The 54,660-nt window shown below is 52.1% G+C and carries 59 protein-coding genes, 1 tRNA gene and 5 pseudogenes (1 of these 65 only partly in view); 32 read left to right on the top strand and 33 right to left on the bottom strand.

All coding sequences use genetic code 11. The features are described from left to right. From Q9J80_RS02730 to dusA, 3 genes are all read left to right on the top strand, one after another. On the top strand, positions 1–518 hold the 3' portion of the coding sequence (locus Q9J80_RS02730; RefSeq protein WP_301672809.1) for a peptidylprolyl isomerase. Its footprint begins 241 nt before the window's first position; the window shows 518 of its 759 coding nt (coding positions 242–759); its start codon lies off the left edge, out of view; it ends in the stop codon at positions 516–518. A 73-nt stretch (positions 519–591) separates the two neighbouring features. Continuing rightward, entirely contained in the window at positions 592–1,083 is a 492-nt protein-coding gene (gene dtd / locus Q9J80_RS02725) for a D-aminoacyl-tRNA deacylase (protein WP_301672810.1), read from the top strand. A gap of 30 nt (positions 1,084–1,113) precedes the next feature. Beyond that, the gene (gene dusA, locus Q9J80_RS02720) at positions 1,114–2,124 is read left to right on the top strand and encodes a tRNA dihydrouridine(20/20a) synthase DusA (protein ID WP_301672811.1); all 1,011 of its coding nucleotides are present in this window, start codon (positions 1,114–1,116) and stop codon (positions 2,122–2,124) included. A 68-nt stretch (positions 2,125–2,192) separates the two neighbouring features. Here dusA and gluQRS read toward each other — a convergent pair whose 3' ends face one another. Beyond that, on the bottom strand, positions 2,193–3,080 hold the full coding sequence (gene gluQRS, locus Q9J80_RS02715; RefSeq protein WP_301672812.1) for a tRNA glutamyl-Q(34) synthetase GluQRS: 888 nt from the start codon (positions 3,078–3,080) through the stop codon (positions 2,193–2,195). A gap of 270 nt (positions 3,081–3,350) precedes the next feature. Here gluQRS and Q9J80_RS02710 point away from each other — a divergent pair, with 270 nt between their 5' ends. Next, positions 3,351–3,515 (top strand): hypothetical protein, encoded by a 165-nt coding sequence (locus tag Q9J80_RS02710; RefSeq protein ID WP_003750295.1) that lies wholly within the window; start codon positions 3,351–3,353, stop codon positions 3,513–3,515. A 58-nt stretch (positions 3,516–3,573) separates the two neighbouring features. Here the strand turns inward: Q9J80_RS02710 and Q9J80_RS02705 are convergent, their stop codons facing one another. The 3 genes from Q9J80_RS02705 to tal are packed head-to-tail and all read right to left on the bottom strand — an operon-like array spanning position 3,574 to position 5,058. Further along, positions 3,574–3,849: a hypothetical protein gene (locus Q9J80_RS02705; protein ID WP_003750294.1), complete on the bottom strand. Its 276-nt coding sequence runs from the start codon at positions 3,847–3,849 to the stop codon at positions 3,574–3,576. Positions 3,850–3,853: 4 nt separating this feature from the next. Further along, complete coding sequence (locus tag Q9J80_RS02700) at positions 3,854–3,988, bottom strand: hypothetical protein (protein WP_257389826.1); 135 nt, start codon at positions 3,986–3,988, stop codon at positions 3,854–3,856. Between the two features lie 14 nt (positions 3,989–4,002). Continuing rightward, positions 4,003–5,058: a transaldolase gene (gene tal / locus Q9J80_RS02695; protein WP_301672813.1), complete on the bottom strand. Its 1,056-nt coding sequence runs from the start codon at positions 5,056–5,058 to the stop codon at positions 4,003–4,005. A gap of 96 nt (positions 5,059–5,154) precedes the next feature. Between tal and Q9J80_RS02690 the strand changes: the two genes are divergently transcribed. The 6 genes from Q9J80_RS02690 (at position 5,155) to Q9J80_RS02665 (ending at position 8,893) form a co-directional block, all read left to right on the top strand. Next, the gene (locus tag Q9J80_RS02690) at positions 5,155–6,129 is read left to right on the top strand and encodes a KpsF/GutQ family sugar-phosphate isomerase (protein WP_301672814.1); all 975 of its coding nucleotides are present in this window, start codon (positions 5,155–5,157) and stop codon (positions 6,127–6,129) included. A 64-nt stretch (positions 6,130–6,193) separates the two neighbouring features. Continuing rightward, positions 6,194–6,730, top strand: a complete 537-nt coding sequence (locus Q9J80_RS02685; RefSeq protein ID WP_304672706.1) for a KdsC family phosphatase — start codon at positions 6,194–6,196, stop codon at positions 6,728–6,730. Then, positions 6,727–7,308 carry an LPS export ABC transporter periplasmic protein LptC gene (gene lptC, locus Q9J80_RS02680; RefSeq protein WP_301672816.1) on the top strand — a complete coding sequence of 194 codons (582 nt, stop codon included), beginning with the start codon at positions 6,727–6,729 and terminating at the stop codon, positions 7,306–7,308. The genes Q9J80_RS02685 and lptC overlap by 4 nt, the downstream gene beginning before the upstream one ends. Further along, the gene (gene lptA, locus Q9J80_RS02675; RefSeq protein ID WP_301672817.1) at positions 7,289–7,819 is read left to right on the top strand and encodes a lipopolysaccharide transport periplasmic protein LptA; all 531 of its coding nucleotides are present in this window, start codon (positions 7,289–7,291) and stop codon (positions 7,817–7,819) included. The genes lptC and lptA overlap by 20 nt, the downstream gene beginning before the upstream one ends. A 73-nt stretch (positions 7,820–7,892) precedes the next feature. Beyond that, on the top strand, positions 7,893–8,627 hold the full coding sequence (gene lptB / locus Q9J80_RS02670; protein WP_301672853.1) for an LPS export ABC transporter ATP-binding protein: 735 nt from the start codon (positions 7,893–7,895) through the stop codon (positions 8,625–8,627). A gap of 190 nt (positions 8,628–8,817) precedes the next feature. Then, positions 8,818–8,893, top strand: a tRNA-Phe gene (locus Q9J80_RS02665). 9 nt (positions 8,894–8,902) lie between these two features. On the opposite strand, the gene Q9J80_RS02660 is transcribed toward Q9J80_RS02665, so the two are convergent. Genes Q9J80_RS02660 through aroE form a run of 3 tightly spaced genes read right to left on the bottom strand, consistent with a single transcriptional unit; the run spans position 8,903 to position 10,577 of the window. Next, on the bottom strand, positions 8,903–9,046 hold the full coding sequence (locus Q9J80_RS02660) for a hypothetical protein (protein ID WP_304672705.1): 144 nt from the start codon (positions 9,044–9,046) through the stop codon (positions 8,903–8,905). Between the two features lie 17 nt (positions 9,047–9,063). Then, positions 9,064–9,765 carry a monofunctional biosynthetic peptidoglycan transglycosylase gene (mtgA, locus tag Q9J80_RS02655; protein WP_301672818.1) on the bottom strand — a complete coding sequence of 234 codons (702 nt, stop codon included), beginning with the start codon at positions 9,763–9,765 and terminating at the stop codon, positions 9,064–9,066. Positions 9,766–9,767: 2 nt separating this feature from the next. Continuing rightward, positions 9,768–10,577, bottom strand: coding sequence for a shikimate dehydrogenase (gene aroE, locus Q9J80_RS02650; RefSeq protein ID WP_301672819.1), 810 nt, complete (start codon positions 10,575–10,577; stop codon positions 9,768–9,770). Positions 10,578–10,886: 309 nt separating this feature from the next. Between aroE and glnA the strand changes: the two genes are divergently transcribed. From glnA to Q9J80_RS02635, 3 genes are all read left to right on the top strand, one after another. Continuing rightward, positions 10,887–12,305, top strand: coding sequence for a type I glutamate--ammonia ligase (gene glnA, locus Q9J80_RS02645; protein ID WP_304671433.1), 1,419 nt, complete (start codon positions 10,887–10,889; stop codon positions 12,303–12,305). 150 nt (positions 12,306–12,455) lie between these two features. Next, entirely contained in the window at positions 12,456–13,739 is a 1,284-nt protein-coding gene (locus Q9J80_RS02640) for an MFS transporter (RefSeq protein WP_301912072.1), read from the top strand. After that, a complete protein-coding gene (locus Q9J80_RS02635) occupies positions 13,736–14,011 on the top strand; it encodes a GIY-YIG nuclease family protein (protein ID WP_301912071.1) in 276 nt (91 codons plus the stop codon). Before Q9J80_RS02640 ends, Q9J80_RS02635 begins: the two co-directional genes overlap by 4 nt. Positions 14,012–14,250: 239 nt before the next feature. On the opposite strand, the gene Q9J80_RS02630 is transcribed toward Q9J80_RS02635, so the two are convergent. From Q9J80_RS02630 to Q9J80_RS02620, 3 genes are all read right to left on the bottom strand, one after another. Further along, the gene (locus Q9J80_RS02630; protein WP_301672821.1) at positions 14,251–14,478 is read right to left on the bottom strand and encodes a hypothetical protein; all 228 of its coding nucleotides are present in this window, start codon (positions 14,476–14,478) and stop codon (positions 14,251–14,253) included. 6 nt (positions 14,479–14,484) lie between these two features. Continuing rightward, on the bottom strand, positions 14,485–15,618 hold the full coding sequence (locus tag Q9J80_RS02625) for a hypothetical protein (RefSeq protein WP_301672822.1): 1,134 nt from the start codon (positions 15,616–15,618) through the stop codon (positions 14,485–14,487). A 119-nt stretch (positions 15,619–15,737) separates the two neighbouring features. After that, positions 15,738–16,232, bottom strand: coding sequence for a hypothetical protein (locus Q9J80_RS02620; RefSeq protein WP_301672823.1), 495 nt, complete (start codon positions 16,230–16,232; stop codon positions 15,738–15,740). A 15-nt stretch (positions 16,233–16,247) separates the two neighbouring features. Here Q9J80_RS02620 and Q9J80_RS02615 point away from each other — a divergent pair. Then, positions 16,248–16,361, top strand: a pseudogene (locus Q9J80_RS02615) (IS5/IS1182 family transposase); the annotation flags it as partial. A gap of 124 nt (positions 16,362–16,485) precedes the next feature. Here the strand turns inward: Q9J80_RS02615 and Q9J80_RS02610 are convergent. The 13 genes and pseudogenes from Q9J80_RS02610 to Q9J80_RS02550 form a co-directional block, all read right to left on the bottom strand. Next, entirely contained in the window at positions 16,486–16,821 is a 336-nt protein-coding gene (locus Q9J80_RS02610) for a hypothetical protein (protein WP_301666885.1), read from the bottom strand. A 106-nt stretch (positions 16,822–16,927) separates the two neighbouring features. Beyond that, positions 16,928–17,102 (bottom strand): annotated as a pseudogene (locus tag Q9J80_RS02605) (polymorphic toxin-type HINT domain-containing protein); the annotation flags it as partial. A 120-nt stretch (positions 17,103–17,222) separates the two neighbouring features. After that, on the bottom strand, positions 17,223–17,582 hold the full coding sequence (locus Q9J80_RS02600; RefSeq protein WP_301672824.1) for a hypothetical protein: 360 nt from the start codon (positions 17,580–17,582) through the stop codon (positions 17,223–17,225). 2 nt (positions 17,583–17,584) lie between these two features. After that, a pseudogene (locus Q9J80_RS10955) lies at positions 17,585–17,662 on the bottom strand (restriction endonuclease fold toxin); the annotation flags it as partial. A 140-nt stretch (positions 17,663–17,802) separates the two neighbouring features. Continuing rightward, on the bottom strand, positions 17,803–18,258 hold the full coding sequence (locus tag Q9J80_RS02595; protein ID WP_010360642.1) for a hypothetical protein: 456 nt from the start codon (positions 18,256–18,258) through the stop codon (positions 17,803–17,805). Positions 18,259–18,444: 186 nt separating this feature from the next. After that, positions 18,445–18,724: pseudogene (locus Q9J80_RS02590) on the bottom strand (polymorphic toxin-type HINT domain-containing protein); the annotation flags it as partial. 35 nt (positions 18,725–18,759) lie between these two features. Beyond that, positions 18,760–19,137 (bottom strand): immunity 41 family protein, encoded by a 378-nt coding sequence (locus tag Q9J80_RS02585; protein WP_002241088.1) that lies wholly within the window; start codon positions 19,135–19,137, stop codon positions 18,760–18,762. Positions 19,138–19,167: 30 nt separating this feature from the next. Then, positions 19,168–19,566, bottom strand: a complete 399-nt coding sequence (locus Q9J80_RS02580) for an immunity 41 family protein (protein ID WP_002236800.1) — start codon at positions 19,564–19,566, stop codon at positions 19,168–19,170. Positions 19,567–19,571: 5 nt separating this feature from the next. Next, complete coding sequence (locus tag Q9J80_RS10860; RefSeq protein ID WP_308446900.1) at positions 19,572–20,219, bottom strand: polymorphic toxin-type HINT domain-containing protein; 648 nt, start codon at positions 20,217–20,219, stop codon at positions 19,572–19,574. A gap of 165 nt (positions 20,220–20,384) precedes the next feature. Further along, positions 20,385–20,927, bottom strand: coding sequence for a suppressor of fused domain protein (locus tag Q9J80_RS02565; RefSeq protein WP_301672855.1), 543 nt, complete (start codon positions 20,925–20,927; stop codon positions 20,385–20,387). Position 20,928: 1 nt separating this feature from the next. Further along, a complete protein-coding gene (locus Q9J80_RS02560; protein WP_301672825.1) occupies positions 20,929–22,770 on the bottom strand; it encodes a MafB family polymorphic toxin in 1,842 nt (613 codons plus the stop codon). A gap of 3 nt (positions 22,771–22,773) precedes the next feature. After that, positions 22,774–23,715, bottom strand: coding sequence for an adhesin MafA (gene mafA / locus Q9J80_RS02555; protein WP_301672826.1), 942 nt, complete (start codon positions 23,713–23,715; stop codon positions 22,774–22,776). A 118-nt stretch (positions 23,716–23,833) separates the two neighbouring features. Further along, positions 23,834–24,934: an anhydro-N-acetylmuramic acid kinase gene (locus tag Q9J80_RS02550; protein ID WP_301672856.1), complete on the bottom strand. Its 1,101-nt coding sequence runs from the start codon at positions 24,932–24,934 to the stop codon at positions 23,834–23,836. A gap of 152 nt (positions 24,935–25,086) precedes the next feature. On the opposite strand from Q9J80_RS02550, the gene Q9J80_RS02545 reads away from it, so the two are divergent. Both Q9J80_RS02545 and Q9J80_RS02540 read left to right on the top strand, forming a co-directional pair. Then, positions 25,087–26,661 carry an inorganic phosphate transporter gene (locus Q9J80_RS02545; protein ID WP_301672827.1) on the top strand — a complete coding sequence of 525 codons (1,575 nt, stop codon included), beginning with the start codon at positions 25,087–25,089 and terminating at the stop codon, positions 26,659–26,661. A 13-nt stretch (positions 26,662–26,674) separates the two neighbouring features. Then, positions 26,675–26,905, top strand: a complete 231-nt coding sequence (locus Q9J80_RS02540) for a hypothetical protein (RefSeq protein ID WP_042508137.1) — start codon at positions 26,675–26,677, stop codon at positions 26,903–26,905. Positions 26,906–26,911: 6 nt separating this feature from the next. On the opposite strand, the gene hemN is transcribed toward Q9J80_RS02540, so the two are convergent. Next, positions 26,912–28,333: an oxygen-independent coproporphyrinogen III oxidase gene (gene hemN, locus Q9J80_RS02535; protein ID WP_301672828.1), complete on the bottom strand. Its 1,422-nt coding sequence runs from the start codon at positions 28,331–28,333 to the stop codon at positions 26,912–26,914. 134 nt (positions 28,334–28,467) lie between these two features. Here hemN and fnr point away from each other — a divergent pair, with 134 nt between their 5' ends. Next, entirely contained in the window at positions 28,468–29,202 is a 735-nt protein-coding gene (gene fnr / locus Q9J80_RS02530) for a fumarate/nitrate reduction transcriptional regulator Fnr (protein ID WP_025456583.1), read from the top strand. Between the two features lie 112 nt (positions 29,203–29,314). Here the strand turns inward: fnr and Q9J80_RS02525 are convergent, their stop codons facing one another. Continuing rightward, positions 29,315–30,265: a CysB family HTH-type transcriptional regulator gene (locus Q9J80_RS02525; RefSeq protein WP_304672704.1), complete on the bottom strand. Its 951-nt coding sequence runs from the start codon at positions 30,263–30,265 to the stop codon at positions 29,315–29,317. 363 nt (positions 30,266–30,628) lie between these two features. On the opposite strand from Q9J80_RS02525, the gene Q9J80_RS02520 reads away from it, so the two are divergent. The 3 genes from Q9J80_RS02520 (at position 30,629) to Q9J80_RS02510 (ending at position 33,121) form a co-directional block, all read left to right on the top strand. Beyond that, positions 30,629–31,324: an OmpA family protein gene (locus tag Q9J80_RS02520; RefSeq protein WP_304672703.1), complete on the top strand. Its 696-nt coding sequence runs from the start codon at positions 30,629–30,631 to the stop codon at positions 31,322–31,324. Positions 31,325–31,686: 362 nt separating this feature from the next. Further along, positions 31,687–32,643 carry a thiamine-phosphate kinase gene (thiL, locus tag Q9J80_RS02515; RefSeq protein ID WP_304671425.1) on the top strand — a complete coding sequence of 319 codons (957 nt, stop codon included), beginning with the start codon at positions 31,687–31,689 and terminating at the stop codon, positions 32,641–32,643. Continuing rightward, entirely contained in the window at positions 32,636–33,121 is a 486-nt protein-coding gene (locus tag Q9J80_RS02510) for a phosphatidylglycerophosphatase A family protein (protein ID WP_301672831.1), read from the top strand. Before thiL ends, Q9J80_RS02510 begins: the two co-directional genes overlap by 8 nt. Before the next feature lie 59 nt (positions 33,122–33,180). Here Q9J80_RS02510 and ettA read toward each other — a convergent pair whose 3' ends face one another. Beyond that, a complete protein-coding gene (gene ettA / locus Q9J80_RS02505) occupies positions 33,181–34,857 on the bottom strand; it encodes an energy-dependent translational throttle protein EttA (protein ID WP_019272125.1) in 1,677 nt (558 codons plus the stop codon). A 234-nt stretch (positions 34,858–35,091) separates the two neighbouring features. Between ettA and Q9J80_RS02500 the strand changes: the two genes are divergently transcribed. From Q9J80_RS02500 to pgmB, 3 genes are all read left to right on the top strand, one after another. After that, positions 35,092–36,444 (top strand): SLC45 family MFS transporter, encoded by a 1,353-nt coding sequence (locus Q9J80_RS02500; protein WP_301672832.1) that lies wholly within the window; start codon positions 35,092–35,094, stop codon positions 36,442–36,444. 76 nt (positions 36,445–36,520) lie between these two features. Beyond that, positions 36,521–38,779 (top strand): glycoside hydrolase family 65 protein, encoded by a 2,259-nt coding sequence (locus tag Q9J80_RS02495; RefSeq protein WP_301672833.1) that lies wholly within the window; start codon positions 36,521–36,523, stop codon positions 38,777–38,779. 12 nt (positions 38,780–38,791) lie between these two features. Then, positions 38,792–39,457 carry a beta-phosphoglucomutase gene (pgmB, locus tag Q9J80_RS02490; RefSeq protein WP_301672834.1) on the top strand — a complete coding sequence of 222 codons (666 nt, stop codon included), beginning with the start codon at positions 38,792–38,794 and terminating at the stop codon, positions 39,455–39,457. Between the two features lie 150 nt (positions 39,458–39,607). On the opposite strand, the pseudogene Q9J80_RS02485 reads toward pgmB, so the two are convergent. Next, positions 39,608–39,889, bottom strand: a pseudogene (locus tag Q9J80_RS02485) (transposase); the annotation flags it as partial. 94 nt (positions 39,890–39,983) lie between these two features. Between Q9J80_RS02485 and Q9J80_RS02480 the strand changes: the two are divergent. Continuing rightward, on the top strand, positions 39,984–40,655 hold the full coding sequence (locus Q9J80_RS02480) for a hypothetical protein (RefSeq protein ID WP_301672835.1): 672 nt from the start codon (positions 39,984–39,986) through the stop codon (positions 40,653–40,655). Here Q9J80_RS02480 and Q9J80_RS02475 read toward each other — a convergent pair. The 3 genes from Q9J80_RS02475 to nadA form a co-directional block, all read right to left on the bottom strand. Further along, the gene (locus tag Q9J80_RS02475) at positions 40,630–40,881 is read right to left on the bottom strand and encodes a hypothetical protein (RefSeq protein WP_301672836.1); all 252 of its coding nucleotides are present in this window, start codon (positions 40,879–40,881) and stop codon (positions 40,630–40,632) included. The genes Q9J80_RS02480 and Q9J80_RS02475 overlap by 26 nt on opposite strands. Before the next feature lie 226 nt (positions 40,882–41,107). Further along, on the bottom strand, positions 41,108–42,616 hold the full coding sequence (gene nadB, locus Q9J80_RS02470) for an L-aspartate oxidase (protein ID WP_301672837.1): 1,509 nt from the start codon (positions 42,614–42,616) through the stop codon (positions 41,108–41,110). A gap of 51 nt (positions 42,617–42,667) precedes the next feature. Then, entirely contained in the window at positions 42,668–43,780 is a 1,113-nt protein-coding gene (gene nadA / locus Q9J80_RS02465; RefSeq protein WP_301672858.1) for a quinolinate synthase NadA, read from the bottom strand. 304 nt (positions 43,781–44,084) lie between these two features. Here nadA and Q9J80_RS02460 point away from each other — a divergent pair, with 304 nt between their 5' ends. From Q9J80_RS02460 to Q9J80_RS02450, 3 genes are all read left to right on the top strand, one after another. Continuing rightward, positions 44,085–45,023 carry an NUDIX hydrolase gene (locus Q9J80_RS02460; RefSeq protein WP_301672838.1) on the top strand — a complete coding sequence of 313 codons (939 nt, stop codon included), beginning with the start codon at positions 44,085–44,087 and terminating at the stop codon, positions 45,021–45,023. An 86-nt stretch (positions 45,024–45,109) separates the two neighbouring features. Continuing rightward, positions 45,110–45,991 carry a carboxylating nicotinate-nucleotide diphosphorylase gene (gene nadC / locus Q9J80_RS02455; RefSeq protein WP_304671426.1) on the top strand — a complete coding sequence of 294 codons (882 nt, stop codon included), beginning with the start codon at positions 45,110–45,112 and terminating at the stop codon, positions 45,989–45,991. 27 nt (positions 45,992–46,018) lie between these two features. Further along, complete coding sequence (locus tag Q9J80_RS02450; RefSeq protein ID WP_304673163.1) at positions 46,019–46,195, top strand: hypothetical protein; 177 nt, start codon at positions 46,019–46,021, stop codon at positions 46,193–46,195. Positions 46,196–46,222: 27 nt separating this feature from the next. Here Q9J80_RS02450 and Q9J80_RS02445 read toward each other — a convergent pair whose 3' ends face one another. After that, entirely contained in the window at positions 46,223–46,462 is a 240-nt protein-coding gene (locus tag Q9J80_RS02445) for a hypothetical protein (RefSeq protein WP_304671427.1), read from the bottom strand. A gap of 268 nt (positions 46,463–46,730) precedes the next feature. On the opposite strand from Q9J80_RS02445, the gene Q9J80_RS02440 reads away from it, so the two are divergent. After that, on the top strand, positions 46,731–47,012 hold the full coding sequence (locus Q9J80_RS02440) for an ArsR/SmtB family transcription factor (RefSeq protein ID WP_304671428.1): 282 nt from the start codon (positions 46,731–46,733) through the stop codon (positions 47,010–47,012). A gap of 59 nt (positions 47,013–47,071) precedes the next feature. Then, positions 47,072–47,842: an exodeoxyribonuclease III gene (xth, locus tag Q9J80_RS02435; RefSeq protein ID WP_304671429.1), complete on the top strand. Its 771-nt coding sequence runs from the start codon at positions 47,072–47,074 to the stop codon at positions 47,840–47,842. Positions 47,843–48,126: 284 nt separating this feature from the next. Here xth and Q9J80_RS02430 read toward each other — a convergent pair whose 3' ends face one another. After that, positions 48,127–48,804 carry a YiaD family glycine zipper/OmpA-like lipoprotein gene (locus tag Q9J80_RS02430; RefSeq protein ID WP_304671430.1) on the bottom strand — a complete coding sequence of 226 codons (678 nt, stop codon included), beginning with the start codon at positions 48,802–48,804 and terminating at the stop codon, positions 48,127–48,129. Positions 48,805–48,883: 79 nt separating this feature from the next. Continuing rightward, positions 48,884–49,774 carry a YoaK family protein gene (locus tag Q9J80_RS02425; RefSeq protein ID WP_301672844.1) on the bottom strand — a complete coding sequence of 297 codons (891 nt, stop codon included), beginning with the start codon at positions 49,772–49,774 and terminating at the stop codon, positions 48,884–48,886. 127 nt (positions 49,775–49,901) lie between these two features. On the opposite strand from Q9J80_RS02425, the gene Q9J80_RS02420 reads away from it, so the two are divergent. From Q9J80_RS02420 to ileS, 3 genes are all read left to right on the top strand, one after another. Further along, on the top strand, positions 49,902–50,276 hold the full coding sequence (locus Q9J80_RS02420; RefSeq protein ID WP_301672845.1) for a hypothetical protein: 375 nt from the start codon (positions 49,902–49,904) through the stop codon (positions 50,274–50,276). Between the two features lie 100 nt (positions 50,277–50,376). Continuing rightward, complete coding sequence (gene ribF, locus Q9J80_RS02415; protein ID WP_301672846.1) at positions 50,377–51,297, top strand: bifunctional riboflavin kinase/FAD synthetase; 921 nt, start codon at positions 50,377–50,379, stop codon at positions 51,295–51,297. A gap of 142 nt (positions 51,298–51,439) precedes the next feature. Continuing rightward, positions 51,440–54,229, top strand: coding sequence for an isoleucine--tRNA ligase (gene ileS / locus Q9J80_RS02410; RefSeq protein ID WP_301672847.1), 2,790 nt, complete (start codon positions 51,440–51,442; stop codon positions 54,227–54,229). The last annotated feature ends 431 nt before the right edge of the window (positions 54,230–54,660 follow it).

The following is a 54,660-nucleotide window of genomic DNA, read 5'->3' as shown; positions in this document are numbered from 1 at the left end:
ATAAGGATAAGGATGTCCAAAACCGCTTTAAAATCGCCGAAGCGTCTTTTTATGCCGAGGAATACGTCCGTTTTCTGGAGCGTTCGGAAACGGTTTCCGAAGACGAGCTGCACAAGTTTTACGAACAGCAAATCCGCATGATCAAATTGCAGCAGGTCGGTTTTGCCACGGAGGATGAGGCGCGTCAGGCGCAGCAGCTCCTGCTCAAAGGGCTGTCTTTTGAAGGGCTGATGAAGCGTTATCCGAACGACGAACAGGCTTTTGACGGTTTCATTATGGCGCAGCAGCTTCCCGAACCGCTGGCTTCGCAGTTTGCCGCGATGAATCGGGGCGACGTTACCCGCAATCCGGTCAAATTGGGCGAACGCTATTACCTGTTCAAACTCAGCGAGGTTGGGAAAAACCCCGACGCGCAGCCCTTCGAGCTGGTCAGAAACCAATTGGAACAAGGTTTGAAACAGGAAAAAGCCCGCTTGAAAATCGATGCCCTTTTGGAAGAAAACGGTGTCAAACCGTAATGGCATTTCCGATACCGATGCCGTCTGAAGCCTTTTCAGACGGCATTGCACGTTCAGGTAAGGAGGACGGCTTATGCGTGCGGTCATACAGAAAACGGTAGGTGCAAAGGTGGATGTCGTGTCCGAAAGCGGTGCGGAAACCTGCGGCAAAATTGACGGCGGATTCGTCGTGCTGCTCGGCGTAACACATGATGATACCGAGAAAGATGCGCAATATATTGCCGACAAAATTGCCCATTTACGCGTGTTTGAAGACGAAGCGGGTAAGCTGAACCTGTCTTTGAAAGATGTCGGGGGCTCCGTGCTGCTGGTGTCGCAGTTTACGCTTTATGCCGACGCGGCAAGCGGGCGGCGGCCGTCGTTTTCCCAAGCCGCACCTGCAGAACAGGCGCAGCAGCTTTACCTGCGAACGGCGGAACTGTTGCGCGGACACGGGATTCATGTCGAAACAGGGCGTTTCCGCACGCATATGCAGGTGTCGCTCTGCAACGACGGGCCGGTAACCATACTGCTGGACTCTTTCATGACGCGGATTTCCCCAAAAATGAAGGTTGTTCCGGATTGAAATTGAATCCGCAATGATGAAATATCGACAATGAACGACAATACACACACCCTTCCCCCGCGCCGCCTTTCCGTCGCCCCGATGCTCGACTGGACGGACAGGCACTACCGTTATATGGCACGCCAGATTACCCGAAATGCTTGGCTGTACAGCGAAATGGTCAATGCCGGTGCGATTGTTTACGGCGACAAAGACCGCTTTTTGATGTTCAACGAAGGCGAGCAGCCCGTCGCCCTGCAACTGGGCGGCAGCGACCCGTCCGATTTGGCGAAAGCCGCCAAAGCCGCCGAGGCATACGGTTACAACGAGGTCAACCTCAACTGCGGCTGCCCCAGTCCGCGCGTGCAGAAAGGTTCGTTCGGCGCGTGTCTGATGAACGAAGTCGGGCTGGTTGCCGACTGCCTTAACGCGATGCAGGACGCGGTCGGTATTCCCGTTACCGTCAAACATCGCATCGGCGTGGACAGGCAGACCGAATACCAAACCGTTGCCGATTTCGTCGGCACGCTGCGCGACAAAACCGCCTGCAAAACCTTTATCGTCCACGCCCGCAACGCATGGCTGGACGGTCTTTCCCCCAAAGAAAACCGCGACGTTCCGCCCTTGAAATACGATTATGTTTACCGCCTCAAGCAAGAGTTTCCCGAGCTGGAAATCATCATCAACGGCGGCATCACGACCAATGAGGAAATCGCGCAACACCTGCAACACGTTGACGGCGTGATGGTCGGGCGCGAGGCGTACCACAACCCGATGGTGATGCGCGAATGGGACAGGCTGTTTTACGGCGATACCCGCAGCCCGATTGAATACGCCGATTTGGTGCGGCGGCTGTTTGTGTATAGCCAAGCCCAAATCCAAGCCGGATGCGGCACAATCTTGCGCCACATCGTCCGCCACAGCCTCGGGCTGATGCACGGCTTGAAAGGCGCGCGGACTTGGCGGCGTATGCTTTCCGATGCAACGCTCTTGAAAGACAACGACGGTGGCCTGATTCTTGAAGCATGGAAAGAGGTCGAGCGGGCAAATACGCGCGAATAGGGCGGGCTGTATGTGTGAAATGCCGTCTGAAGGTTTCAGACGGCATTTGTGCGTTTGTCGGGCGGTGTTTAGGGAGCGGTAATGGCGTGTTTCGGCACTTTGCCCATATCCCAGTGCGCCACAGCCCAGTCGAGCAGTTCGGCAGGGCGGTCGGTTTCCGGTGCTTCGGGCAGGTTGAGGTAACGGAACACTTGGCGGAGGAGTTGTTCGCGGCGGTTTAAATCCAATGCGGGGGCGAGCGTCTGTTTCGACCATTTCTGCCCTTGCGCGTTGGTCAGGAGCGGCAGGTGGGCATATTGCGGTGTAGGAACGCCCAAACACTGCTGCAAATAGATTTGGCGCGGCGTGGAAACGAGCAGGTCTTGCCCGCGGACGATGTGGGTAACGCCCTGTTCGGCATCGTCGGCAACGACGGCGAGTTGGTATGCCCAGTAACCGTCTGCACGAAGCAGGACGAAATCGCCGATGTCGCGGGCGAGGTTTTGGGCGTAACCGCCGACGATGCCGTCTGAAAAGCCGATGTCGCGGTCGGGGACGCGGATGCGCCACGCAGGCTGTTTGCCTTGCAGTGCAGGGCGTTGCTGCGGATTGCGGCAACGTCCGTTATAGACGAATCCGTCTGCGCCGTGGACTGCCGCAGCCTGCCAGTCTTTGCGGCTGCAATGGCAGGGATAGACCAGTCCGGCGGTTTTCAGACGGCATAGTGTTTCTTCATACAGGGCGTAACGGAGGCTCTGATAGGCGACTTCTCCGTCCCACTCGAATCCGAATGCCTCAAGCGTGTGCAGGATATGGCTTGCCGCCCCCGGCATTTCCCGGGGCGGATCGAGGTCTTCCATACGGATCAGCCATTTTCCGCCGTTTGAGCGCGCATCGGCATAGGAAGCGACGGCGGTCAGCAGCGAGCCGATGTGGAGCAGTCCGGTCGGGCTGGGGGCAAAACGTCCTGTGTACATATCCGGTACAGCCCCTTTATTTAAGACTATTAATCAAAGCCATTATCTCATCTTTATTCAGTTCCATCCCGGGCTCTTCAAGCAAGGTTAAATCATATAAGGCATTATATTGCTCTTCGGTAGCTGAATCATCAACTTCGCCACTCGTGCTTGTACTAACACAGCAGTTTCTCATTGGCGTTCCCCTGTTACAATTGCACTAATGCAAGTGTAACAATCTCCACACCCAGCATCATTTGCATGATGCGGGATATTTTTTAAGGAAATTTTATGGAGTTTTTTTTAGCGGTTTGGCATTCAATATTTGATTTCATAACTGGTCTATTTATATTTAAACCATGGGAAGAAGATACGGCAAAAAATAAAATAAAAAGTTTAGCTTTACTTTTCTTTCTGACAATTTGTGGCTTTATTTTTTATATTTTAGTCTTTTAAAGCAAAGCACATAAAAAACATGAAAATAATGAAAAATCAATAGCAAAATTATTCATTATTAACCCATACTCCACCATTTAGCTTGTTTCTTCTGTATTTGCCGCTCTGCTTGGCGTTGCTGCTCTATCGCTTGGTTAGCTGCACCATAATTGCGCTCTGACATAAGACCGGACGAGAAAAAATCGAAGGCTCTATTTGCAATTCTCTCATTACTTGCATTTCTATCAACCAGTTTCGTCAATTCTCTATATATGGTATGGGGAGGTACCGGATCCTTAAAAATCAGATCTGAATAAATTTCATCGGGTGAAATGATTTCGAGTGCTTTTGCCATGATTCTATTTCCTTTTGTGTTGGTGGGTAATGTCGTGCATTAACTTCTTGTTGATTAATATTTTTAGGGCGAATCCTTGATATGCCGCACTGTGTCCGGTCAAAAGGGCGATGCCGTCTGAAAGCCTTTCAGACGGCATCGGGGATGAAAAGTTTAAACCAACGGTGCGAGCAGTTTTTCAAACGCTTCTTCAAATTGTTTCAAACCGTCTTCCTGCAAACGCGCCGCCAAGGTTTCGACATCGATGCCGAGCGCGGCAATTTCGGCGAGCCGCGCCTGTGCTTCGTCCGCGCCTTCGGTCAGCGTGGCTTTGGCCGTGCCGTGGTCGATAAAGGCTTTGAGCGTGGCGTCGGGGACGGTGTTGACGGTGTGCGCGCCGATCAGGCTGTCAACGTAGAGCGTGTCGGGATAGGCTGGGTTTTTCACGCCGGTAGATGCCCATAAAAGCTGCACGCGGTTTGCGCCTTGGGCTTCCAGTGCGGCAAATTCGGGGGTGCCGAAGTATTGCGCCCAGTCTTGGTAGGCGGATTTGGCAAGGGCGATGGCGATTTTGCCTTTGAGGTGGTCGGGCAGTGTTGCGTCAAGCGCGCCGTCCACACGGGAGATGAAGAAGCTGGCGACAACGTGGATATGGGCAACGCTTTGTCCGGCTGCCAAGCGTTTGGCAATGCCGCGCGCGTAGGCGGCGTAGGCTTTGAGGGTTTGGGCGCGTGAGAACAGCAGGGTCAGGTTCACGCTGATGCCGTCTGAAACGAGGGTTTCGAGCGCATCGATGCCTGCCTCGGTGGCAGGAACTTTAATCATGGCGTTTTTACGCGCGATGGCGGCATGGAGGCGGCGGGCTTCTTCAACCGTGCCTTGCGCGTCTTTGGATAATTCGGGCGAAACTTCGAGGCTGACGAAGCCGGTTTTGCCGCCGGTGGATTCGTGTTCGGCAAGGCAAACGCCGCAGGCGGCACGCACATCGGCAACCGCCATCGTTTCGTAGCGTTGTTTGGGGCTGAGGTTTTGCTGCTTGAGGGCGGCGATTTCATCAGCGTAAAGCGCGTCGCCGGCAAAGGCTTTTTGAAAGATGGCGGGATTGGAAGTTACGCCGCACACGCCTTGTTTCAGCATTTGCGCCAATTCGCCGCTTTGCACGAGCGAGCGGGAAAGGTTGTCCAGCCAGATTTGTTGTCCTAATGCTTTAACGTCCGATAAAATAGTCATTTCTGATTCCTTTGGATGGATGGGCGGGGTTTGAGGGCTTATGCTACCCCGATTCGGAAAATTTTGGTAGTTTTGTTACAGCAAAGGCGGATTGCAATGGCAGGAAACGGAAAATATCTCGACTGGGCGCGCGAAGTGTTGCACACCGAAGCGGAAGGCTTGCGCGAAATTGCGGCGGAATTGGACGAAAACTTCGCCCTTGCGGCGGATGCATTGCTGCACTGCACGGGCAGGATCGTCATCACGGGTATGGGCAAGTCGGGGCACGTCGGGCGCAAAATCGCGGCAACGATGGCCTCGACCGGCACACCCGCGTTTTTCGTCCACCCCGCCGAAGCGGCACACGGCGATTTGGGCATGATTGTGGACAACGACGTGGTCGTCGCCATTTCCAATTCCGGCGAAAGCGACGAAATCGCCGCCATCATCCCCGCGCTCAAACGCAAAAACATCACGCTTGTCTGCATTACCGCCCGCCCCGGTTCGACAATGGCGCGCTATGCCGACATCCACATTACCGCATCGGTTTCACAAGAAGCCTGCCCGCTGGGGCTTGCCCCGACCAGCAGTACCACCGCCGTCATGGCTTTGGGCGACGCGTTGGCGGTCGTCCTGCTGCGCGCACGCGCGTTCACGCCCGACGACTTCGCCTTGAGCCACCCTGCCGGCAGCCTCGGCAAACGCCTGCTTTTGCGCGTTGCCGACATTATGCACAAAGGCGGCGGACTGCCCGCCGTCCGACTCGGAACGCCTTTAAAAGAAGCCATCGTCAGTATGAGCGAAAAAGGGCTGGGGATGCTGGCGGTAACGGACGGGCAAGGCCGTCTGAAAGGCGTGTTCACCGACGGCGATTTGCGCCGCCTGTTCCAACGGCGCGACAGCCTTGCCGGCCTTCAGGTGGAGGAAATGATGCATACGCAGCCCAAAACCATCGCCGCCGGATGCCTTGCCGCCGAAGCGTTGAAAGTGATGCAGGCAAACCATATCAACGGTCTTTTGGTAACCGATGCCGACGGCGTGCTGATCGGCGCGCTGAATATGCACGACCTGCTGGCGGCACGGATTGTATAAGGCGTTGCAGCCGTTTCAGACGGCATTTGTGCTAAAATGTGCCGTCTGAAAACAAGGAAATCCCATGCAGGCAATTTCTCCCGAATTACAGGCGCGCGCCGCCAAAATCAAACTGCTGATATTGGATGTGGACGGCGTTTTGACCGACGGGCGCATCTTCATCCGCGACGACGGCGAAGAAATCAAATCGTTCCACACACTGGACGGACACGGTCTGAAAATGCTTCAGGCAAGCGGCGTGCAGACTGCGATTATCACAGGTCGGGACGCGCCCTCCGTCGGCATCCGCGTCAAACAGTTGGGCATAAATTACTACTTCAAAGGCATTTCGGACAAACGCGTCGCGTATGAAGAATTGCGGGCGCAGGCGGGCGTGGAAGAAGCCGAGTGTGCCTTTGTCGGCGACGACATGGTCGATTTGCCGGTGATGGTGCGCTGCGGATTGCCGGTTGCCGTCCCCGACGCGCATTGGTTTACGCTGCAACACGCCGCCTATATTGCCAAACGCCCAGGCGGTGCGGGCGCGGTGCGCGAAGTGTGCGACCTGATTATGCGCGCGAAAGGTACGCTGGGCGCGGCTTTGAACGAGTACATCAAATGAAAGTAAGATGGCGGTACGGAATTGCGTTCCCATTGATATTGGCGGTTGCCTTGGGTGGTCTGTCGGCATGGTTGGGTCGTATCAGCGAAGTCGAAATCGAGGAAGTCAGGCTCAATCCCGACGAACCTCAATACACAATGGACGGCTTGGACGGCAGGCGGTTTGACGAACAGGGATACTTGAAAGAACATTTGAGCTCGAAGGGCGCGAAACAGTTTCCCGAAAGCAGCGACATCCATTTTGATTCGCCGCACCTTTCCTTCTTCCAAGAAGGCAGGTTGTTGTACGAAGTCGGCAGCGACGAAGCCGTTTACCATACCGAAAACAAACAGGTTCTTTTTAAAAACAACGTTGTGCTGACCAAAACCGCCGACGGCAAACGGCAGGCGGGTAAAGTTGAAACCGAAAAGCTGCACGTCGATACCGAATCTCAATATGCCCAAACCGACACACCCGTCAGCTTTCAATACGGCGCGTCGCACGGGCAGGCGGGCGGCATGACTTACGACCACAAAACAGGCCTGTTGAATTTTCAATCCAAAGTGAAAGCCACGATTTATGATACAAAAAATATGTAAAATTTTTGTTTTAATGGCATTTTTTTCGGCATCCCCCGCTTTTGCCCTTCAAAGCGACAGCAGGCAGCCTATTCAGATTGAGGCCGACCAAGGTTCGCTAGACCAGGCAAACCAAAGCACCACCTTTAGCGGCAATGTCGTCATCAGACAGGGGACGCTCAATATTGCCGCCGCCCGCGTCAACGTAACGCGTAATGGCAAAGGCGAACAGTTTATGAAGGCCGACGGCTCGCCCGTGCGCTTCAGCCAAACGTTGGACGGGGGCAAAGGGACGGTGCGCGGTCAGGCAAACAACGTTGCTTATTCGTCTGCAGGCAGCACCGTAGTCTTAACCGGTAATGCCAAAGTACAGCGAGGCGGCGATGTCGCCGAAGGCGCGGTGATTACATACAACACCAAAACCGAAGTCTATACCATCAGCGGCAGCACAAAATCCGGCGCAAAATCCGCTTCCAAATCCGGCAGGGTCAGCGTCATCATCCAGCCTTCGAGTACGCAAAAATCCGAATAATCCCAAAATGCCGTCTGAAACATAAACCCGCTTCGGACGGCATATGCCGACCGAAGATATTGAAGAGATATTTATGAGCGCAAACGTCAGCCGCCTTGTTGTTCAAAACCTGCAAAAAAGTTTCAAAAAACGCCAAGTCGTCAAAAGTTTTTCCCTCGAAATCGAAAGCGGGGAAGTCGTCGGCCTGCTCGGGCCCAACGGTGCGGGAAAAACCACCAGTTTCTACATGATTGTCGGACTCATTGCCGCCGATGCGGGCAGCGTGATGCTGGACGGGCAGGAATTGCGCCACCTGCCCATACACGAACGCGCCCGCCTGGGTGTCGGCTACCTGCCGCAGGAAGCCTCGATTTTCCGCAAAATGACCGTCGAACAAAACATCCGCGCCATTTTAGAAATCAGTACCAAAGACAAAAGCCTCATCGACGGCGAAGTTGAAAAACTGCTTGCCGACCTGAATATCGAGCGTTTGCGCAATAATCCTGCTCCATCTTTGTCGGGTGGCGAACGCCGACGCGTCGAAATCGCCCGCGTACTCGCCATGAAACCGCATTTTATTTTGCTGGATGAGCCTTTTGCCGGTGTCGATCCGATTGCCGTCATCGACATCCAGAAAATCATCGGTTTCCTCAAATCGCGCGGCATCGGCGTACTGATTACCGACCACAACGTACGCGAAACCCTCAGCATTTGCGACCGCGCCTACATTATTTCAGACGGCACGGTGTTGGCATCGGGAAAACCTGATGATTTGGTCGGAAACGAACAGGTTCGTTCTGTTTATCTGGGTGAGAACTTCAAATATTGAGAATATTTTTCAGACGGGCGGCCTAATATCGTCGGGCAGGCGGCAAAAATACGGATTTATACTGTTTTTACATAAATTAATTCAAATTTAAAACATTGACTTAAACCTGTTTCCAAAGAATATTGCTCGATATGCTTGCATGTCGTCCCGTAATTTGGTTTAATACGCATCTCTTAACGATACAGACAAAGGCCAGATAGCTCAGTTGGTAGAGCAACGGATTGAAAATCCGTGTGTCGGCGGTTCGATTCCGCCTCTGGCCACCAAAAAACCGCTTATAAGCGGTTATTTTTTTGCCTGCCGTTTTCGGCAGCAGTCCCGCACCGCAAATGCCTGCTATGCACGATACGGTTTTTACGGCTGTCGGGCAGGTAAAAACCAGAAAACATATGCCGTCCGAACCGCAGTTCAGACGGCATTTCCATATCTGAAATAATCAGTCCGTATCGCTTTCGGGCAATTCTGCCGAACCCATGCGTCTGAGCACGATATTGGTTTTGTTGCGCAGGCGTTTGCTTTTCGGATGGTCGGCGTAGTAGAGCGGGGCGGGGACGCGGGCAGTCAGTTTCGCCGCCTGCTGTTTGGTCAGGTCTGCGGCCGGTTTTTTATAAAAATACCGGGACGCGGCTTCCGCGCCGAAAACGCCGTAGTGCCATTCGATTGAGTTTAAATACAGCTCAAAAATCCTGTCTTTGTCGGTAACGGCTTCCATCATTGCCGTAATGGCAGCCTCTTCCCCTTTGCGCAAATAGCTGCGGCTTTCGTTGAGGAAGAGGTTTTTGGCAAGCTGCTGGCTGATGGTCGATCCGCCCGCCTTCACTTCGCCGTTGTTCCGGTTGCGCCTGATGGCGTTTTGAATGCCGCCCCAATCGAAGCCGCCGTGTCCGGCAAAATGGGCATCTTCGGAAGCAATCAGGGCTTTTTTCAGGTTGGTGGAAATGCGGTCGTAGGAAACCCAACGGTAATCCAGGGCGACATTGCGTCCTTCTTGTTCAAACTGCTTCATCCGCATCGACATAAAGGCGGTTTTGCTGGGCGCGACGGCACGGTAGGTAATGATGTTGCCGTACACATAGGCATTGAAAAAGATAAAGATGCCGATGGGCAGGGCAATCAGCCATTTGATAATGCGGAACATGGTTACAGGGCTTTCATGTATTCGATAACGGGGCGGATATCGGGCGTAAATCTGCGCCAGAGGGAGTAGGAAGTGGCAGCCTGACCGACCAGCATGCCCAGGCCGTCTGAAACTTCGGCTGCGCCGTTGCTTTGGGCAAAGTTCAAAAACGCCTGCGCCGCTTCGCCGTAAACCATATCGTAGGCAAGGCGGCAGTTGCGGAAAATTTTAGGGCTGACGGCAGGAAGCTGACCGCTCAAGCCGCCCGACGTGCCGTTGATGACGATGTCGAAACCGCCGTTCAAATCCGTCATCGGGACGGCTTCAATGCCGAAAAGCTGCGCCAATTCCTCGGCTTTGGCGTGGGTACGGTTGGCAATGACGATACGGGCAGGGCGGTATTCTTTCAAAACCGGAATCACGCCGCGCACCGCGCCGCCTGCGCCCAAAAGCAAAATGGTTTTGCCCTCGATGGCAATGTTTTTGACCTGCGTGATGTCGTTGGCCAAACCGATACCGTCGGTATTGTCGCCGCGCAGCTTGCCGTTTTTCAACAAAATCAGTGTATTGACCGCACCTGCCGCCAATGCGCGTTCGGAATTCTCGTCCGCCAAGTCAAACGCTTCCTGCTTGAACGGCACGGTTACGTTTGCCCCGCAACCGCCTGTTTCAAAAAATGTCGAAACCGCCTGCGCGAAACCGCCGATGTCGGCGCAAATGCGTCCGTATTCAATGGCCGCGCCTTCTTGCAGCGCAAACTGCTGATGGATTTGCGGCGACTTGCTGTGGGCGACGGGGTTGCCGAAAACGGCGTAGCGGGGGAGGGTGTGCATAGTTATATTCCATCAAGGCGGGGCGGTCATTTTATAACGGCGGCGCGAAGATGGGAACGATGCCGTCTGAACTGCTTTCAGACGGCATCTGTTTTGTCGGCATTCGGACAAAAGGGCGGGTATTCCGCTTTTGAACAGACAAACCGAAGCATATTGTTGACAATCTTGCCGTCTGAAACTATATTTTACAGCTTGGAATTTGACGCAGTGCGAGTTTCAGACGGCATGGACGTGGTAAAATCGTGCCGACTTTGCGTCAAGCCGCCGCGTTCCGCGTATTTTGCCATTTCCCTTTTTCAGGAGCTGAAGATGTCCATTAAAAACGCCGTAAAATTGATTGAAGAAAGCGAAGCCCGCTTTGTCGATTTGCGCTTTACCGATACCAAAGGCAAGCAGCACCACTTTACAGTGCCTGCGCGCATCGTGTTGGAAGACCCCGAAGAATGGTTCGAAAACGGTCAGGCGTTTGACGGTTCGTCTATCGGCGGCTGGAAAGGCATTCAGGCTTCCGATATGCAGCTGCGTCCCGATGCGTCTACAGCCTTCGTCGATCCTTTTTATGATGATGTTACCGTCGTCATTACCTGCGATGTCATCGACCCTGCCGACGGTCAGGGTTACGACCGCGACCCGCGCTCCATTGCACGCCGAGCCGAAGCCTATTTGAAATCTTCCGGCATCGGCGACACCGCCTATTTCGGCCCCGAACCCGAATTCTTCGTCTTCGACGGCGTAGAGTTTGAAACCGACATGCACAAAACCCGTTACGAAATCACTTCCGAAAGCGGCGCGTGGGCAAGCGGCCTGCATATGGACGGTCAAAACACCGGCCACCGCCCTGCCGTCAAAGGCGGTTACGCGCCCGTTGCGCCGATTGACTGCGGTCAGGATTTGCGTTCGGCGATGGTGAACATTTTGGAAGGACTCGGCATCGAAGTCGAAGTGCACCACAGCGAAGTCGGTACCGGCAGCCAAATGGAAATCGGCACGAAGTTCAGCACGCTGGTCAAACGTGCCGACCAAACCCAAGATATGAAATACGTCATCCAAAACGTTGCCCACAATTTCGGCAAAACCGCCACCTTTATGCCCAAACCGATTATGGGCGACAATGGCAGCGGTATGCACGTCCACCAATCCATTTGGAAAGACGGTCAAAACCTGTTCTCAGGCGACGGCTATGCCGGTTTGAGCGACACCGCGCTCTACTACATCGGCGGCATCATCAAACACGCCAAAGCCCTGAACGCGATTACCAATCCGTCCACCAACTCTTACAAACGCCTTGTGCCGCACTTTGAAGCACCGACCAAACTGGCATACTCCGCCAAAAACCGTTCCGCGTCCATCCGCATTCCGTCCGTGAACAGCAGCAAAGCACGCCGTATCGAAGCGCGTTTCCCCGATCCGACCGCCAACCCATACTTGGCGTTTGCGGCTTTGTTGATGGCCGGTTTGGACGGTATTCAAAACAAAATTCATCCGGGCGACCCGGCCGATAAAAACCTTTACGACCTGCCGCCGGAAGAAGATGCATTGGTGCCGACCGTTTGCGCTTCTTTGGAAGAAGCCCTCGCCTCCCTCAAAGCCGATCACGAATTCCTCCTGCGCGGCGGCGTGTTCAGCAAAGACTGGATTGATAGCTACATCGCCTTTAAAGAGGAAGATGTCCGCCGCATCCGTATGGCACCTCATCCGCTGGAATTTGAAATGTATTACAGCCTGTAAACTCTCAGGTTTCAGTAGAAATGCCGTTTGAACGCAGTTTCAGACGGCATTTTGCATTGGAACGGCAAACCGGCGGCGCGTGGCGGCGTTTTTCAGCAGGCGGGCGATATTTGCTACAATAGGCTTTTGTTTTTTTTGGCTGCACGAACGATGACTGCATCGAAATCAGGTTTTATCGGGCAAATCTTTTCCCGCAATATGCTTGTCTGTATTTTTACGGGGTTTACCTCGGGGCTGCCGCTGTATTTTCTGATTAACCTGATTCCGGCGTGGTTGCGCAGCGAGCAGGTGGATTTGAAGAGCATCGGGCTGATGGCGTTAATCGGACTGCCGTTTACCTGGAAATTTTTGTGGTCTCCGCTGATGGACGCGGTCAGGCTGCCCGTTTTGGGCCGGCGGCGCGGGTGGATGCTGCTGACGCAGGCAGGGTTGCTGGCGGCTTTGGCGGCCTATGCCTTTTTAAATCCCCGTAATCATCTGCCGCTGATTGCCGGCTTGTCGGTGCTTGTCGCGTTTTTTGCCGCCAGTCAGGATATTGTATTGGATGCGTTCAGGCGCGAGATTTTGTCGGACGAAGAATTGGGTTTGGGCAACTCGGTTCACGTGAACGCCTACCGGATTGCCGCCCTGATTCCCGGTTCATTGAGTTTGGTGTTGGCAGACAGGATGCCGTGGTCAGAAGTATTTGTTATCACTTCATTATTTATGCTGCCCGGCCTTCTGATGACGCTGTTTCTCGCGCGCGAACCCGTGTTGCCGCCTTCCGTTCCTAAAACGTTGAAGCAGACCGTGGTAGAGCCGTTTAAAGAATTTTTTACGCGCAAGGGCATCGCTTCTGCTGTATGCGTGCTGCTGTTTATCTTCCTTTACAAACTCGGCGACAGTATGGCAACCGCGTTGGCAACGCCGTTTTATCTGGATATGGGTTTCAGTAAGACAGATATCGGTTTGATTGCGAAAAATGCAGGACTGTGGCCGGCAGTGGCGGCAGGTATCTTGGGCGGCGTGTGGATGCTGAAAATCGGCGTAAACAAAGCCTTGTGGCTATTCGGCGCGGTGCAGGCAATAACGGTTTTGGGGTTTGTATGGCTGGCAGGGTTCGGACATTTCGACACGGTCGGCACAGGCGAGAGGCTGATGCTGGCGGCGGTTATCGGCGCGGAAGCGGTCGGCGTGGGTTTGGGGACGGCGGCGTTTGTATCGTATATGGCGCGCGAGACCAATCCCGCATTTACCGCAACGCAGCTCGCACTGTTTACCAGCCTGTCCGCCGTGCCGCGCACGGTCATCAATTCCTTTGCCGGTTATCTGATCGAATGGATGGGCTATGTGCCGTTTTTCCGGCTGTGTTTCGTACTTGCCCTGCCGGGTATGCTGTTGTTGCTGAAAGTTGCGCCTTGGAACGGGGAAAAAACTCAGGATACAGGCAGATGAACGCGTCAAACTGGAGCGTTTACCTGATATTGTGTGAAAACAGCGCGTTCTATTGCGGCATCAGCAAGAATCCGCAACAGCGGCTTGCCGCCCACACTTCCGGCAAAGGCGCGAAATATACCCGCGTATTCAAACCGGTGGCGATGCGTATCGTTGCAGGCGGGATGGATAAAGGCACTGCGCTCAAACAGGAAATCGCCGTCAAAAAACTGACCGCCGCACAAAAACGGCAATTGTGGGAACAGGCGGAAAAAATGCCGTCTGAAACCTGACGGTTCGGGTTCGGACGGCAGTTGGCAGCAATCAGGGAAAAGCGGGGCAGGCGGCAAGGAAAACCGATGTTTCAACGTACAGGACGGCACATAAAGCGTCGCCCTGTGAAAGTGAAGGCATATATCAGTATTTTTTATACGTCAACAGAAAAGAATACGATGAACTGTTTGTTGGATTTGTATTGATTAATCAGTATATTTTTATGCCGGGGTGTTTTTCCTTATCGGTATCCCTTCTTTTATGAGGATGCCTGCCGCTCATATAAAGAACGGGAAAATACGATGGGAAAATACGGTACAGCCCTCGACATCGCACAATATGTCAACTTATTTGTTTGTTTTATAATGTGTATTTCCGTTTTTTGGATTGTGGTTTTCAATTTATAGCGAATCGGGTTCGGCATATACGGCATTGCAAAAAGAGTTTGACTCTCCAATGCCGTCTGAAAACCGGTTTCAGACGGCATTTGCGTTCAGTAAGAAAGGTCGCGCCTGCCGCCCGAACGTCTCGCCGCAGCCTCTGCATAACGGCTCACCTCTTTTTCCAAATTTTCCAAGTTCAAAGGAAAATCAGGCAGTTTGTCTCCCTGTTTCTCTTCGCGGACAATCCGCCCGCCATCCAAATACCACGTCTGTTGCGCATGATAGGTCTGTATATCCGCCGTTACGCCATCCGCTTTCAATGCTACCGTCGAAGATTGTGCAATAAAAAGATTTCCGTTTTTCAAATAATATTCGAAACTCTGGCGTTTTTTCCCATTGTCGAAACTCCAATAGACTTTCTGCGGCAGACCGTCCGCATCATAGCCGACCACAAGACTGTTTGCCTTCATCCCCCGTGGCATCAATTCCCGCATATTCTGATAAAACACAGAATCGCGCGAGTCCGACGCAATCCGGTTGCTCTCTTCGCGGAAGTCCCAAACCTTCTGCTCGTCATTCGCGACATCCCGGTATTTCGCCAAATATATCTGGGCCATCTGATAACACCCGAGACAATGCTCATAAACATCTTCCCCGATTTTCCCGCGCCCCGCCGCATCAAATACCGAACCGTCCGGTTGCCAAACAACCCGATATTCTCCTGTCGTTTCATAATTTTCCCCGTGAACCGTTCCGCCGTACACATTTACAGAAAACGGACGATCGTTCCGATACAGATATTCGGCATTAACAAACGCTTCCGGCGAGCGTTGCAAAAGCGAAACCGCAACCAAACCGCCCTCGCCGATATAGTAATTCAGCCAAACCTCTTCCCCATGTTCCTGCTCCGTTACGTGAAACCATTTCGCCTTTTCTTTCAAACGACTGAGCCGGACAGCGAGCGCGAGATAATCCTTCTCCGACTGCAACGGACCGTCATCCGCAGTTTCGGCAAGACTTTCCTCCGTCCTCATCGATTCCTTCACGATGACAACCGCCCTGTCGGCATTTCGGAACAGGCGGGCAAGTTTCGCCACAAAAGTATTCGGATTTTCAGGTATTTCAGTTGCTGTATCGCTCAAAAACCAACGCGGATTAATCTCATAGGCAATACCCTTCCCCAGCCAAAAGGCAAATACAAGTGCAAAAAATGACAACAATACCGGTTTGAATTTTTTAAACATATTTATTTTTCGTTTAACAGGATATATCGATTATATCAGGCGGGCTTTGATTGTTTGATTTTTAATCTAATCTACGGTTGCTGCCGTACTTTAAAAACCCCTATGCAGGCTGCGGCTTGTTACTCTTGTTTGCTTTGATTCAATTTTTTGACTAATTCAAATGCTTCGGATTGATATTGCCTTTGCCATTTTTCCCAATCTAACGGTTTTCCCGAGCGTTCCCAATCTTCTAAAACCGATATTTTGAACGTTTCCATTTCCCACCAATATTCGGCATATAAACGTGATTGATTGGGAATATCGGCTTCTGCCCAATCGGCAAAATGCAAAAAATGAGAAATATCGCAAACTATATTATTTTCAGGAACTTCTTCGGCAAATAGATTCTTGACTAACTGTAACGCTTCGGTCTGATATTTTTCTGTCCATTTCTCCCATTTTTCAGGCTTTCCCGATATTTCCCAATCTTCCAATGCGGAGGCATTCAAGATTTCCAATTCCCACCAGCAGTCGTAATAACGGGAGGATTGGTTAGGAATTTTATTTTCCGCTTCGGAAACAAATTGGGTAAAACTAAAAATATCCTTAACGATTTTTTCAAATCTATTTTCCATAAATTGCTGCCTCTTCCAAATTATAGTGGATTAAATTTAAATCAGGACAAGGCGACGAAGCCGCAGACAGTACAGATAGTACGGCAAGGCGAGGCAACGCTGTACTGGTTTAAATTTAATCCACTATACGAGCCAACAACTTCGGTAAAATCAAGCCGGCAAGCCCCTGCATCCTGTGCTAATCGGAGAAAATGCCGTCTGAAAGCCGAATACCGCTTCAGACGGCATTTGCCAGATTTGACCTTGCCGGTGCTTACGGATGCTTTTTAAATATAAAGAAGGAAATATCGTCTAACGCATCTTCGGCAAAACCTTGCAAATCCGGATTACCTTGTTTTGAGCGCAATAAAGCAATCACTTTATCGCAATCGCCGATATTTTCATGCATCCTGGCGAGATGTCCGAAACAGGTTAATGACAATCTGGCAATATCCAAGTCTTTATGCTTCGACAACTCCGTCAATTTCTCAGAAATCCAAGGGATTTCATCCTCCTCTGAACTGAAGGTCATACCGAGCATACCGTCAATAACACTCTGTTTATTTTCAGAATAAATCATCTTTTCTACTTGTTCCTTATCAGCCATCATTTTTTAATTTTTCCTTTTGAATGAACCGACATTGCTTTTTTAAAACATCTTTTCTGGCGGGCAGAACCGTTATGAAACATTTGCGCCCGATCAGGCAAAACGATTTCCTTACCGGTTTATCGGCAACGATGCGGACGGTTTGGGTTCTGCCGCTTTCGGATAACAGCCTGATTCCCGCCTTTAAGTCTTCCGCCTTAATCCATTTGCTGTCCGAATAAAACGGATGGATGCGGTTGGAAATCAGGGTTTGGCTTGTTACCGATGCCGTCTGAAAGCCGGATATCGCTTCAGACGGCATTTTGATGGTTGGGTTTTTAAGCCAACCTACGCTTACTGAAAACCAAATTGAGTTTCAGACAGTTGTTAGGTTTATGTGTCCAATCTAACTTATATTTGTCCATTTAATCAGTTGTTTGTATTAAATTGCCATTATTTATTTTCCAATTTACTTTATAACTATCTTCATAATAATCTAATTCAAAAAAACCTGATATTTCAATATCCAATTCCATTATTGTTTTAATGCATTTTTCAAAATAAATAATGAAATAAGATTTTACGCATGCGCCAAAAAAAATATAGTTGCTCCAATTAAAACTATTTGTCGGGAAAACCCACCCATTTTTATATATTTTTGCAGATTCTTTTTCTTCGGTATTGAAGGGACAATTATTCCAAAAATTATTAATGTTTTCTTGGATGATTTTTATATCATCGTCAGAGCATTCAATCCATCCTTTTATAGAAACATATGATGCCATGTTTAATCTCCTAAACCTGTTTTAACAATGCTGCCTGTTGATTCAATATATGACTTAACTTGTGAATGAACACCGTGCCTGTTCCGTACAGCAAGTACAGGTTGGATTAAGATTCGACAATCTGTTTGGATTGACAGAAAGGTCGTCTGAAAAATCGATTACGGTTTCAGACGACCTTTTGTTGTTGAGTTCTCAACTCAACCTATGCCTGCCATTAATGTTATTCATCGTAGTAAGGTTCTGTCGAATAATTGTCTTTGCCCCCGGCAATGATAGTAACAATTTTCCCTTTTGCTTCCCAAGCTTGTACTCCTATTTCATCAAACTCATAGACATATGTCGGATAAGATTCATTTGATAAATAATATTTATCAACACCGTATGATTTAGGGTGATGGAAAAGCTGTTTAAAATCTTCAAAATTCAGACCTATTATATTAACGCCCATAAAATATAGCTCCTGATAACAAAATATAGAAATAATTTTGTTTTTTTTGACGGAAATGAGTAAATTTGAGTCGGGAGATTCATAATATTCTGTTCCAAACTCATCAGGAGGTTCATACATAAAAGTTTCCAGTATGTTTTTGTACTGTGTTATATCCGCACCAAAACGGAATATTCCTACAGAAGTAAAAGGTAAAAATTCGGGAGTTTTAACGACCGCGTCGACCATGCTCTTCTCCTTTTGCTTTTCGATTGGCATTTTTTGCAATATTTCTGATTGTTTTCTCAATCTTTAAGCGTTCATTTTTGGACATTCCGGGAATAATTTTATTTTTTAATTCAGCAATTCTTGATTCCGCTGATATTTGACTTCGACCGCCGTCTCCATGTTTTTCATTCTTGGAGCTTCCTGTTCTTTTAGGCGGACACGCATTATGAACCCAAACCCCTTCCGTTTTCGCCTGATTACCCTTGACGAAGTAAGTATGCCAATCGGCAACGGTCAGGTTGTAGGCTTTGAGCGGCTGCTGTTTGAGGGTAATGTTTTGAACCGTCTGTTTTGCACCGCTTTCGGATAACAGCCTGATTCCCGCCTTTAAATCTTCCGCTTTAATCCATTTGCCGTCCGAATAAAACGGGTGGATGAGGTTGGAAATCAGGGTTTGGCTGTTGCCGATGCCGTCTGAAAGCCGGATATCGCTTCAGACGGCATTTTGATTGCCAGGTTTTACTATTTTTTGTTGTAATAATCAAATTGCACGTTGACTATGTCTTTCTCGGTAAAAATATAACGGAGCATTGTTTTAAGCCTTTCATAACGTTCATTAATTCCTACGCTATCAGGTAGCCAAGGGGAAGCTTTAATTTCAAAAAGTTTCCAATTTGGAACCATTAAGAAATCAATAATGGTACCGATTCCAATGACAACATATCTTGGTATATCCATCGGATAAGGATATTTTTTTCTAACCTCAATTAAATCATTCTCCAACTTCCAATATTCTTCATCATCCCACACCCCGTCATCATACCATTTGCCAATAAATGAATTTTCGTCATACCCCTCAAAATAAGGAACGTTTCTTATAATATCCTTGAACTCACACATAATAATGTATCTCCAATATAATTAAACTTTTCATCTCAATCTACCTTTACTATGTTGTATTGGAAAGTAAAAAAATTTCCAGTCATCTACATCTAGATCAGTAAAAATATAACGAAGCATTACTCTGAACCTTTCATAACGCTCATTAATTTTGACACTTTTAGGCAACCAAGGGGAAGCTTTAATTTCAAAAAGTTTCCAATTTTGAACCATTAAAAAATCAATAATGCTACCGATTCCAATCACGATGTCCCTTGGTATATCCATCGGATAAGGATATTTTCTCCTAACCTCGATTAAATCATTCTCCAATTTCCAATATTCTTCATCATCCCACACCCCGTCATCATACCATTTGCCAATAAATGAATTTTCGTCATACTCCTTAAAACAAGGGATGTTTCTTCTAAAATCCTTGAACTCGCACATAATAATTAATCTCCAATACGATTTAGGTTTTTATCAAATGTACCGTTTCTTGTTTCTTTTCTGTTCAGCTTCTTGGGTGAAGATGCTTCTTTCCAAGCCCCTCCATTATGTGAATCTACATCGCGTGATATATAACTCTTTCCTTTTTTAAAAATAGCAGCATCATTTCTCGTTCTTTCTTTTATTTTTCTATATCCCAATTTCTTTGCTGCTGCATATGCTTCTGAATCATTCTCATATACGGGGGTAGATGGTGTTTTTCTTGGCGGACACGCATTATGAACCCAAACTCCTTCCGTTTCCGCCTGATTACCCTTGACGAAGTAAGTATGCCAATCGGCAACGGTCAGATTGTAGGCTTTGAGCGGTTTTGGTTTGACAACGATGTTGCGGACGGTTTGGGTTTTGCCGCTTTCGGATAACAGCCTGCTTCCCGCCTTTAAATCTTCCGCTTTAATCCATTTGCCGCCCGAATAAAACGGATGGATGCGGTTGGAAATCAGGGTTTGGTTGTTGCCGATGCCGTCTGAAATTTCAATGTAAACGGTTTCCCGATACGGATTGCCGTATTGGGCGGTAACGGGTTTGTATCCAGTTTCTCCGCTTGCCTCGTCCTTGGAAAGGACGCGGTCGCCGGTTTGAATATGGGCAATGGCTTTGTAGCCGTCTGCCGTTTTGACTAAAGCACCGACGTATAAGGGACGGAGGCAGGATTTTCGAAGAACTTAGTTCCCAATATCCTGTTTCAAATAAGGGGAAGGTCGCCTGAAAATTAAACACGGTTTCAGACGGCACTTTGATTAAATTTAAGAAAATCCTTACCAAACAAACGGTTTCCGATTCATATCCGAAAGGTTGCCAACTTCATTATCCAACAAGAACTGCTCAAAAGCATTCCAACCCTTTTTTTCCACCAATTCTGCTTCCTGTTTATACAACGGGACAAGCAAAGGGAAAACGATATTGTAGTGTTCGCCATAACAGACCTGAAAATCATCATCGAAATAAAATGGGGCGGAAACATACAGTGCATCCATTTTTGTTGAATCAACAATGCTTCTAGGCAAATAAATAACCTGTCCTCGAAGAAGAATTTTTTTGTTCTCAATGATGGTTTCTGCCAACCATCTTAAAAATGGAAAAATCTGATTTTCATCATATTTTAAAGAACATACAAAAAGTATTTCAAATCTGCTTTTATAATTCAGATTATATTTGCTTAACCCTAAAGTAATATAAGTTTTTAAATCCCTGTTAGGGGAAGAGGGAATAGCTGCGATATTTAATTTGTACTGACTTCCCAAATCACTTTTCGATCCATGAGAAATAGTGCCTATATATTTTTCAACATGATTAATCATATTACTTTTTAAATCTACTATCATTGTCTTTTCCTGAACGATTACAATGGCGGCATTCCAACCCTGTCCCAGAATTAAAATCATTAATCAGTTCTTTTCTATTGGCATGATTTTTATCTCGGTTATTCCAAGAAGGATTATGACTTACGTCCCAACCATCTTTGGTATTTCTATTTTCTCTATTATGTGGATTTCCATGTACATCTTTACCACATGTTGGACATTGTTTCGTATTAGGTTTACTGCCATCTTTGGCAGCATCCCAAGCATTTTCAACAGTTGATTTTCGAAACCCTGATGGTCTGTCAGTATTAAAGTTTTTATTGCCACTATACGGACACTCATTATGAACCCACACCCCTTCCGTTTCCGCCTTATCACCCTTGACGAAGTAAGTATGCCAGTCGGCAACGGTCAGATTGTAGGCTTTGAGCGGCTGCTGTTTGAGGGTAATGTTTTGAACCGTCTGTTTTGCACCGCTTTCGGAAAGCAGGGTGTCGCCTTTTTTCAGACGACCTGCCTGTATCCACTTTCCTTGACTGTAAAACGGGTGGATTTTATTGGAAACGAGGGTCTGTATTTTACCGATGCCGTCTGAAACTTTAATGTAAACGGTTTCCCGATACGGATTGCCGTATCGGGCGGTAACGGGTTTGTATCCCGTTTTTCCACTGGTTTCATCTTTGGCAAAGACGTGCTCTCCAGTTTGGATATGTGCGATGGCTTTGTAGCCGTCTGCCGTTTTGACCAAGGTGCTGCCGTGGAAGGAGCAGGTGTAGGATTTTGAGAAGTCCCCACTAACCGCAGCCTTCCCCGGTTTTGCCGCCTTTGCCAACTTCGCGGCTTTGGCTGCTTTTGCCGCCTTTGTCAGGTTTTTGACTTTGGCAAACGGCAGGATGTTGGCCAGGGCTTCGACGGTTTCGGCGGCATTGGGATTTTCCTGTATCCACCGATCAACGGCTTCGCGCGTATTTTTTTCAAAGCCCGCCACGCTGCCCAAGCCGCCGATGGCGGCGAATTTGCCCTCGGCGGGCAAGGGGGCGATGTTGCGCATTGCGGCTTTGTCTATGGCATAGCGCGTTCCGTACAGTATGTCGCCTATGCCCAAGGCTTCGCTTGCGCTGAGAAAGGGGTTGAGTGCTCCGGCGGCGATGCCGTTGATAAACTCCATGCTGTTGCCCCAGCGGTCGAGCTTGGCATTGTGTTCGAACATTTTTCTGTTGGCTTCATCGGCGCGGTCGGAGAAATTGCTGCCGAGGTTGCTGTAATTGTCGGAGATGCGTTGCCGGATGCTGCGGGTGTCGGTCGGATTGAGTTTGATGCTGCGGGCTGTGCCGTTGACGTGATAGGTGTATTCGTCTCGTGCACCCGTGGGTTTGGGGTAATTGCCGCCCTGCGGGCCGTCATAGCCGTCGGAGGGATGGTGTTCGTGCCCTTCCCAGTTGAGGCGGTATACGGTAAAGCCTTCGTTGACGCTGCCTTTTTCTTCGCTTGCGCTGCGGCTGGCATGGTTATCAAAGGGGGCGTGGACTTCGTGTCCGTGTCCTGAAAAGCGGACGGTGTAACCAAGATTGCCTTGGATTGCCGCCTGCTGGATGAGCAGATTGCCCATCTGGTGGGTATAGTCTTGGATGACGTTGATTTGACCGGTGCGGTCGGAAACGCTGCCGCGCGGGTCGCCGAAGAGGTGGTATTTGCCTCTGGGTTCGTAGTGCTGCCGTTGGGTGTTATCGGTAATGAACGGGTCTTGCGCCAAATCCGCCGCGAGGGCGGGCTGCCCGAAGGCGGCCGCCGCTACGGCGCAGGCGGCAAGGAGCTTGATGAGTCTGCGCAGCGGTTTCACGGTTTATCCTCCTTTGCGGCGGCGGATGACTTCGTTGCCGACATCGGGGTTTTTACCGTTGTTTTGTTTGAAGTCGGGACGGTTTTGGGCGGTTGTGTCGCCGTAGGGGGTGATGTCGGAGAAATCGACCATCAGGCGGTCTGAGGCTTTGACGGTTTTGCCGACGCTGTAAGGTCCCATCCAGAGGGCGTATTGTTCTTGGTATTGGGATTCGTAGGCGGCGGTTTTAGGGGCAATCAGCAGTTTCCGGCTGTCGCGGTCGACGGCGAAATATTCGAGCTTGGTTTGGGCTTTAAGGGTTTCGGCGTTGTAGAGGTGCAGTTCGGTACGGCTGCGGACGGTGCCGAATACGTCGACGGTTACGAATACGTCGGTGTCGGCGTATTCGGGCGGTACGACTTCGATGCCGCGCAGGTAGAAGACGGTTTGGATGAGGTTGGTCAGGAAGGAAACGTCGCGGGGATTGGCGAGCAGGGTTTCGTTGCGGTAGTCGCCCGTGCCGTTGACGGACAGTCCGGCGGAGCGTTCGCCTTTGCGTCCGCTGTTTTTCGTCAGAGCGGCGGCGGGGGCGTTTAAGACCGATGTGGAAGTGGTTACGCTGGAGAGCGCGTCGGATTTGGTGGTGGCGGTAGTGTCGTAGGCGGGGTAGCTGTATCGGGTGGCACTTTCGGGGTTGTTGTGGTAGCCGCCGCGTATCAGTGCGTCGATGGAGTAGCGTCCGCCGCTTATGTTGCCCGAACCTTGGTCGCCCATAACGGAGACGTAAAGGGCGGCTTTGCGTCCTTTTAGGGCGGACAAATCCATTTCTTTGACGGCGGCGCGGGACGATGCGGCGACGAGTTCCTGTTCTACGGCAAAGCGTTTGCCGCCGCCGTGGGCGGGAATACCGGTCAGTGTGCCGCAGGCGGCGAGGACGAGGGGGATGAGGAGGAGCAGGATTTTCATGGCAGGGTTTGTTTTGTTTTGAACGGGTTTGAGTGTAAGGGGATTTTAAGATTTTGTAAACAAAAGGGGCGAAAATGCCGTCTGAACGGCGGGACGGGCTTTCAGACGGCATTTGCGCTCAATAATAATATCCCGCGCCCAGAATACACGGTTTGGATGCGCCGGTTGCTTTGTGCGGACTACCGGGAATGCGATTAATCCAACACGCCGCCAACCACGCAAATGCGGCGGCTTCTACCCATTTCGGATCGAGGTTCAGTTCGGCGGTGCTGCGTAGGGAAACGCGTGTGCCGAAACATTCTGCCAAATCTGCCATTAAAACAGGATTGCGGATGCCGCCGCCGCAAATGTACATTTGACGGGCATCTGCCGCTGCGTGTGAGACGGCGTCGAAAACGGTTTGCGCGGTAAAACGGGAAAGCGTCCGCAATACGTCGTATCGGTTTTCGCCGCCGTCAAGGTAGGTTTCGAGCCAATTTAGGGCAAACAGTTCGCGCCCCGTGCTTTTGGGGTGGGGTCGTGCGAAATACGGGTGGGCAAGCAGCCTGCCGAGCAGGTCCGGCAAGATGTTGCCTTGTGCCGCCTTTGTACCGTTTTTGTCGTAAGGAAGCTGCCAGTGTGCCTGCGCCCATGCGTCCATCAGCATATTGCCCGGCCCCGTGTCGAAGCCGAAGGCGGGTGCGCCGGGCGGAAGTACGCTGATGTTGGCAATCCCGCCGATGTTCAGTACCACGCGTGTTTCTTTGTCGTCGCGGAACAAGGCTTCGTGAAAGGCGGGGACGAGAGGCGCGCCTTGTCCGCCGGCTGCAAGGTCGCGGCTGCGGAAGTCGCCGACGGTAAAAATCTGAGTCAGTTCCGCCAGCAGCGGCAAATCGGCAAGCTGTACGCTGTAACCGTGTTCCGGTGCATGTCGGACGGTTTGCCCGTGGCAGCCGAGGGAGGTAATGTCGGACGGCGCGAGGTTTTGACTGCACAGTAGTTCGGCGACGGTTTGCGCATACAGGCGGCTGAGTTCTTGCGACAACATCCTGCTGCGGTGCAGTTCGTCTGCGCCTGTGTCCTGCAAATCCAGCAATTGGCGGCGCAACCGGTCAGGGTAGGGGGTAAAGGCGTGCCCTTCCGCGCCCAGCCATTTGCCGCCATCCATACGTATCAGTACGGCATCCGCCCCGTCCATGCTTGTTCCCGACATGATGCCGATGTAAAGCTGTGTTTCCATCATCACTCCCAAACTGGTGCAAAACGCCATTTTAACGTGTATTGACGCTCGTATACCGATTTGCTGCCGCAGTGTAAATAAATGTTTCAAGAAGGATTGCAAAAGGTTACAATATCCGCGAAAACCCTTCTGTGTTCACTAAGGAATCTTCCATGGCTCAAACTCAAATGAGTGCGAACTTGAAACTGATTAACGCCGTCTTTGCCGCCATGCTGGTAGGCATAGTCGGCTATTTTATCTATTGGGGTTTGGGTTATACCCACTACAATAACAGCGTGCTTTTCATCATCGCCACCATGTTCGGCGTGTTCATGGCGTTTAATGTCGGCGGCAACGATATTGCCAACTCTTTCGGTACCAGCGTCGGTTCCGGCACGCTGACCATTCCGCAGGCTTTGCTGATTGCGGCGGTGTTTGAAGTCAGCGGCGCGGTCATCGCAGGCGGCGAGGTAACCGATACCATACGCAAAGGCATCGTCAATCTGAACGGTATGGACCTCGAACCCATACAGTTTGTGTTTATTATGATGTCCGCACTTTTGGCGGCGGCGTTGTGGCTGCTGTTCGCGTCCCGCAAAGGCCTGCCGGTTTCGACGACGCACGCGATTATCGGCGGCATAGTCGGCAGTGCGTTGTGTATGGCGTTTACGCATAATGCGGACGGGGTGGCGTTGATACGGTGGGGCAAGCTGGGCGAAATCGGGATGTCTTGGGTATTGTCGCCCGTGTTGGGCGGCGTGGTGTCCTATTTCCTGTTTTCACGCGTCAAGAAAAACGTCTTAGACTACAACGCTTGGGCGGAAGGCACGCTCAAGGGCATCAAGCAGGAAAAAAAGGCCTATAAAGAACAGCACCGCCTGTTTTTCGAGGGTTTGTCTGAGGCTGAAAAAGTCGAATACGCCACCAAAATGGCGCACGACGCGCAAATTTACGACGAGCCTGAATTTGATCCGCAAGAGCTGCAATCGGAGTATTACCGCGGTCTTTATGCGTTCGATAACCGTAAAAACAATGTCGATTCTTACAAGGCGTTGCACTCTTGGGTTCCCTTTATCGCTTCGTTCGGCGCGATGATGATTTCCGCTATGCTGATTTTCAAGGGCTTGAAAAACCTACATTTGGGGATGAGCAACGTCAACAGCTTCCTGACCATTTTTATGATAGGTGCGGCGGTGTGGATGGGTACGTTTGTTTTTGCAAAAAGCCTCAAGCGTAAAGATTTGGGCAAATCGACCTTTCAGATGTTTTCATGGATGCAGGTCTTTACCGCATGCGGTTTCGCATTCAGCCACGGGGCGAACGATATCGCCAACGCCATCGGTCCGTTTGCCGCGATTATGGATGTTTTGCGGACTAATAGTGTTGCCGCGCAAAATGCCGTTCCACCGATTGCCATGCTGACCTTCGGTATCGCGCTGATTGTCGGTTTGTGGTTTGTCGGTAAAGAGGTGATTAAAACCGTCGGTACGAGTTTGGCCGAAATGCATCCTGCTTCGGGATTTACCGCCGAACTGTCCGCCGCCTCTGTTGTGATGGGTGCGTCGCTGATGGGGCTGCCTGTTTCCAGTACGCATATCTTGGTCGGCGCGGTACTCGGTATCGGTCTGGTCAACCGTAATGCCAATTGGAAACTGATGAAGCCCATCGGCCTGGCTTGGGTCATTACCCTGCCTGCCGCCGCCGTATTGTCGGTTGCCTGCTACTTGGTTTTACAGGCAGTATTCTGATTGTTAAACGGTTATGCCGTCTGAACCCGTGTTCAGACGGCATTTTGTTGATGGAATGTGCGGGCTTGTGCCTTATGCACAATCTGTTCTGTCGGGATATGCCGTTTGGTATCTTGGTTTCGGAACGGTCGGATACAAAGGTGCGGAACGTTATGATATGCCGCCGCCTGTTCTTGAAAACACTTATCCTGCCGGCAGCAAAATGCCGTCTGAAAAAGCCTTTCAGACGGCATTTGTACGTTAGCCGCAATCACACCGTTTGCGAATATTTCGCTTTGGTTTCTTTATGGCGCAAGTGGTAGTCGAACACCATAGCGATGTTGCGGATGAGGAAGCGTCCCTTCGGGGTAACGGTCAGCCCGTGGCTGTTCAGGCGCACCAATCCCAAACCGGCGAGTTTTTCCAAATCCGCCAGTTCGTCTTTGAAGTAACGGTCGAACGGGATACCGAATATGTCTTCGTAAACACGGTAGTCGAGCGCGAAACGGCACATCAAATCCTGAATGATGCTGCGGCGCAGGATGTCATCCTGATTCAGCTGGTAGCCGCGCATGATGGGCAGTCTGCCTTCGTCGATGGCGGCATAGTAGGCATCGATGTCGCGTTCGTTTTGGGAATAGGTGTTGCCGATTTTACCGATGGACGACACGCCGATGGCGACCAAATCGCAATCCGCGTAGGTCGAATAGCCTTGGAAGTTGCGCTGGAGGAAGCCTTCTTTGAGGGCGATGGAGAGTTCGTCGTCCGGCTTGGCGAAATGGTCCATGCCGATGAAGACGTAGCCGCGTTCGGTCAGGGTTTGGACGCAGTATTGCAGCATATCGAGCTTCTCTTCGCTGTCGGGGACGGCGGCGGTATCGATGCGGCGTTGCGGTTTGAACACGTGCGGCAGGTGGGCGTAATGGTAAAGGGCGAGGCGGTCGGGATCGAGCGACAAAATAGTATCGATGGTGGTTTTGATGCTTTCCGAAGTCTGGTGCGGCAGGCCGTAAATCAAATCGACGCTGACGGATTTGAACCCTGCCTCACGGGCGGCATCGATGACTTCTTTGGTTTCTTCGTAGCTTTGGATACGGTTGACCGCCGCCTGCACTTTGGGGTCGAAATCCTGAATGCCGACGCTCATGCGGTTGAAGCCGAGCCTGCCGAGCATGAGGACGGTGTCGCGGCTGACTTTGCGCGGGTCGATTTCGATGGAGTATTCGCCGGACGGTATCAGTTCGAAATGTTTGCGTATCATACGGAAGACGCGTTCGATCTGTTCGTCGCTCAAAAAGGTCGGCGTGCCGCCACCGAAGTGCAGTTGGGCAAGCTGGTGCCGTCCGTTCAGATGCGGGGCGAGCAGTTCCATTTCTTTTTCAAGATATTCGATGTAGGCATCGGCGCGGCTTTTGTCTTTGGTGATGATTTTGTTGCAGCCGCAGTAGTAGCAGATGGTGTTGCAGAACGGAATGTGAATGTAAAGGGAAAGCGGTTTGTTTAACGCGCCCATACCGCGCAAATGTAAAGCTTTGATATATTCGCCTTCGCGGAAACCGTCATGGAAACGGTCGGCGGTAGGGTAGGAAGTGTAGCGCGGGCCGCTGGCGGGCAGGCTGGCAATCAGTTCGCGGTCAAACTCGGGGCGGTCATCGTTTACATTGTGATTGTTCTGTATCTGAATGATTTTCATGGTGTGTGTGCGGTTTTATGATGTTAGTCAAATTTTGGATAGTTTGGTAGAATGCCACAGTATGATAAACCTGTCTTGATATGTGTCAACAAGCACATAATCGGGATGGGGCAAAACACACGAAAAGGTACGGTATGGCTTCGCATAATACTACACATCAGATGAAAACCTTGTGTTCTTCCTGTTCTTTGCGGGAACTTTGTCTGCCTGTCGGATTGCTGCCCAACGAGTTCAGCCAACTCGATGCCGTCATCCGCCAAAGCCGCCGCCTGAAAAAAGGCGAATACCTGTTCCGTGCCGGCGAAGCCTTTACCTCGCTCTTTGCCATCCGTTCGGGCTTCTTCAAAACAACCGTCGCCAGTCAGGACGGCCGCGATCAGGTAACGGGTTTCTTTATGTCGGGCGAACTCATCGGCATGGACGGCATCTGTTCCCATGTGCACAGTTGCGATGCGGTCGCCTTGGAAGACAGCGAGGTATGCGAGCTGCCGTTTACCCACATCGAAGAACTGGGGCAGAACATTCCCAGCCTGCGTACCCACTTTTTCCGCATGATGAGCCGTGAAATTGTGCGTGATCAAGGTGTTATGCTGCTGTTGGGCAATATGCGCGCCGAAGAACGGATTGCCGCCTTCCTGCTGAACCTTTCCCAAAGGCTCTACTCGCGCGGTTTCGCCGCCAACGACTTCATCTTAAGAATGTCCCGCGAAGAAATCGGCAGCTATCTCGGGCTGAAACTCGAAACCGTCAGCCGCACATTGTCCAAGTTCCATCAGGAAGGATTGATTTCCGTCGAACACAAACACATCAAGATTCTCAATCTGCAAGTGCTGAAAAAAATGGTATCCGGTTGTTCGCACGCCATTTGATTAACCTGTACGAGCATTTCAGACGGCATTCTCAATAAACACAGGGCAGACGAAAACATCTGCCCTGTTTGTTTTATCTGCCGCAAAATGCCGTCTGAAAACCGGCAGCCGCCTAAATCGAAAAATCCTCGCTGATGGGCGTGTACAGAATCCTGTCCACCTTCTCGCGTGTCAGGTGCGGCGCAAACGCTTGGATAAAGTCGTAGGCATATCCGCGCAAATAAGTATCGCTGCGCAAAGCAATCCACGTCGGCGACGGCTCGAACAGGTGTGCCGCATCCACAAGCTGCAAATCCCCATCCGTATCCGGGTTGTAGGCCATCTTTGCCATCAATCCCACACCCAAACCCAAGCGTACGTAAGTTTTTAATACGTCCGTATCCGCCGCCGCCAATGCGACATCCGGCCGTTCCAAACGGGCTTTGGCGAATGCCCGCGCGATGCTGCTGCCCGCATTGAATGAAAATTCATAAGTAATCAGCGGAAACCTCGCCAAATCTTCAATGCGGAGGGGATTCCTGCATTCGAGCAGCGGATGGTCGTTCGGCACAATCACCGCGTGTGTCCAGTCATAGCAGGGGAGTTTGCCCAGTTCGGGATGGTCGTCTATACGCTCTGTAACAATCGCCAAATCAGACTCTCCCGAAGTAACCATTTGGGCGATGGCGGCAGGGCTTCCCTGTTTGATGGTCAGATTGACTTTCGGGTAGCGTTTCACGAAATCAGCAACAATCAACGGTAGGGCATAACGCGCTTGAGTATGCGTCGTAGCAACCGTCAGCGAGCCGCTGTCGTGTCCGGTAAACTCGCTGCCGATATTTTTAATGTTCTGAACATCACGCAAAATACGTTCGGCAATATCCAAAACCGCCTTGCCCGGCTGAGAGATGGATACCACACGCTTTCCGCTGCGGATAAAAATCTGAATGCCGATTTCTTCTTCCAATAATTTGATTTGTTTGGAAATACCGGGTTGCGAGGTAAACAAGGCTTCGGCTGCTTCGGAAACATTCAGGTTGTGCCGGTAAACTTCTAAGGCGTATTTTAATTGCTGTAATTTCATAGCGAGTCGGTGTGGGTCTGTGTCGGGTGGCTGAACATTGTTTATAATTTATCATATTTTCTTGCCGGTACGGTATGGGGCTTTGCCGTTGTGTTTGTTGTTTTTGTGCAACGGCAATCGTGCGATATGGAAAAAATCTCCCTAAAGTAATGACACGGAATTGATTTTTCGGCATGATAGACTATCAGGAAACAGGCTGTTTTACGGTTGTTTTCAGGCGTTGAGTATTGACAGTCCGCCCCCTGCTTCTTTATAGTGGAGACTGAAATATCCGATTTGCCGCCATGTTTCTACAGCGGCCTGTATGTTGGCAATTCAGCAGTTGCTCCTGTATCTGCTGTACAAATTTAATGAGGGAATAAAATGACCAAACAGCTGAAATTAAGCGCATTATTCGTTGCATTGCTCGCTTCCGGCACTGCTATGGCGAGCGAAGCTCATATCCACGGTTATACCGTGAGTGGCCAATCACAAGAAGTCGTACGCAACAACTACGGCGAATGCTGGAAAAATACCTACTTCGACAAAGCAACCCAAGGTCGCGTAGAGTGTGGCGATGCAGTTGAACCAGCTCCTGTTGCTGTTGTAGAGCAGGCTCCGCAATATGTTGACGAAACCGTTTCTCTGTCTGCTAAAACCCTGTTCGGTTTCGACAAAGACGTACTGCGTGCCGAAGCCCAAGACAACCTGAAAGTATTGGCCCAACGCTTGGGTCAAACCAACGTACAATCCGTACGTGTTGAAGGTCATACCGACTTCATGGGTTCTGAAAAATACAACCAGGTCCTGTCCGAGCGTCGCGCCAACGTAGTGGCAAACTACTTAGTCAGCAACGGTGTGCCTGCCTCTAAAACTTCTGCTGTCGGCTTGGGCGAATCTCAAGCGCAAATGACTCAAGTTTGTGAAGCCGAAGTTGCCAAACTGGGTGCAAAAGCCTCTAAAGCCAAAAAACGTGAGGCTCTGATTGCATGTATCGAACCTGATCGCCGTGTTGACGTGAAAATCCGCAGCATCGTAACCCGTCAGGTCGCTCCGGCTCATGTTCACACCCAACAATAAGCTTTAAAAGCATCTTGCCGATGGGTAGGGTTGGATTCCTCTTCTGTATAAGAGAAGAGGTACGTATCAAACTTTAATCGGTTCTGATGAAACAAAACAAACCCCGCTTTTGCGGGGTTTGTTTTTAGGATGCTTGCGGAAACGGTTATTGTCAGAATATGGGGTAGGGTTTATGCTTCATCAAAATCTTCCTGGTGCTTGAAACTCCGGTTTTGAAGGCGATAGAATTTGGATTTGTTTGTGAGGGAACAAACTCTATCAAATCAGTGCTGTACGCGGTGCTGCGTTTTATGTGCGGTACTGTGTAAAATACAGCAGATCAATAAAAATCAACATGGCGGTGCGTTCGGATATTTTGCGACATGAAAGAATTCGACTTCATCAAACGGTATTTGCAAACAGGCACGGATAAGGATGTCGTATTGGGTATAGGCGACGATGCGGCGATTGTCCGCCCGCGTGAAGGCTTCGATTTGTGTTTCAGTGCGGATATGCTTTTGAAGGACAGGCATTTTTTTGCAGATGTCAAACCTGAAGACTTGGCTTGGAAGGTTTTGGCCGTCAATATTTCAGATATGGCGGCGATGGGCGCGATACCGCGTTGGGTGCTGCTGAGCGCGGCGTTGCCCGAATTGGATGAGGTATGGCTGGAACGGTTTTGCGGCAGCTTTTTCGGTTTGGCAAAAAAGTTTGGCGTAACGTTAATCGGCGGGGATACGACTAAGGGCGATATGGCGTTCAATGTAACCATTATCGGCGAATTGCCGAAGGGTAGGGCATTGCGGCGTGATGCGGCGGTTGCGGGCGACGATATTTGGGTGTCGGGGCGTGTCGGTATGGTGGCAGCGGCTTTGAACTGCCGTCTGAAACGGTGTGTGTTGCCGGATGATGTGTTTGCCGAATGCGAACAAAAGCTGCTCCGCCCCGAGCCAAGGGTTGGGCTGGGGCTTGCGCTGTTGCCGTTTGCCGGGGCGGCGCAGGATGTTTCAGACGGCCTCGCGCAAGATTTGGGGCATATCCTGACCGCTTCCGGCGTGGGGGCGGAAATTTGGGCCGATTCGCTGCCGTCTTTATCTGCATTGAAAGATATTTTGCCCCGAGCGCAATGGCTGTCTTATACTTTGGCGGGCGGCGACGATTACGAGCTGGTTTTTACCGCGCCGGAAAGTTGCCGCAGCCGTGTGCTTGATGCGGCGGAACGGTGCGGCGTACCGGTAACGCGCATCGGCAAAATCAACGGAGGATGCCGTCTGAAGGTTTTAGATGCCGGCGGCAGGGAATTGGAACTACATTCTTTAGGATTCGATCATTTTGGCTGATTTTAAACCTGATTGGGCGTGGCTGCGGCAGCGTCCCTTGTGTTTTTTGGCATTCGGTTTCGGCAGCGGACTGGCTCCGTTCGCGCCGGGCACATTCGGCACTTTGGCGGCACTGCCTTTGGCATTTGTGTTGATATTGGCGGGTGTGGACGGATGGCTGCTGGCTTTTTTGTGTATCGTGCTGTTTATGTGGGGCATACGCATTTGCGCGTGTGCGGAAAAGGAAAGCGGCGTATCCGACCACGGCGGCATTGTGTGGGATGAAATCGTCGCCATGCTGTTTGTGCTGGCGTTTGTGCCGTTCAAGTGGACGTGGTGGCTGGCGGCATTTGTTCTGTTCCGCCTGTTTGACGCGCTCAAACCGCCTCCCGTCGGTTGGTTTGACAAGAATCTGCACGGCGGTTTGGGCATTATGGCGGACGATATGGCGGCGGCGGTGATGACCTTGATTGTCTTGAGGATTGCAATGCTGTTTTAAACGGGGCTGCCTTGTAAAAATGCCGTCTGAAAGCCTTTCAGACGGCATTGTTTCGGAGGTTAACGTGTTACCGGTTTGTATTTGATGCGTTTCGGTTTCGCGCCTTCTTCGCCGAGTCGGCGTTTCTTATCGGCTTCGTATTCCTGATAGTTACCGTCGAAGAACACCCATTTGGAGTCGCCTTCACACGCCAAGATATGCGTGGCGATGCGGTCGAGGAACCAGCGGTCGTGCGAAATCACCATCACGCTGCCAGCAAATTCCAACAATGCGTCTTCCAGCGCGCGCAGGGTTTCCACGTCGAGGTCGTTGGACGGTTCGTCCAGCAGCAACACATTGCCGCCGCTCAATAAGGTTTTCGCCAAGTGCAAACGTCCACGTTCGCCGCCCGACAATTGACCTGCGATTTTGCTTTGGTCGCTGCCTTTGAAGTTGAAACGACCCAAATATTGGCGGGCGGGAATTTCAAACTGCCCGACCTGCAAAATGTCGCGGCCTTCGGCAATGTTGTCGAACACGGTTTTGTCGTTTTGCAAACCTTCGCGGCTTTGGTCGATCAAGCTCATTTTCACGGTTTGCCCGATTTTCACTTCGCCGGAATCAGGCTGCTCTTTGCCCGCAATCATTTTAAACAGCGTCGATTTACCCGCGCCGTTCGGGCCGATGATGCCGACAATCGCACCCGCAGGCACTTTGAAGCTCAAATCGTCAATTAGCACTTTATCGCCAAACGATTTGGAAACGTTCACAAATTCAATCACTTCATTACCCAAACGCTCGGCGACGGGAATGAAGATTTCCTGCGTTTCATTGCGTTTTTGGTATTCGTAGTTGCTCATTTCCTCAAAACGAGCCAAACGCGCTTTGGACTTGGCTTGGCGGCCTTTGGCATTCTGGCGCACCCATTCCAATTCCTGCTTCATCGCCTTCACGCGCGCGGCTTCGGATTTCGCCTCGTTTTCCAAGCGTTTTTCTTTCTGCTCCAGCCAAGACGAGTAATTGCCTTTCCAAGGAATACCGTGGCCGCGGTCGAGTTCCAAAATCCATTCGGCGGCGTTGTCCAAGAAGTAGCGGTCGTGCGTTACCGCAACGACTGTGCCGGGGAAACGCACCAAGAATTGCTCCAGCCATTCGACCGATTCGGCATCCAAGTGGTTGGTCGGCTCGTCCAGCAGCAACATATCGGGCTTGCTCAACAAGAGTTTGCACAAAGCGACGCGGCGTTTTTCACCGCCGGACAGATTGCCGATTTTGGCATCCCAATCAGGCAGGCGCAGTGCGTCAGCAGCGATTTCCAATTCGTGTTCCGCACCGCCGCCCGTGGACGAACCTGCCGCAATAATCGCTTCCAAGCGGCCCTGTTCTTCCGCCAATGCGTCAAAATCCGCATCAGGATTGGCGTACTCGGCATACACTTCTTCCAAGCGTTTCTGCGCCGCCGCCACTTCGCCCAAACCACTTTCCACTTCCTCGCGCACAGTTTTCTCAGGATCAAGCTCAGGCTCTTGCGGCAGGTAGCCGATTTTAATGCCGCCCATCGGCACGGCTTCGCCCTCAAATTCCTTATCCACGCCCGCCATAATCCGCAAAACGGTGGACTTGCCCGCGCCGTTCAAACCGAGCAAACCGATTTTCGCGCCGGGGAAAAATGAAAGGGAAATGTCTTTAATAATGGTTTTCTGCGGCGGTACAACCTTGCTCACGCGCAGCATAGAATAGACGTATTGTTGGGACATAGTTTTCTCGATTCGGTCAAACAAATTTCAGGCGGCCATTTTAACCGATAATTTGATTTAAGCCAGTTTATCCGCGAACCGATATTGCCAAAATCGGGCAGGATTCATAAAATCCGCCTATCTCTTTGAAATTAGACAAACAAAAAAATAATAATGATAGAGGGTTGCCACACCGGCAACCATTTCGGATTTTCCAAAGCAAATACTTTTCAAATCAAAAAAAGGATTTACCTTATGTCGGAATATACGCCTCAAACAGCAAAACAAGGTTTGCCCTCACTGGCAAAAAGTACGATTTGGATGCTGAGCTTCGGCTATCTCGGCGTTCAGACGGCCTTTACCCTTCAAAGCTCGCAAATGAGCCGAATTTTTCAAACGCTAGGCGCTGACCCGCACAATTTAGGCTGGTTTTTCATCCTGCCGCCGCTGGCCGGTATGCTGGTTCAGCCGATTGTGGGCTACTACTCAGACCGCACTTGGATGCCGCGCCTGGGTGGCCGCCGCCTACCCTATCTGCTTTACGGCACGCTGATTGCGGTCATCGTGATGATTCTGATGCCCAACTCGGGCAGCTTCGGTTTTGGCTACGCTTCTTTGGCGGCTTTATCGTTCGGCGCGCTGATGATTGCGCTGTTGGACGTATCCTCCAATATGGCGATGCAGCCGTTTAAGATGATGGTTGGCGACATGGTCAACGAGGAGCAGAAAAGCTACGCCTACGGCATTCAAAGTTTCTTAGCGAATACGGGCGCGGTTGTGGCGGCGATTCTGCCGTTTGTGTTCGCGTATATCGGTTTGGCGAACACGGCCGAAAAAGGCGTTGTGCCACAGACCGTGGTCGTAGCATTCTATGTTGGCGCGGCGTTACTGATTATTACCAGTGCGTTCACCATCTTCAAAGTCAAAGAATACGATCCGGAAACCTACGCCCGCTATCACGGCATCGATGTCGCCGCGAATCAGGAAAAAGCCAACTGGTTCGAACTTTTGAAAACCGCGCCTAAAGCGTTTTGGACGGTTACTTTGGTACAATTCTTCTGCTGGTTTGCCTTCCAATATATGTGGACTTACTCGGCAGGCGCGATTGCGGAAAACGTTTGGCAGACAACTGATGCTTCTTCCGTAGGCTACCAAGAAGCAGGCAACTGGTACGGCGTTTTGGCGGCGGTACAATCCATTGCTGCCGTTATCTGCTCGTTTATTCTGGCAAAAGTACCGAACAAATACCATAAAGCCGGTTATTTCGGTTGCTTGGCTTTGGGTGCGCTCGGTTTCTTCTCCGTTTTCTTCATCAGCAATCAATACGCGCTGGTGTTGTCTTATACCTTAATCGGTATTGCGTGGGCCGGTATCATTACCTATCCTTTGACGATTGTGACCAATGCCCTCTCAGGCAAACACATGGGTACTTATTTGGGCCTGTTCAACGGCTCTATCTGTATGCCGCAAATCGTCGCTTCGCTGCTGAGTTTCGTCCTCTTCCCTATGCTGGGCAGCCATCAGGCAACCATGTTCTTGGTTGCCGGCGCAGTCTTGCTGATGGGGGCTTTCTCAGTATGCCTGATTAAAGAGACCCACGGCGAATAATCCGTTTCAACACCATCGGCAAAGGCCGTCTGAAACCTTTTCCGATCTGACAATTTTAATAACAGGAGCTTCATAAATGTACACGAGAATCATGGAAGTCAGCCCTTGGACACTGCGTTCGACAAAACTGGAAAAAGAGCACAAACGACTGCAAGAGAGCCTGACCAGCTTGGGCAACGGCTATATGGGCATGCGCGGCAACTTTGAAGAAACCTACTCCGCCGACAGTCACTTGGGTACCTACATCGCCGGCGTGTGGTTCCCCGACAAAACCCGCGTCGGCTGGTGGAAAAACGGCTATCCTAAATATTTCGGTAAAGCCATCAATGCGCTCAATTTCAGCAAAGTCAAAATCTTTGTCGATGGTCAAGAAGTGGACTTAGCGAAAAACGACGTTGCCGACTTCTCCGTCGAACTCGATATGCAGCACGGCGTGTTGCGCCGCTCGTTCACCGTATTCGGCGTGCGTTTCGATGTGTGCAAATTCCTGTCCGTCGCGCAAAAAGAGCTGGCGGTTATCCGCTGGGAAGCTGTGTCCGTTGACGGCAAAACCCACCAAGTCCGCATTGATTCCATCATCGACGCCGATGTGAAAAACGAAGATTCCAACTACGAAGAAAAATTCTGGCAGGTATTGGACAAAGGCGTTTCAGACGACCTCTCCTACATTGCCACCCAAACCGTCGCCAATCCCTTCGGCGTAGAGCAATTCATCGTCAACGCCGAGCAAACCTTCGCCGGCAGCTTCAAAGCCCTCGGTGGCAGCCAAACCGACTGGCAGGTCTCCAATTCTTTCCAAGCCGAAGTCGGCAGTACGCCCGAAACCTTTGAAAAACGCGTGATTGTTACCACCAGCCGCGATTATCAGGGCTTGGAAGCTGTGAAAGCCGCAGGCCGCGCCTTGTCGGAAAAAATCGCAGGCGTTGCGTTTGAAACCTTGCTGGAGGCGCACAAAGCAGGCTGGCTGCACCGTTGGGAAATCGCCGACGTGGTCATCGAAGGCAGCGACGAAGCGCAGCAGGGCATCCGTTTCAACCTGTTCCAACTGTTCTCCACCTACTACGGCGAAGACGCACGCCTGAACATCGGTCCTAAAGGCTTTACCGGCGAAAAATACGGCGGCGCGACCTATTGGGACACCGAAGCCTACGCCGTGCCGCTCTACCTTGCACTGGCGGAACCCGAAGTTACCCGCAACCTGCTGCAATACCGCCGCAACCAACTGCCGCAGGCGCAACACAACGCGCGCGAACAGGGCTTGGCGGGCGCACTCTATCCAATGGTAACGTTTACGGGTATCGAGTGCCACAACGAATGGGAAATCACCTTCGAAGAAATCCACCGCAACGGCGCGATTCCTTACGCCATCTACAACTACACCAACTACACAGGCGATGAAAGCTATCTTGCCCAAGAAGGCTTGGAAGTTTTGGTCGAAGTGTCCCGCTTCTGGGCGGACCGCGTCCACTTCTCCAAACGCAACGGCAAATACATGATTCACGGCGTAACCGGCCCGAACGAATACGAAAACAACATCAACAACAACTGGTACACCAACACCCTCGCCGCATGGGTATTGGACTACACCCGCGAAGCCTTGGCGAAATATCCACGTCCGGATTTGAACGTGAGTGCCGCCGAGTTGGAAAAATGGGCGGACATCAGCGCGAATATGTACCGTCCGCATGACGAAGAACTCGGCGTATTCGTGCAGCACGACGGCTTCCTCGACAAAGACATCCGCCCCGTGTCCGCGCTTTCGCCCGATGATTTGCCGCTCAACCAGAAATGGTCGTGGGACAAAATCCTGCGTTCGCCTTTCATCAAACAGGCGGACGTATTGCAAGGCATCTACTTCTTCGGCGACCGTTTCAACATGGACGAAAAACGCCGCAACTTCGACTTCTACGAACCGATGACCGTGCACGAAAGCTCGCTGTCGCCTTGTGTCCACGCCATCCTTGCCGCCGAACTGGGCAAAGAAGAAAAAGCCGTGGAAATGTACCAGCGCACCGCCCGCCTGGACTTGGACAACTACAACAACGACACCGAAGACGGCCTGCACATCACTTCCATGACCGGCTCGTGGCTCGCCATCGTCCAAGGTTTCGCCCAAATGAAAACCTGGGGCGGCAAACTCAGCTTCGCCCCGTTCCTGCCGAGTGCTTGGACAGGCTATGCCTTCCACATCAACTACCGCGGCCGTCTGATTAAAGTCGCCGTCGGCAAAGAAAACGTCGTCTTCACCCTGCTCAAAGGCGAACCGCTCGATTTGCAGGTGTACGGCAAAGACATCACGCTCAACGGCAGCCACACCGTCGCGTTGGAAAAATAAGGAGGGCGCAAAATGACTTTCACCGCAGTCCTCTTTGACCTCGACGGCGTCATCACCGATACCGCCGAATACCACTACCGCGCATGGAAAAAGCTTGCCGAAGAACTGGGCATCAGCATCGACCGCAAGTTTAACGAGCAGCTCAAAGGCGTGTCGCGCGACGATTCGCTCAAACGCATCCTCGCACACGGCGGCAAAACCGTCAGCGAAGCCGAGTTTGCCGAACTGACCCGCCGCAAAAACGACAACTACGTCGAAATGATTCAGGCAGTCAAATCCGAAGACGTGTACCTCGGCATTTTGCCGCTACTGGAAGCATTGAGGGCAAACGGCAAAAAAATCGCCCTCGCGTCCGCCAGTAAAAACGGCCCGTTCCTGCTGGAACGCATGGGGTTGACCCATTTCTTCGACGCCATTGCCGACCCTGCCGCCGTCGCGCATTCCAAACCCGCCCCCGACATCTTCCTCGCCGCCGCCGAGGGCGTGGGCGCGGACATCCGCCGCTGCATCGGCATTGAAGACGCCGCCGCCGGCATCGCCGCCATCAAAGCCGCCGGCGCCTTGCCCATAGGCGTGGGCAAAGCCGAAGACTTGGGCAGCGACATCGCGCTGGTGTCCGGCACCACCGAGCTGACCTACGCCTACCTGCAAAACGTGTGGGAACAGTCGGGCAGGTAAAACGTGTCAGATAAAGTGTCAGGGAAGTAAAAAGATAGTGTAGTGATATGTCCATGTCTTTTACACTATCTTTACGTTTCACTTAGGCGCAATTAGTCAAACCTGCTGATTTTTCAGCAGGTTTTGTTTTTAGGTTTGTATCTTCAAAGGTTACTGGTTTTTGCTCATGTATCTTTGCGGCTCAAAGTCTTTCCCTGTCTTTATCAAGTTGTAGGCGATGACGGCAAGTTTGCGCATCAGGGCGACTATAATTTGCTTCGGCCTTTTGCCGTTGGCTTTCAAGCGGCTCACAAAAGGGGCAAAGGTTCGGCTTCGGTAGGCGTGCATGGCAGGCATATACAGGGCGGTTCGTAGTCGCCTACTGCCGACTTTTGATATACGCTCTCGGCCTTTGACACTCGTGCCTGATTTGAATTGTTTGGGGTCTAGTCCGTCTGAACAGTGTTTCAGACGACCTTTCTGCTTTTCAAGAGCATTGAGTAATGATCCGGATGCTATTGTAATTTTAAGGACTGTGGATTAAATTATGAATGTAAACAAAGATTTTTTTCTTGCAAGAGACGGCCATCCGAGCCTGAAACAGTTTTATTTTATTGGCGCGCCATTTGAAAAAGCACTGGATCTTTATCTAAAAAGACGTATGGATTTAAGTGATTTTTATCAAAATCTAAAACCGAAACTATCGTATTTGGATGAGGAATATACCCTCAGTCAGAAATTGGATTTCTTGAATCCGCTTGAGATTACCGGATCATCCAAATATTTATTGTTGGAAACGCAGTCTGATTGGTCATTGCTAATAGGTAATAACCGGAACGGCACAGACTTTTCAAGTGTGCCGTATGAAGCCTTGCTGTGGAAAATCAGATTATTGGCTATGTATTTACGTCCATATTTTGGCAAAGACGAATTCGGTGCGGTCTCATTTACCCTGTATGAGGGCAGCAAACAGGTTTCCCGTCATGACTGCGAAACCAGAAATGTTATGCTGCATAAAGAAACCAGTCGTGTCGAGTTTATGGAATATGGCACGCCGCTGCCGTTTGAACAGACAGAAAAATATACCGAAAGACTCAAAAAAAACAGGCTGACTGTGGAGATGATCGAAGAATATTGCAAACATTTAGGCATTTCATTATTTGATTTGGACTTCTACCAGTCCAAAGCCGCCCTTATTGAGATATTGAGAAACAAATAACTTCCATCTCTTCAAAAAGACAGTCTGAAAAATATTCAGGCTGTCTTTTAACGTCGGCAGCCAAAGCGGCCTCTTTGCCGGCGAAGGCGGCTACCACATCACAGCCGACAGCGTCCGGCTTAAAGGCGGCGCCATCGCTTCTGCCGCAGACAAAGACCACAACGAACTCACCGCCCGCAGTTTCAGCTTTGAAGACATCCGCAACGAAAGCAGCTACAGTGCCCAAAGCATGGGTATCGGTGATAGTGGATTAAATTTAAACCAGTACGGCGTTACCTCGCCTTGCCGTACTATTTGTACTGTCTGCGGCTTCGTTGCCTTGTCCTGATTTTTGTTAATCCACTATAGAACAGATTGATAACCCAACTTACGCAACCATAAAAACTGAATGCCAATTTCTCAACCATGCTATTCAAATTTATTTGAACGATTTTTTTTCTAACCAGTCAACCTTAACAATCACTATTAAAATGCGCGCCGATGTTCTGTCTCCGCCTGTATGCGGCTTGGGCGACGGCGAGGCTGCATTCGAGTAGGTTGCGGTTTTCGTATTCGGACGCGGTGTGCGGTTCGGCTTGATTTTGCTTCCAAAGCCGCAGTTGGTCGATGGCGCGGCGCAGGCCGGTATCGTTGCGGAGGATGCCGAGATGGCGTTGGTTGAACGCTTGCAGGACGGGGCGGCTGAATGCGCTTTGGATGCCGTCTGAAAAGATGCCTGCTTCGGCGGTGGGGTTTTCAGACGACCTTTTGGACGGTACGGTTTGGAATGCTTGTCCTTCCGCGATGGTTTGGGCGGCAAGCCTGGCGGTAACGACGCATTCGAGCAGGGAGTTGCTGGCGAGGCGGTTGGCTCCGTGCAGCCCTGTGCAGGCGGTTTCGCCTAAGGCGTAGAGCTGCGGCAGGGAGGTTCTGCCGCAGGGGTCGGTTTGGATGCCGCCGCAGGTGTAGTGTTGCACGGGGCGGACGGGGATGGCTTGGCGCGTGATGTCCAAGCCGCATTGGGACAGGCAGTGCCGATGAATGGAAGGGAAATGCTGACGGACGAACGCTGCGGGTTGATGGCTGATGTCGAGCGAGACGAAGTCTTGCGTTTGTTTGGCGATTTCGGCGGCGATGGCGCGGGCAACGATGTCGCGCGGCGCAAGTTCGGCGCGGCGGTCGTAATGCGGCATAAACCGTTCGCCCGCTTGGTTGGTCAGGATACCGCCTTCGCCGCGCACGGCTTCGGAAATCAGGAAGGTGCGGCCGTTTTCAGACGGCCTTGCCAAGCCTGTAGGGTGGAATTGGATAAATTCGAGGTTTTCCACTGCGCAGCCTGCGCGTATCGCCATGGCGATGGCGTCGCCCGTGCATTCGGGCGGCGTGGTGGTGGCGGCGTAAATCTGTCCCAAGCCGCCGCCTGCGAGTACGGTATGGCGGGCACGGATGCGGTAGGTTTCTTGCGTTCGGCAGTCGAGGACGGTCAGTCCGCATGCTGCGCCTGATTCGGTTTGAACGTCCAACGCCATCTGCCGCCCGCAAACGCGGATGTTCGGGCGGCGGCGTATTTGGGCAATCAGGCTCTGCATGACGGCTTCGCCCGTGTAGTCGGCGACGTGGGCGATTCGGCGGCAGGTGTGCCCGCCTTCGCGCGTCAGGTGCAGGCCGTTATTATTTTGGTCGAACGCCACACCCTGCGCCAGCAGCCATTCGATTGCCGGTTTGCCCTGCGACAGGATGGCGCGGACGGCGGCTTCGTCGCATAAACCCGCGCCCGCTTCCAAAGTATCGGCGACGTGTTTTTCGATGTCGTCCTCTCCCGACCACGCCGCCGCAATCCCGCCTTGCGCATGACGGCTGGCGGTGTCGTCCAGCCGGTTTTTGCACAAAATGACGATGCAGAACGATTCAGGCAGCGACAGGGCGAGCGTCAGTGCCGCCAGCCCGTTTCCGGCAATCAATACGTCGCAATCGGTTTGCATGGTGTTGTCCTTGTTTGAGAGGCCGTCTGAAACGGCAATATTGACGGCAAATCAGGCGGGCCCCATGCCGTTGAACACATCTTTTTTCTTCAGTCCTGCCGCGAAGTCGAGCATACGCTGCAAAGGCAGTTTGGCGGCTTCGCCCAGCTTCCTGTCCAACAGGATTTCGTTGTACCCGCTTGTCAGGGCGTGTTTGATGCCACCCAGCGAATTCATCGCCATCCACGGGCAGAACGCGCAACTTTTGCAGCTTCCGCCGTTGCCCGCCGTCGGGGCGGCGATAAATTCTTTGTCGGGTGCCTGCTTTTGCATTTCGTGTAGGATGCCCAAGTCGGTTGCTACGATGAATTTTTTTTCAGGGCGCGATACGGCGGCCTTCAGCAGTTTGCTGGTCGAGCCGACCACGTCGCCCAGTTCGATGACGCTTTGCGGCGATTCGGGATGAACCAGCACCACCGCGTCGGGATGTTCCGCCTTCAACGCCGCCAATTCCTGCCCTTTAAATTCGTTGTGGACGATGCACGAACCCTGCCACAGCAGCATATCCGCGCCCGTTTCGCGGCGGATGTAGTCGCCGAGGTGGCGGTCGGGTCCCCAAATCAGTTTCTCGCCGCGCGATTTCAGATACGACACGATTTCCAACGCCACTGAAGACGTTACCACCCAGTCGGCACGCGCTTTCACGGCGGCGGAAGTGTTGGCGTACACCACCACCGTACGGTCGGGGTGTTGGTCGCAAAACGCCGAAAACGCCTCTTCCGGACAACCCAAATCCAAAGAACATTCCGCTTCCAAATCAGGCATCAGCACCGTTTTTTCAGGGCAGAGGATTTTCGCGCTCTCGCCCATGAATCGCACACCCGCCACCACCAGCGTACCGGCTTCGTGTTCCGCGCCGAAGCGTGCCATTTCCAGCGAATCGCCCACGCATCCGCCTGTTTCCAAAGCCAAATCCTGAATCAGAGGATCAACATAATAATGCGCCACCAAGACCGCGTTTTTCTCCTTCAGCAAAGCCTTGATTTCGTCTTTCAGACGGCCTGCCGTTTCGCGGTCGGGCGTGTCGGCAACCTTCGCCCACGCCTGACGGATTTGGCAGGCGGAAGTCGGCATCTGAATGAGGGGCATATCGTAATCGAACGAGCGGCGGGCGGCGGTTTGCATGATGTTTCCTTGTAGCTGGTTTTCAGACGGCATGAAGGTTTGCCGTCTGTTTTTCAAACTGTTTTATATTATGCTCAACTTGAGTATAATATGCAAGGTCGTCTGAAAACAGGTTTGAGATACCGCAAAACCGACCCGCTTCGTTCCGACAAACCGCTTTGGTTTATAGTGGATTAACAAAAATCAGGACAAGGCGACGAAGCCGCAGACAGTACAAATAGTACGGCAAGGCGAGGCAACGCTGTACTGGTTTAAATTTAATCCACTATACAATAAAGCCTTTCCCACCCGCAGAAAGCTGAGCATGGATGCCTACCCCGAAGCCGAAGCCCCGCCGCAAAGTATCGTCGAGCTGGTTCCTGTACTGATCGCCATTACAAACGGCAGCTTGAGGGTTTTGACCGTTGCCCAAGGAGCGCTGCTGCCCAACGGCCTGCTTGCACCGCTTCGCCACTCCTTGCAGGCAGGGGTCAGGATGTGGGTCGCCAAGCAGACATCTCAGCCCATGGGTTATGTAGAACAGCTTTACACATTTGTCGATACGCGCCGTCAAAACGAGCAAGGCCTGCCTGTCTTGTACGTCAGCTATCTGGGGCTGGTGCGCGAGGCCGCCGACAGCATCCTGCATCCCGACGCGAAATGGCAGGACTGCTACAGCTATTTCCCGTGGGAAGATTTGCGTACCGACGGCGAGCAGCGCGACGCCATCGTCAGCCGCCTGCGCATTTGGGCAAACTCGGCGGACACGGAGGAAGTGCGCCAAAAGCGGCTCAAACGCATTCATTTGTGTTGGGGGGGCGAACCGGAAAACTGGTCAGAAGAATACGTTTTGCAACGCTATGAAATGCTGTATGAAAGCGGCCTGATAGCGGAAGCCGCCGAGCCGCAGGCAAACTTCGACTTCGCGCTTACGGGACAGCCCATGCGCCACGACCACCGCCGCGTGTTGGCGACCGCCCTGTCCCGCCTGCGTGCCAAAATCAAATACCGCCCCGTGATTTTTGAACTGATGCCGCCCGAATTCACGCTGCTGCAACTGCAAAACAGCGTCGAAGCCATCAGCGGCAGATTGCTGCACAAGCAAAACTTTCGCCGCCAGATTCAGCAGCAAAACCTTATCGAGCCGTCGGATACCGGCGTATCGGGCAGCAAAGGCCGTCCCGCGCAGCTTTACCGCTTCCGCGACGACGTTCTGCCCGACCAGCTGATTTCTGATATCGGACTGCCACTGGGTAGCCGCTAACTGATTTTCAGACGGCTTCAAATTAAATTTTGCCCCATCGGGGCAATATCAATATTTTTCCAAATTTTTCCAACAAAGGAAACTTCATGTCGTCTGAAAACAATCTTCTTCCTTTACCCGATACCCTGTTGCATCCCATGGTAGAACAAGCCTTGAGCGAAGATTTGGGCAGGCGCGGCGACATTACGTCCGCCGCCGTCATCGCGCCCGACAAAACCGCCAAACTCTTCCTTGTCAGCCGCGAAGACGGCGTTATCGCCGGTATGGACTTGGCGCGTATCGCCTTTCAGACGATGGATCCGTCCGTCCGCTTTCAAGCCGAAATCCAAGACGGGCAAACCGTCCGCGCAGGTCAGATGCTTGCCGCCGTCGAAGGCAACGCCCGCGCCCTGCTCGCCGCCGAACGCACCGCGCTCAACTACCTCACGCACTTAAGCGGCATCGCCACCGCCACCGCGCGTGCCGTTGCCGAAGTCGCCGAATACGGTACAGACATCGTGTGCAGCCGCAAAACCATCCCCCTGCTGCGCGTCCTGCAAAAATACGCCGTCAGGGCAGGCGGCGGCGTGAACCACCGCATGGGTTTGGACGACGCCGTACTCATCAAAGACAACCACCTCGCCTATTGCGGCAGCATCGCCCAAGCAGTGCGGCAGGCAAAACAGTCGGTCGGACCATTGACCTGCGTGGAAATCGAAGTGGACACGCTGGCACAACTGGACGAAGCCATCGCGGCGGGCGCGGAACGGATTTTGCTGGACAACATGGACGACAAAACCCTGGAAGAAGCGGCAAACCGCTGCCACACGCAAACCGTCCACCCCCACACCGTCTATTGCGAAGCATCGGGCGGCATCGGCTTCAACCGCCTGAAGCGCGTGGCGCAAACCGGCGTGAACGGCATCGCCCTCGGCTATCTGACCCACAGCAGCCGTTCGTTGGACATAGGTCTGGATTTTGTGGCGTGAGTTTTAGGGTGCAGGCGGCTGTCTGATATGTCAGGCAAGGAACCGCTTAACCGTAATCCGGTTATTGCCTCAAGGAGGAAATGCCGTCTGAAATATTCTTCAGACGGCATTTTTCGTGAAGGTCGTGATGCTTTAGAAAAAAACAGCGTTTCGGGCAGGCGCGATTTAGGTATTTCGGCATTGGAACCATTTGATGAACGGTAGCCGAAAGATACGGCAGTAACGGAGCGGTCAGCCGGAACACCTATCCAATGCATCCATATCTGCCCATATTGCCACCGCGTCTTTCACTACTGTCGGCAACGCTAAAGCCATATCGGTATGTATCTGGTTTTCCTTGTCGGGGATGCGGTGCATCGTCAGGAAGGCACGACCGATGCACATCTGGCCCGTATCGTCGGCGGCGATGATGAAATACTGAACCGGATGTTGGCGTTGGACGGCCTGTTGCGCAGAACGGCCTTGATTCACGGAAAATATCCATAATGGTTTTCTTAAAAAATACGGATGATTCCGCTCGGCGGCAGGGCAGGGGGAAAGGACAGAGGCGGCAGTTTTATGCCGTCTGAAAGCCTGTCTTTACGCTTGTTTGCAAAAATAGTGGGAAAAGGAACATACAATCCTGTACAATCATATATAAATAATTGATTTATAATACAATTTATAAAGATAATCAAAATCATCCATATCTGCCGCCCGTCAATCCGCTTGGCGGGCGGAAAAGGTTTTAGGAATACCGATGAACACAATACCGCTCCACACCATACTCAAATTGATGGCGCATCCCGAACGTATGGCGATACTGATCCAACTGTTGGACGGCGATTGCAATATTGCCGAGCTGTCCGAATCCCTGTCCATGCCTGCGACAGCAGTTTCCAACCATTTGAACCGCCTGCGCGTGGAAGGTCTAGTCGATTTTACGCGTTACCACCGCATTATCGAATACCGCCTGATTTCCGAAGACGCGGTGGCGATTCTGCACACGGTTCGCGATTTGGAAAACAAACGCGTGGCATAGTGTTAGAATCCTTTCCTTTTGCCGTCTGAACGTTTCGGACAGCATTTTTCGGAAATGTTATGAAAATCACCACTTGGAACGTCAATTCGCTCAATGTGCGGCTGCCGCAAGTGCAAAACCTGCTTGCCGATAATCCGCCGGATGTCCTTGTTTTACAGGAACTCAAACTCGATCAGGACAAGTTTCCCGCCGCCGCCTTGCAGATGATGGGCTGGCACTGTGTTTGGAGCGGGCAGAAAACCTACAACGGCGTGGCAATTGTCAGCCGCAGCGTGCCGCAGGACGTGCATATCGGTTTGCCTTCCCTGCCGGATGACCCGCAACGGCGCGTGATTGCGGCGACCGTCGGCGGCGTGCGCGTCATCAATGTCTATTGCGTCAACGGCGAGGCTTTGGACAGCCCCAAATTCAAATATAAGGAACAGTGGTTTGCCGCACTGACGGAGTTTGTCCGCGATGAAATGACACGCCACGGCAAACTGGTGCTGCTGGGCGATTTCAATATCGCGCCTGCCGATGCGGACTGTTACGACCCTGAAAAATGGTATGAAAAAATCCACTGTTCGTCCGTTGAACGGCAGTGGTTTCAAAATCTGCTGGATTTGGGATTGACCGACAGCCTGCGCCAAGTCCATCCCGAAGGTGCGTTTTACACATGGTTCGACTATCGCGGCGCGATGTTCCAGCGCAAACTGGGCCTGCGTATTGACCATATATTGGTTACATCCGAAATGGCGGCCGTTTTGAAGGATGTCCGCGTCGATTTGGAGACGCGTGCGCTGGAGCGTCCGAGCGACCACGCGCCCGTGGCGGCAGAATTCGATTTGTAATTCGGGAAAGGCAAATGCCGTCTGAAACTTCGCAGGGTTTCAGACGGCATTTTGATTGAATATCCGTTTAAACGATGAGGTTGCAGAGAGTATCGCGGTATGGCGGTAACGTCTGCAAGGTTAGGCCGCATTTGCACGCCATCGGCTGCAATCCGCGGTTTCCCGGCAAACGGCAAGGCGTTATCCATAGAATTATAGTCGGGGAAAAGGGAGATACGGCTGCGCTTGCGGATATGGAAATGCCGTCTGAAGGTTGTTCAGACGGCATTCCTTTTGCGCGGGGCTTACATTTGCTGTGCCGCATTGACGGCGCGTTGGTCGGGGTTGATGAGGATTTCGACGCGGCGGTTTTGCGCGCGGCCTTCAGCCGTAGCGTTGGACGCGGCAGGCATATGCGAACCGTAGCCGTAAACCGCCAGTCGCGAAGCCGCCACGCCGCGGGATTGCAGATAGTAGGCAACCGCTTGGGCGCGGTGTTGCGAAAGCGGGTTGTTGACGGCATCCGAACCCGTGTTGTCGGTGTGCCCGTTGATGGTCAGCGTCGTGTCGGGATACTGCACCAGCGTCTGTGCGGCAGTGTTCAGGGCGTATTGCGCGTTGCCGCCCAACGCCGCGCTGCCGGTGGCGAAGGTAACGCTTTCGGGCATCACCAGCTTGATTTGGTTGCCTTGGCGTTGAACCTGGACTTGTGTGCCGGTAAGGCTTTGGCGGAGCCGCTGCTCTTGATAGTCCATATAACCGCCCACGCCCGCGCCGATTGCGCCGCAGGCAAGCGCGGAATTGCGTGCGCCTTTGCCGCTGTGGGTCAGTGCGCCGACGATGCCGCACACTGCCGCGCCGCCCAAACCGTACATGGCGGATTTGCTTGGGGACTGCTGTCCGGTTGCGGGGTCGGCAACGCAGCCGGACAGCGCGAGTGCGGATGCGGTCAGCACGACGGTAAAGGGTTTGAAGAAAGTCATGGCGTTTCCTTCCGTGTATATGTCAAACCGTACAACTATAAACAATCATGCCGTCCAAATAAGCGGCGTTAACCTGAAATTACCCGATTTTTCCCGAAACAACACCGGTTTGTCGGTATTTGCGCCGAAACTTCCGCCATATCCACAAAAAACGGACCTTGACGTCGTAACCGACCGATCCTGCACCCAGTATCAGCAATACCGCCGAAACGGGCAGGGCGAAGTGGTGTCCGATTTTATGGTAGCCCCACGCACCGATGATGCCGCCGAGCAGAAAGGCCTGCATCATGCCGCTGAGCAGCCACATTTTGGGTTTGTTGACGCGGACGTGCGGCAGGCGGGGATGGTGGGTTTTGGAGTAATACAGGGCGCGTGAGATTTCGATGCCCAAGTCGGTCGCCGTACCCGTCATGTGGGTCGAGCGGATGGCACCGCCCGATAAAAGCGTCATGACTGTGTTGTGCATCCCCATGATGAAGCAGAGCAAGAACAGCGCGAGGGAAGGGAAGACCAAGCCTCCGTCCGTATCCCATTGCAGCGCGGTAATGCCGAACAGGCCGAAAACCAGCAGGTAAACCGCTTCCAGCCACATCGACAACCCGTAGCTGCCCCGAAAGCGCATCTGCTGCGTCCATAAAATCACCCAGCCCGAATGCGCCGCACCCGCGATGAAACACAACACGCTGACCATCGCCACCGCTGCCGCCGTCCATTGCTTCAGATATACCATGTCCGCCAGCAGCGACATCGAGCCGGTAACGTGCGACGTGTAGCGGGCAAATGCAAAAAAACCGCCGGCATTGATTGCGCCTGCCAGCAGCGACATGATGTAGCCCAAACGGCGGAAACGCGCATCGGAGATATGGTGTTCGTGCAGGTACGGGCGGTCTGCCTGCCAAAACGGAGGCAGATGCAGGCGGTTGCGGCGCGGAGTGCGGGCGTGTTTGGCGTGGCGGTCGGATTCGTTCATAATGGGCGGACGGTTCGGAAAGCATGTTCAAGAACCGCATTTTATAGCGAAAACAATCTAGGGGCGAACTTCACAAGTTTTTGAAAAGAGCGTACATTGAATCTGTTTCCGAGGAGGGTAGAACACCATGCGCCGATACATCGCGGCCGCTGCCGCAATACTCATACTGACTGCCTGCGCCACACCCGAACAGCAGGCGGCATACCGTCAGGCACAGCAACGCTACGAACAGGACCTGCAAGTCGCCCTTGCAGCGCAATGCGACCGCGAGACCGCACAGCTTATCCGCCGTCAGTTCGATTCAGGATATGCGCCCATGCCCGATGCCGAAAGACAGATATTTAAAACACGCTATACCGAAAAGCTTTCCGATCCCATGTTCCAAGCCTGTTACAAAATGGCGTGGCAGAACTACATCTCGCAACAGCAGCTCAAAGAAGTACGCCTGTACCGCTATTACGACGACTGGGGCTATCCCTTCTACCGCCCCTGGTGGTGGTAGTCAGAAGCGGCGGCATATGCCGTCTGAACACGCCTACTGTCTATAAACCGTAATACCGTTTACAATGACCGCCTGTTTCACCACATACCCGAACGCAACAATGAGAATCAGGCTGGGGCGGCATGACGCGCCCGACTTTCCACAGGGGGCCGCCGTAACCATAGGCAATTTCGACGGCGTACACCTCGGACACAAACACATCCTCCAAAAACTCCGCCTCGAAGCCGATACGCGCGGATTACCCGTCGTTGCCGTTATCTTCGAACCCCAACCCAAAGAATTTTTTGCCGCCCTTGCAGGCAAAACCCCGCCGTGCCGCATCAGCCCCCTGCGCACCAAGCTCGAATTATTGGAAGGCACAGGCTGCGTCGATGCCGTCTGGGTTTTACGTTTCGATCAAAATTTTTCCGAAATATCCGCGCAAGCATTTATCGACCGCCTGCTGCGTCAAACCTTAAATACGCGTTATTTGCTCGTCGGCGACGATTTCCGTTTCGGCGCGGGGCGGGAAGGCTGTTTTGAACTGTTGGCACAACAGCCCGATATGCAAACTGAGCGCACGCCTTCCGTCATCGTCGAAGACATCCGCACTAGCAGTACCGCCGTGCGACAAGCCCTTTCAGACGGCAACCTTGCCTATGCGAAAAAACTTTTGGGACACGACTACGTTTTGGGGGGCAGGGTGGTACACGGCAGAAAGCTAGGACGCACCCTAAACGCCCCGACCGCCAATATCCGCCTGCCCAACCACCGTTATGCCCTCGGCGGCGTGTTCGTCGTCGATGCGGACGGCGCATTCGGCACGCGGCGCGGTGTGGCGAGCTTCGGCTTCAATCCCACCGTCGGCGGCGGCTGTTCTCAAAAGCTGGAAGTCCACCTCTTCGACTTTCAAGGCGATTTGTACGGACAGCACCTCAACATCCGTTTCCTGCACAAACTGCGCGATGAAGAAAAGTTTGACGGTATGGAAGAACTGAAAAGGCAGATAGCAGCCGATATGGAAGCTGCAAAGTGTTGGTAGAAAAACCTTATACAAACCATCCGATTGGGCTACAATCAATCTTTTAACTTTTCAGACGGCATAGGGGTTTCCCGTTGTGAAATGCTGTTTGAGGCGCAATGCCGTCTGAAACCGAAATTATTGTAACAATAGAGATTAAAAAATGACCGATTACAGTAAAACCGTCAACCTGCTCGAGAGCCCGTTTCCGATGCGCGGCAATCTTGCCAAGCGCGAGCCTGCATGGCTGAAAAGCTGGTACGGGCAAAAACGCTACCAAAAACTGCGCGAAATCGCCAAAGGCCGTCCGAAATTTATTCTGCACGACGGCCCTCCGTATGCCAACGGCGACATCCACATCGGTCATGCCGTCAATAAAATTCTCAAAGACATCATTATCCGCAGCAAAACCCAAGCCGGTTTTGACGCGCCTTATGTACCGGGTTGGGACTGCCACGGCCTGCCCATCGAAGTGATGGTGGAAAAGCTGCACGGCAAAGACATGCCCAAAGCGCGTTTCCGCGAATTGTGCCGCGAATATGCCGCCGAACAGGTTGCCCGCCAGAAAAAAGACTTTATCCGCTTGGGCGTGTTGGGCGACTGGGACGATCCTTACCTGACCATGGATTTCAAAACCGAAGCTGATACCGTGCGTATGCTCGGCGAAATCTACAAATCCGGCTATCTCTATCGCGGCGCAAAACCGGTTCAATTCTGCTTGGACTGCGGCTCTTCGCTGGCGGAAGCGGAAGTGGAATATAAAGACAAAGTATCGCCTGCGATTGACGTTGCCTATCCGTTTAAAGACACTGCCGCGCTTGCCGCCGCATTCGGTTTGGCAGGTATCGAAGGCAAAGCGTTTGCCGTTATCTGGACAACCACGCCTTGGACGCTGCCTGCGAGCCAAGCTGTTTCAGCTGGCGCAGACGTGGTGTATCAACTGATTGATACGCCTAAAGGCAAATTGGTGTTGGCCAAAGATTTGGCAGAAGACGCGCTCAAACGTTACGGTTTTTCAGACGGCATTGCTATTCTTGCCGAAACTACCGGCGACAAGCTGGAAAACCTGCACATGAATCATCCGTTCCTCGAACGTGATATTCCCATGCTCAACGGCGACCATGTGACCACCGATGCCGGTACAGGCTTGGTGCATACTGCGCCTGCGCATGGTCTGGAAGACTACGCTGTCTGCAATAAATACGGCATTGAGCTTTACAACCCCGTCAATGCCGAAGGCAAATACATCAGCGAAACACCTCGTGTCGCTGGTATGCGCGTTTGGGAAGCCAATCCCGTTATCCTGCAATGGTTGGAAGAAACCGGCAACCTTTTGGCAAGCAGTAAAATCGAACACAGCTACGCGCACTGCTGGCGGCACAAAACGCCGCTGATTTACCGCGCGACCGGTCAATGGTTTGTCGGTATGGACAAAGCCGGTGCCGACGGCAAAACCCTGCGCGACAAAGCCATCAAGGCCGTGGACGATACCGAGTTTTTCCCGTCTTGGGGGCGCGCGCGTTTGGAAGCGATGATCGAAGGCCGCCCCGACTGGGTGGTTTCACGCCAACGCTATTGGGGCACGCCGATGACTTTCTTTGTTCACAAAGAAACGGGCGAGCTGCATCCGAACTCTGCCGAACTTTTGGAAAAAGTCGCGCAACGCATCGAAGAAAAAGGCATCGAGGCTTGGTTCTCCCTCGATAAGGGCGAATTGTTGAGCGCAGAAGATTGCGAAAACTACGACAAACTTTCCGATACGATGGACGTATGGTTCGACTCCGGCTCGACCCATTATTCTGTCTTGAAACAGCGCGAAGAATTGGACTGGCCCGCCGACCTCTACCTCGAAGGCAGCGACCAACACCGCGGCTGGTTCCAATCGTCTATGTTGACCGGTTGCGCCTCATCCATGGGGCGCGCGCCGTACAAACAGCTGCTGACCCACGGTTTCGTGGTTGACCAAAACGGTCGCAAAATGTCGAAATCTATCCGCAACGTCGTCGCGCCGCAAGAAGTGTATAACGAGTTCGGCGCGGACATTTTGCGCCTGTGGGCGGCATCCACCGATTACAGCGGCGAATTGTCGATTTCCAAAGAAATCCTCAAACGTGTAACTGAAAGCTACCGCCGTATCCGCAACACCTTGAGCTTCCTGTTTGCCAACCTCAGCGACTTCAATCCTATTGAAGATGCCGTGCAACAGGCAGACATGGTGGAAATCGACCGCTATGCCTTGGTATTGGCACGTCAGCTGCAAGAGCGTCTGGCAGGCGACTTTTATCCTCGCTACGCCTTCCACTTTGCTGTAAAAGACATTGTTTCTTTCTGCTCGGAAGATTTGGGCGCGTTCTACCTCGACATCCTGAAAGACCGCCTCTACACTACCAAAGCAGACAGCCATGCACGCCGCAGCGCGCAAACCGCCCTGTACCACATCACGCGCAGCCTAGTTCTCTTGATTGCACCGATTTTGTGCTTTACCGGCGAGGAAGCGTGGGACATCATTGGCGGCGGCGAAGAAGACAGCGTCCTCTTCCATACTTGGCACGAGTTCCCGCCCATCAACGAAAAAGCCGAAGCCGAACTGGTGAAAAAATGGACGGTAATCCGCGAAGCCCGCGAAGCCGTAACCGCCGCCATCGAGCCTTTGCGCGCCGACAAAACCGTCGGTTCGTCCTTGCAAGCCGAAGCCGAAATTACGGCTCCGGAAGAAATGGCCGGCTATCTGAACGCTTTGGGCGAAGAATTGCGCTTTGCTTTGCTGGTGTCTAAAGCAGAAGTGAAAGTAGGTGATGAACTTGCCGTAACCGCCAAAGCCAGCGGCGGCGAAAAATGCGAACGCTGCTGGCACTACACCCACGATGTGGGCGCAGTTGCAGGCCATGAAACCGTCTGCAAACGCTGTGCAGAGAATGTCGGCGGAGAAGGCGAAACGCGCCATTACGCCTGATAAAGTTTGAGCAAATGCCGTCTGGAACCGCCAAACAGCATTTCAGACGGCATTTTTTGCGCCGCGATTTGTCTTCATAATGGCGGAGGGGTTTCAAGATTACGGTGTTGTCGGGAATGATGGAAAATGGTGGGAATTGTGTAAAAAATGCCGTCTGAAACCGTTGGAAGCATCGGAAACGTTGGAGTCGATGAATCGGTGGGCTGAACCCACCCTACAGCCACGCCACAGTTTACCTTGCAGCCAACCCTGCGGCGTACTTAAACCAACACGGAAACTTATATGCCGTCATTCCCGCGCAGGCGGGAATCCGAACACGTCCGCACGGAAACCCGCATCCCGTCATTCCCACGAAAGTGGGAATCTAGAATCTCGGGGTTTCAGTCATTTCCGATAGATTCCCGCCGCGTCGGGGGTCTGGATTCCCGCCT

The organism is Neisseria blantyrii (genome assembly GCF_962747855.1).
Classification (GTDB): domain Bacteria; phylum Pseudomonadota; class Gammaproteobacteria; order Burkholderiales; family Neisseriaceae; genus Neisseria; species Neisseria viridiae.
This window is presented reverse-complemented; position numbering and strand designations above follow the sequence as displayed.

Excerpts from the sequence above, each read along its gene's own strand:
- dtd (WP_301672810.1), top strand. The coding sequence starts at position 592 with ATGCGTGCGGTCATACAGAAAACGGTAGGTGCAAAGGTGGATGTCGTG.
- dusA (WP_301672811.1), top strand. The coding sequence starts at position 1,114 with ATGAACGACAATACACACACCCTTCCCCCGCGCCGCCTTTCCGTCGCC.
- gluQRS (WP_301672812.1), bottom strand. The coding sequence starts at position 3,080 with ATGTACACAGGACGTTTTGCCCCCAGCCCGACCGGACTGCTCCACATC.
- Q9J80_RS02710 (WP_003750295.1), top strand. The coding sequence starts at position 3,351 with ATGGAGTTTTTTTTAGCGGTTTGGCATTCAATATTTGATTTCATAACT.
- Q9J80_RS02705 (WP_003750294.1), bottom strand. The coding sequence starts at position 3,849 with ATGGCAAAAGCACTCGAAATCATTTCACCCGATGAAATTTATTCAGAT.
- Q9J80_RS02700 (WP_257389826.1), bottom strand. The coding sequence starts at position 3,988 with ATGCCGTCTGAAAGGCTTTCAGACGGCATCGCCCTTTTGACCGGACAC.
- tal (WP_301672813.1), bottom strand. The coding sequence starts at position 5,058 with ATGACTATTTTATCGGACGTTAAAGCATTAGGACAACAAATCTGGCTG.
- Q9J80_RS02690 (WP_301672814.1), top strand. The coding sequence starts at position 5,155 with ATGGCAGGAAACGGAAAATATCTCGACTGGGCGCGCGAAGTGTTGCAC.
- Q9J80_RS02685 (WP_304672706.1), top strand. The coding sequence starts at position 6,194 with ATGCAGGCAATTTCTCCCGAATTACAGGCGCGCGCCGCCAAAATCAAA.
- lptC (WP_301672816.1), top strand. The coding sequence starts at position 6,727 with ATGAAAGTAAGATGGCGGTACGGAATTGCGTTCCCATTGATATTGGCG.
- lptA (WP_301672817.1), top strand. The coding sequence starts at position 7,289 with ATGATACAAAAAATATGTAAAATTTTTGTTTTAATGGCATTTTTTTCG.
- lptB (WP_301672853.1), top strand. The coding sequence starts at position 7,893 with ATGAGCGCAAACGTCAGCCGCCTTGTTGTTCAAAACCTGCAAAAAAGT.
- Q9J80_RS02660 (WP_304672705.1), bottom strand. The coding sequence starts at position 9,046 with ATGCCGTCTGAACTGCGGTTCGGACGGCATATGTTTTCTGGTTTTTAC.
- mtgA (WP_301672818.1), bottom strand. The coding sequence starts at position 9,765 with ATGTTCCGCATTATCAAATGGCTGATTGCCCTGCCCATCGGCATCTTT.
- aroE (WP_301672819.1), bottom strand. The coding sequence starts at position 10,577 with ATGCACACCCTCCCCCGCTACGCCGTTTTCGGCAACCCCGTCGCCCAC.
- glnA (WP_304671433.1), top strand. The coding sequence starts at position 10,887 with ATGTCCATTAAAAACGCCGTAAAATTGATTGAAGAAAGCGAAGCCCGC.
- Q9J80_RS02640 (WP_301912072.1), top strand. The coding sequence starts at position 12,456 with ATGACTGCATCGAAATCAGGTTTTATCGGGCAAATCTTTTCCCGCAAT.
- Q9J80_RS02635 (WP_301912071.1), top strand. The coding sequence starts at position 13,736 with ATGAACGCGTCAAACTGGAGCGTTTACCTGATATTGTGTGAAAACAGC.
- Q9J80_RS02630 (WP_301672821.1), bottom strand. The coding sequence starts at position 14,478 with ATGCCGTCTGAAACCGGTTTTCAGACGGCATTGGAGAGTCAAACTCTT.
- Q9J80_RS02625 (WP_301672822.1), bottom strand. The coding sequence starts at position 15,618 with ATGTTTAAAAAATTCAAACCGGTATTGTTGTCATTTTTTGCACTTGTA.
- Q9J80_RS02620 (WP_301672823.1), bottom strand. The coding sequence starts at position 16,232 with ATGGAAAATAGATTTGAAAAAATCGTTAAGGATATTTTTAGTTTTACC.
- Q9J80_RS02610 (WP_301666885.1), bottom strand. The coding sequence starts at position 16,821 with ATGATGGCTGATAAGGAACAAGTAGAAAAGATGATTTATTCTGAAAAT.
- Q9J80_RS02600 (WP_301672824.1), bottom strand. The coding sequence starts at position 17,582 with ATGGCATCATATGTTTCTATAAAAGGATGGATTGAATGCTCTGACGAT.
- Q9J80_RS02595 (WP_010360642.1), bottom strand. The coding sequence starts at position 18,258 with ATGGTCGACGCGGTCGTTAAAACTCCCGAATTTTTACCTTTTACTTCT.
- Q9J80_RS02585 (WP_002241088.1), bottom strand. The coding sequence starts at position 19,137 with ATGTGTGAGTTCAAGGATATTATAAGAAACGTTCCTTATTTTGAGGGG.
- Q9J80_RS02580 (WP_002236800.1), bottom strand. The coding sequence starts at position 19,566 with ATGTGCGAGTTCAAGGATTTTAGAAGAAACATCCCTTGTTTTAAGGAG.
- Q9J80_RS02565 (WP_301672855.1), bottom strand. The coding sequence starts at position 20,927 with ATGATTAATCATGTTGAAAAATATATAGGCACTATTTCTCATGGATCG.
- mafA (WP_301672826.1), bottom strand. The coding sequence starts at position 23,715 with ATGAAAATCCTGCTCCTCCTCATCCCCCTCGTCCTCGCCGCCTGCGGC.
- Q9J80_RS02550 (WP_301672856.1), bottom strand. The coding sequence starts at position 24,934 with ATGGAAACACAGCTTTACATCGGCATCATGTCGGGAACAAGCATGGAC.
- Q9J80_RS02545 (WP_301672827.1), top strand. The coding sequence starts at position 25,087 with ATGGCTCAAACTCAAATGAGTGCGAACTTGAAACTGATTAACGCCGTC.
- Q9J80_RS02540 (WP_042508137.1), top strand. The coding sequence starts at position 26,675 with ATGCCGTCTGAACCCGTGTTCAGACGGCATTTTGTTGATGGAATGTGC.
- hemN (WP_301672828.1), bottom strand. The coding sequence starts at position 28,333 with ATGAAAATCATTCAGATACAGAACAATCACAATGTAAACGATGACCGC.
- fnr (WP_025456583.1), top strand. The coding sequence starts at position 28,468 with ATGGCTTCGCATAATACTACACATCAGATGAAAACCTTGTGTTCTTCC.
- Q9J80_RS02525 (WP_304672704.1), bottom strand. The coding sequence starts at position 30,265 with ATGAAATTACAGCAATTAAAATACGCCTTAGAAGTTTACCGGCACAAC.
- Q9J80_RS02520 (WP_304672703.1), top strand. The coding sequence starts at position 30,629 with ATGACCAAACAGCTGAAATTAAGCGCATTATTCGTTGCATTGCTCGCT.
- thiL (WP_304671425.1), top strand. The coding sequence starts at position 31,687 with ATGAAAGAATTCGACTTCATCAAACGGTATTTGCAAACAGGCACGGAT.
- ettA (WP_019272125.1), bottom strand. The coding sequence starts at position 34,857 with ATGTCCCAACAATACGTCTATTCTATGCTGCGCGTGAGCAAGGTTGTA.
- Q9J80_RS02500 (WP_301672832.1), top strand. The coding sequence starts at position 35,092 with ATGTCGGAATATACGCCTCAAACAGCAAAACAAGGTTTGCCCTCACTG.
- Q9J80_RS02495 (WP_301672833.1), top strand. The coding sequence starts at position 36,521 with ATGTACACGAGAATCATGGAAGTCAGCCCTTGGACACTGCGTTCGACA.
- pgmB (WP_301672834.1), top strand. The coding sequence starts at position 38,792 with ATGACTTTCACCGCAGTCCTCTTTGACCTCGACGGCGTCATCACCGAT.
- Q9J80_RS02480 (WP_301672835.1), top strand. The coding sequence starts at position 39,984 with ATGAATGTAAACAAAGATTTTTTTCTTGCAAGAGACGGCCATCCGAGC.
- nadB (WP_301672837.1), bottom strand. The coding sequence starts at position 42,616 with ATGCAAACCGATTGCGACGTATTGATTGCCGGAAACGGGCTGGCGGCA.
- nadA (WP_301672858.1), bottom strand. The coding sequence starts at position 43,780 with ATGCAAACCGCCGCCCGCCGCTCGTTCGATTACGATATGCCCCTCATT.
- Q9J80_RS02460 (WP_301672838.1), top strand. The coding sequence starts at position 44,085 with ATGGATGCCTACCCCGAAGCCGAAGCCCCGCCGCAAAGTATCGTCGAG.
- nadC (WP_304671426.1), top strand. The coding sequence starts at position 45,110 with ATGTCGTCTGAAAACAATCTTCTTCCTTTACCCGATACCCTGTTGCAT.
- Q9J80_RS02450 (WP_304673163.1), top strand. The coding sequence starts at position 46,019 with ATGTCAGGCAAGGAACCGCTTAACCGTAATCCGGTTATTGCCTCAAGG.
- Q9J80_RS02440 (WP_304671428.1), top strand. The coding sequence starts at position 46,731 with ATGAACACAATACCGCTCCACACCATACTCAAATTGATGGCGCATCCC.
- xth (WP_304671429.1), top strand. The coding sequence starts at position 47,072 with ATGAAAATCACCACTTGGAACGTCAATTCGCTCAATGTGCGGCTGCCG.
- Q9J80_RS02430 (WP_304671430.1), bottom strand. The coding sequence starts at position 48,804 with ATGACTTTCTTCAAACCCTTTACCGTCGTGCTGACCGCATCCGCACTC.
- Q9J80_RS02425 (WP_301672844.1), bottom strand. The coding sequence starts at position 49,774 with ATGAACGAATCCGACCGCCACGCCAAACACGCCCGCACTCCGCGCCGC.
- Q9J80_RS02420 (WP_301672845.1), top strand. The coding sequence starts at position 49,902 with ATGCGCCGATACATCGCGGCCGCTGCCGCAATACTCATACTGACTGCC.
- ribF (WP_301672846.1), top strand. The coding sequence starts at position 50,377 with ATGAGAATCAGGCTGGGGCGGCATGACGCGCCCGACTTTCCACAGGGG.
- ileS (WP_301672847.1), top strand. The coding sequence starts at position 51,440 with ATGACCGATTACAGTAAAACCGTCAACCTGCTCGAGAGCCCGTTTCCG.